Raw genomic sequence first — 57671 nt, forward strand, 5'->3', positions numbered from 1 at the left:
AGGCTCAGAAAAGGCCTTTTCTTTCAATCCTATCGCCACTAGTTCCTCCGCCGTATAGTTGCGGTATAAAGCATCTTTATTGTTTGGGTCTTTGAAAAGAACATTTGTATAGTTAGCAATACCGCTCGTATGATTGAGCAGTTGGCGAATCGTAATCTTGCTGCCATCATAACCGTTGCCCTGCACAACACCTGGCAGCCATTTCTCTACGGAGTCTTCCAAATCAAGTTTGTTCTCACCTGCTAATTGCAGTACAACTGTCGCTACAAATGTCTTTGTAATGCTGGCGATGCGGAAGCGTTCATCCGTCCCCATCTTACGGCCTGTTGCGATGTCTGCTTTACCAGATGCATAGCCTTGAAACTTGCCTTGCTCATACGTAACCGCAGTAGCCCCTACAATGCCGAGTTTCGTTATGTTATCCAGTTGAGTTTGCACGCGCTTCGTCTTGGACTCTGTTCCACCGAATTCCTCTGCAATAATATCAATATGATGAAGAGCATCTTTATCTGAAAGTAAATTGGTGCTCAAAGCTATAACATGTTCACCGCCCGCGATGCCTCCCGCCATTGTCGAGAATCCTGGTAGATTCCCACCATGACCCCAGAAAGAAGTTCCATTAGGCAATTTCGTTTCATAGATACCAAGTCCGTATTTTCCAAGAAGAGGAGCTTCAACCGTCGTCATCATTTGCTTAAGTAACTCTGGCTTTACTAGTTGGCCACCTAGAAGGGCACCAAAGAAGGTATTCAAATCATCTACTGTTGAAATCATATCGCCTGCTGCATTCGCCCATGAAGTATTCATTTCGGTGGTGTCCAAAAGTTTGCCTTGAAGCTTGTAATATCCTCTTGCATGAGGACTAGGGAGATGTGTAGAGCTGCCTGGGACTGAGGTTCCCTTAAGCTTTAGAGGATCAATGATACGTTTCTTAATCTGTTCACCGTAGGTTTCGCCTGTAACTTTTCTAATAATAAGTCCCGCCAACACGGTATTCGTGTTCGAGTACTCCCAGCTTGATCCTGGTGCAAATGAAGGCTTGGTGCTAATTCCTGCACGAACAAGCTGCTCTGCTGTAAAGTTTTTGTGAAGGCTTGATTGGAGGTCTTTCATAAAAGACTCATTTGCTGTATAGTTCGCGATTCCGCTCGTATGATTCAGTAACTGACGGATCGTAATTTTGCTTGCGTCGTATCCATTTCCTTGCACCACACCCGGGAGCCACTTTTCAATGGAATCATCCAAATTAAGTTTGTTTTCACCTGCTAATTGAAGGACGACTGTTGCTACAAATGTTTTCGTTGTACTTCCGATTCGAAAATGGAAATTGGTCTTCACTGGAGTTTTGTCGTGGATCGTAGATTCACCTGAGGCATAGGACCATTTTTGACCTTTCTTTGTAACGCCAACAATGACTCCTGGAACGTCTTTCTGATTAGCAGCTTGATCGATAAGTTTCTTAACTGTCTCCCTGCTGTCTTGTTCAACACTCAACTGCTTATTGGTAGCATGCTGAGAAGTTTGCTCTGCAGCATTTACGTTCTTCGCATGCAATGTTCCTTGTGCAGGTAGAAATACAGTTCCTGCTATTAATGCAGATAATGTAATCAATCCTAATTTGTAGCCTTTAAGTTTCATTATTTCGCCTCCTCTTTTATCAAAGCGGGTCTACTATAATTTTACATCGAATAAACAGTTAGCCCTTCATTTTTTCGAATCTCTTTTCAGTAAAATAGGTCCCGTATCATTCGTCATACTCATCTTTCTTATATTCACTAAGCAAGTGGGCTTCGTGTTCGCTGTCACCTCCTGATTTGACAATAGCGCTGGATATGTCATATTCCATAGTGATAAAAACGATCATTTCAACATGATCGTTTGTCACAATCTTCATCATTAATGTCATATGACAGTCCCTCACTACCTACTGTGACAGCCTCTCATCTATGCTAGTGATATTACTCAGCGGATACGAAATGGCTGGACTTATACTATCCATGAAAAGGGGACGTTCAAAAATGAAGGAACATTTGATTCGAAGTTTGAATCACGCACAACTTATGCTGTATACGTTTGTAAGCGGACTATTTTATTTCATCTTCTTTAGCATTGGAGTCACACTAGGCGCAGGGTTATCGATTACTATAGTGGGGATTCCAATTCTGGTCCATGTGCTGCAAACCGCACCAAAATTCGTACGTCTAGACGCTCGAATCGTTGAGAAATATACATCCGTATCCTTAACTCACTCACAAAGTAATGAGGAGCACTTCCACTACAATGAGACACAGCGAGATTCTTGGGAACAAATGAAAGAGACGTTGACGAATCCCGGTTATTGGATCATGATTAGTATGTTCTTATATAAATTGGTAATTGGGATGGGAAGTCTAATTTTATCTGTCTTATTGTACGTAGCACCTCTTACCCTATTATCTGCTCCATTGCTGTATAAGATCATACCGTACCATGTATTTTCCATATCAATTGAAACACTCCCAGCCGCTTTGGCTGTGAGTGGTCTAGGTTGCTTATGGCTGGTTGTTAGTATGCAAGTAAGCAATACTTTTGCGAAGTACTTAGTCAACCTTACACGTCGTATGATTGAAGTGGGATATGTTTATAAAACAAAATAATACAGTGCCTGACTGGTACTTATTGTGAAGATGGAGTGAGAACTACTAATGTGGAATATAACGAAGCATTGGTTTTGGTATGACTGGATGTGTTTTTTCGTTCGATTAGTAAGCTTGTTAAGCATTTCTATAGGTACTATAGTAAATCAAGTACCACTTTCTGTGCCATCATGGGTCATCATCTTAACTGCCATTTTAACCATTTCGATACCATTCCTTATCCAGCAGTTCAGTAAAAAGTGGTATCTACTTTCGGAAATTGTACTGACTGGTTCATTTTGTATGTATCTTACTTCTCAAGAACCACAGTTAGTTTGGCAATTTGTCATTTTCGCATTTGTAATTGGATTTTATAGTGACCGAAGCAATTATATGTGGACAGCACTGCCCACTATTTTTATCATCCCTGGTTTCAACGCATGGCAAGTTAACGAACCTATTGATATTATCATTCTAAACTTCATGGTTAATCATGGTGCTGTATTTGCACTTGGCTATGCTTTTCAAATACTTGCCTTAAACCATAAGCAAAGTAAAATTATTCGGGATCAGAAACAAGTATTGGAACAGCACATTAATCAAATCGAAGAGCTTACGCTGAAAGAGGAGCGGAATCGACTGTCACATGAATTGCATGACACGATCGGCCATACGCTAACTTCGCTCATTGTAGGCATGGAGTCATTGAAGACGTCTTTCCCTTCCAATCAAAGTGAGCGAATCGACACGCTCGTCGAATTGGCCCGTAATGGGTTGGATGATATTCGCCAGCATCTGCATCATCTGGCCGCAACACCAACGAATCAATCGTTTACGGATTCTTTGCAGCAGCTTATCGAAGAATTCACAAAAGCAACAGGCATAACCGTTAACTTCCGCACATTCGGAAATGAAGTTTCGATCACGAAGCAGATAAGCTTCTGCTTGTATCGCTGCTTACAAGAATCGCTCACCAACGCCGTTCGACATGGGCAAGCAAACACGATACAAGTTCAGTTATTGTATGATAATCAGCAACTACGCTTGCAAATTGAAGATAACGGCATTGGCATGGAACAAGTACGATACGGCTTCGGGTTATCCGGCATGAAGGAACGTTTAGATGAATGCACGGGCAGTCTAACTGTACATTCTCGCTCTAATGAAGGGACGGTCATTATCTGTACACTCCCTCTAAAGGTAGAAGCCGTACAGTCAGGAATTCGACTTCTACTCGTCGATGATCAATCTATTATTACAGAAAGTTTGCAGCGCATTCTGGAACAACAGCCTGACCTCAAAGTTATCGGAACAGCCGACAACGGTCAGCAAGCTTTAGAACGATGTGCGATCGATCAGCCTGATCTTGTACTTATGGACGTTCGTATGCCAGAAATGGATGGTATCGAAGCGCTGCGTGAGATGAAGCAGCGTTGGCCTCAAATGAAAGTTGCTCTACTGACCACATTTGAAGATGTGTCGCAAGCTGTCAAATCGATAGAGCTAGGCGCGGAAGGATACATGCTGAAGTCGATTCATCCACGAGACTTAATTGAAGCGATAAAGCTTATTCATAACGGAGGAACATGGATTGATCAGAACATTACTGTTCAAGTATTTGAGCAGATGAAGCATCAACGGGGACAGTTGGGTAATCAAAATTATTCCCCGGAAAATAATCCGTATGGAATTACGAAAAGAGAGTTAGAAATTTTGCAGCATTTAAGCAATGGGCTGCGTTACAAATCAATTGCTGCTAAGCTATTTTTGTCGGAAGGAACGATACGGAACTATTGCTCCACGCTATATTCCAAGCTAGGTGTGAGTAACCGTGAAGATGCAATTGAGAAGGCACGTACAGAAGGACTAGGATTACAATAGAAAGTATCTACATACAAATTAATGATGCTCCCCATCGTAAATCCCGCCTAAGAACGACGATAGCACTTTTTCATTATTACAAGCCATTGGTATGTCATTTTTCAGCAGCTAACATCATAATCACACAAATAAAGACCGCTCCATATGACATGGAACGGTCTTTGGTCTGTATTGGTATTAATCTAGCACCTACGTTTAATTTTACTTATTTATCCATTTTCTCATATAGGAATGATTCACCATTGCGGTAGAACCGTGGATCGTAAATACCAATATGCTTGTCGTCATTCACGACGACAACGAAAGGCGACCATTCATACAACGTCTTCGCTTCTGGATTCTCCACAAACAGCTGCTCTAGGCTAACGCTCTCATCCGATGTCAACTCCACTTGAAGCTTCGGCTCGGTAAATACGGTCGTTCTGCTAATGTAGACTTTGTCATTTTCTTTGCCGATGATTTGGAACTGTCCTGGAATAAAGCCTGCTGATAAAGCAAACTCATCATATTGCTTCGCATATTGTTGATGAATCATATAACCTTGCACCGATTGGCTCATAAGATGAACGATCATCAAGGCCCACACCCATTTAAACACGCGTGATGATGATAAATCCCGCTTGTACCGAACAAGCAGCCAGCCGACCAACATAATGATCCATAACATGAAGTCTATAATTGGAATCGTTCCGAACGTAACCCGTATTGAGGAGAATGGCTCCAGATATCCAGTTCCCCATGCATTAAACAAGTCACTCGTATTATGAATAAATACGGCTAGCAAGCCCATCGCAAACCATTTCCAGCCCTTCACCCTAAACAGCAGCCAACTCACGATCGACAACACGGCCGCCCATATAGGCACAAGAAACACAGAGTGCGTAATGCCACGATGCCACATTTGATAGCGTCCTGCTGTGTCCCACCACTGAGAAATGACATCGATATCAGGTATGTTAGAGCCTACGACTGTCGTAAGAAGCAGCGCTCGTTTTTCATTTGTCGTCAATCGCTTTTTATCGACAGCCGCATATAAAGATAATCCAAATAGTGTATGTGTTATCGTATCCATTACTTTTGACTCCCTCCCATAAAAGTCATTGTAAGGATCGGTCAACAAAGAAGCAATATAGACAATCGACAATTTATTTAAAAATAATGATATCTCCATGTAATGAGACCAACGGAGGCCATAACTAATCATCCACACAACAAAAAAATAGCGGCATAGGAATTATCCCAGCCGCTATTCGTATTAAATTGCCCAGTTTCCGTTGCGGAAGATGGGTACGGATGTTCCATCTTTAAGAATACCGTCAATGTTCATTTCAGCTGAACCAATCATAAAGTCGACATGGGTAATACTTGTGTTAACGCCAGCTGCGCGCAGCTCGTCCTGCGACATTTCCTTGCCACCTTCAACGTTAAACGCATATCCACTGCCGATTGCCAAATGGTTCGACGCGTTCTCATCGAACAACGTGTTATAGAACAAAATGTTGGACTCTGAAATAGGAGATTGATGCGGTACAAGAGCTACTTCACCTAGATAACGAGCTCCTTCATCCGTATCTACAAGCTGCTCAAGAATACTTTGACCTTGCTCTGCTTCAACCTTCACAATACGCCCCTTCTCGAACGTAAGCTTGAAGTTATCAATTAAGTTACCACCGTAGCTAAGCGGCTTCGTACTAGACACGTAGCCATCCACACCATCGCGATATGGTACAGTGAACACTTCTTCAGTTGGCATATTTGCCATGAAGTTCACCTTCTGCTCATTCGTGCTGCTCGCTCCTACCCATAAATGCTTCTCTGGAAGCTCAATCGTCAGGTCAGTGCCTGGCGCTGTATAGTGAAGCTTGTGGAAATGGTTCTCGTTCAAAATATCAACCTTCGCATGAAGGTTATCGTTATGCGCTTCCCACGCTTGAACCGGATCTTCATGATGAAGACGAACGGAATCAAAAATAGCAGCCCATAACTGTTCCACCGCCTGCTCCGCAGATGCGTTAGGGAATACTTTCTCAGCCCACGCCTTAGAAGATGCTGCTACCACTGTCCAACTCACTTTGTCAGACTGAATAAATTGACGATACTTAGTCAATGCTTGACCAGATGCCTTTTGGAAGTTCCCAATTCGTTGCGGATCAATTCCCTTCAACAAATCTGGATTCGAAGACACGATCGAAATGAATGCTGCACGCTTGTCCAGAAACGCTTCACGCTTTGCCACTTCCCAAGCTGGGTAATTTGTAAACACTTCATCTGCTGCTTTTTCATACTTCAAGCGAGACAACATTTCATCTGTCCATTCGACATGGACATTGCTTGCACCCGCTTCATAAGCTTTAGCTGCCACTAGGCGAGCCAATGGAGCTGACTCAAGCGTACTATTCACAACCACCTCTTGTCCTTGCTGAACGTTAATGCCTACTTTTACAATCAATTCCGCATATTTTTCAAGATTTTGCTCGAACTGTGTCATTGGTCATTCTCCTTTTATGTAAAGTGAAGGTTATACATAACTTATATTGTATATGTTATTTCCCCATTTAAGTCCAGTAATTTGACCAATAATCAAAAAAAATATGAAAACAAGCCCTATTCGCCTCCACGTAAGATGGTTCAACGAACAGAGCTTGCTCTCAATTGTACGTATAATCTTGAATACAGAGTCAGGCTAGAAGATAGTCTAGTCCTTCCCTATTTCAAATCTTTTACCGGTTTTTGTTCCAGTTCATCTTCAGGCTCTTCTATCGGCTGAGCAGTAAACGTCACAGCGCTGCTCGCAGGTGAAAGAACATTTTGGCTGTTCCTTACTTTAACAGAGAACGTATACGTAGTTCCTTCTACTAGACTTTGGGCAACAAATGTAGGTGTAGCAGAAGTGCCTACTAGATCCGTGTTGTTATAAATTTCATAGGATACTGGTCCAGTATGAGTGTTCGAATCTGTCCAAGCTAGCACTGCACCACCTGCAGCATCTGCTGTAGCTGCCAAATTCGTAGGTGCAGCCAACGGACCTTCTACAGGAGCGCTACCGCCTTTTGTAAGCGTAGCATTTTTACCGGATACAACTAACGCGAATGGCTGAGTGGATTGTGGAACGTTGTACGCTTTAACACGAATCGTGTACTTACCCGCTTCCGATGTATTGAAGTATACATTTTCAACGTTGTTCGCACGATCGAATGAAGCGCAGCTTGTGCTGGCCGTGTTGCTCACAAAGCAGTTTCCTTTGTACACTTGGCCAGACGGGGATACAACTTCAAGGTCAAGATCATTTACAAGGGCTTTAGTAGTCGATACTGCAGCTTGGAAATCTGACCATACTGTAGAAATTTTAAGCGGCTGACCGCTTGCCACATTTACCGTATAAGTAGCCACATTGCCCGTGCTTAGACCCGCTGTATGATCTTCATGCTGAGCCGTTACATTCGTCGGATACAGTGTCGCTTCAAGGTTAACACGACCCCAACCTGTTTCACGGCTGCCCCAACCATAGCCAACATCTTGAGCACCATTAATGAGGGTAGCTTTTACAAGTGCAGCCGTAGGGTCAAGCTTCTTCACCGTGTTGAAATATTGACGAACGAGAGCAGCTGAACCTGCTACTGCTGGCGTTGCCATCGAAGTACCAGACAGCGTCGCATAGTGCGTGTTCGGGTTACCTGTTAGGGTTGAAATCGTAGAACGAGGAGAAATAATGCTTGTACCCGTTACAACAACGTCTGGCTTCGTACGGCCATCGAAGGTAAAGCCGCGGCTGGAGTAAGATGCAATGGAGTTAGGAGCAGTCTTAGCCAAGCTACCTACAGTGATTGCATTTTTCGAGGTACCTGGAGTTGCAATCGTATTGTTACCAAAGCTTCCCGAGTTGCCTGCTGCGAACAAAACGTTGAAGTATTTGTTCTTGAAGGTATACTCATCTACGCGTTGAGCGTTTGTATTGTACGAGTTGGAGGATGCTCCCCATGAGTTCGTGTGGATTTTGGCGCCTAATGCCTCAGCTTCAGCAAACAATTGCCTTACATCACCAGGGTTAATTCCACCTCCACCTGTGCCAAGTGCTTGCAGAACAAGCTTCGCACCTGGAGCGACACCTTTATACTTGCCATTCGACTGCTTACCAGTACCAAGTACCGTTCCCGCTACATGCGTACCATGTCCACCAGGATCAGACCAGTTGCCTGGGATTGCCTTGGCAATTGGAGTTGCATGAAGCTGACCCGTAAAGTCTTGGTGTACCGTAGACACATTACCGGAGTCTAGTCCACTGTCGCCAACGGCTACAATTTGTCCTGCACCAGTCAAGCCTTTTGCCCAAACACCTGTAACTGGTGTGGAAGTGCCAATTTGTTGGTTAATAAATTCATTCGAAGTTTCATAACGAAGCTTCGTTTCGATGAAGGTAACATCTTTATCTTGCAACAGCGTGTACACTTGTTGGTCGCTAAGTGTGGCTTCTATGCTGCCATCGTATACACGAACATCTTGTGGAGCAGAAGGATTGATTAGAGAAGCGATTCTAGATTCACTGCCTGGGAATGTGGAGATAACATATTCATTCGGGATACTGTCTGGGGTAGTGAACGTTCCTACCTTCCAATCTGCTTGGAAAGGGGTAACGCTGTATACGAGGTCACTTGTAGCGATTTGCTGTGCTTGCTGGCCATTGATTCGTACGAGGTAAGCAAAGTCTGGTAAGTAATCGCCGACCACTGCTCCATTTTTGCTCAAAAGTTCTTTAGAAGCTTGAGTAATTACATCTTTGAATTGAACGACATACAGTGCTGATTCATTAGATTGAGCATGTTCGCTCAAGCTCTGTTGTTGAGGGAGGCCTTGAAGATTCACATCTCCTGTCTTCAAATATAGGGTACGAGAGAGAGAGGGACTTGGCTCGGCGGCAAAACCATTTGACTGGAACACGGGAGCAAACAGGCTCAGTGTAAGTGCAATCGATAGACCCATAGCAAGCTTTCTTTTCATACACATACCTCCAACATATTAAATTTGAACTTACAAAAATGGAACAACTATAAAACTAGTGAAACTAATCAGAAACTTTTCAATCCACCACCTTTCCACAAAAACCATTTAATGGGGTATAGCTTGTTTAGAATCATACCTGTTATTTCTCACTAGATCAATAGGTTTTATCAAATTTATTTTTGTGCACCGATAACCCTTATATATCAAGGGATTATGAATATATTGGGCTATTAGCACTTTCTCATTACGACTTATTTCGATAGAGCAATACGAGAATACAACCTAGTTCCTACTGCTGCATTCCATGCATAATGCTATTTATTATTTATTATACATTGTTCTATTTAAAGCAAAAAAATAAAGTTCTTACTTCCAAAATGAAAACAAGCATCCCAACGCACTAAGAGTGTAGTGATAACAGGGATGCTTGTTTTTTATATGGTACCATATTACGGATTCTATCAATCTATTCAGCCATTGCCTGATTTCAGTAATTACTCGCTAACATAGAACGAACAAACAATAACATTGCTGCTAACGTAAAGGGTTCAAACTACCCTGCTGTTAACTCACTTTGCTCCACAAAGCAGGGACATTAGGCGGCTCCCACCCCACTAACGATACGTGGGCTTGGCGAGCACGATACGTAACATTACTATAAGTAACGAGATCGTTTACTTTATATTGCTGCCCTGCTTTCCAAGGCGCTGCTACTGGATCAGGATTGATCGGACCTGTTTCAATGGTTACATTCACTGGAATACTATCAGGAGATACGAGCGTTCCAGCTCGGACTTTAACGGTAAAGTTGTATGTCGTACCTGCTTGTAACTGATTAATAACAGCAGATGTAGTAGTTGAAGTCGCCACCAGCTGATTGCTGCTGTAAACTTCATAAGTTGGGGCAGTTACATGGGGATTCGTGTCATTCCATGTCAAAGTAACACTATTTTGCGTCTGCGCAGTCACACTTACATTTGTCGGAGCTTGCAGTTCGATCGGTTGGGTAACGCCGCCTGCACTTAATGCTGCATTGCTGCCAGAAATGACAAGAGCAAATGGTTGAGCTGCTTGAGGAATGTTATAGCCTTTAATTTTCACGGTATACGTTCCAGCTGCTGCTGTATGGAAATAAACATTTTCTACATTGTTAATGCGGTCGAAAGATGCACAGCTCGAACTCGCATTATTGCTGACAAAACAGTTTCCTTTGAATACTTCGCCCGTAGGTGAAATAACCTCTAAGTCAAGATCGTTAACAAGTGCCTTTGAGGATTGAACAGCAGCTTGATAATCGGTCCATACCGTCGAAATCTTCAATGGTTGACCTGCGCCCACCGTCAAGGTGTAGATCTTTTCTTCACCCGTTTGAATGCCAGTGGTATGATCTTCGTGCTGTGCCTTAATACCATTCGTTGGGTACAAAGAAGCTTCTAAATCAACTTGTCCCCATCCTGTTTCACGGCTGCCCCAACCAAATCCAACGTCCTTAGCACCGTTAATCAACGTTGCTTTAATAAGTGCAGAAGTCGGATCAACATGTTTTACATCAATAAAATGTTGTCGAACGATTGCAGTTGCCCCCGCTACAGCAGGTGTAGCCATAGAGGTACCAGACATCGTCGTATAATTAGCATTTGGAACAGCTGGTCGATTAGACAGCGAGGAGCGCGGTGAAATAATACTGCTGCCTGTTACAGCCAGATCCGGCTTCACACGTCCATCAAAAGCATACCCTCGACTAGATGTAGGCGACATGCCATTTGATGTTTTGAGCATATTTGCTACTGAGATGGAGTTTTTCGAAGTCGCTGGTGTTGCTACCGTATTGGCACCGCTGCCAGAGTTACCTGCTGCGAATAAAACATTAAACTTTTTATTGGCAAACGTATATTCATCTACCTGCACAGCGAGGCTATTATAGGTATTCACAGGAGAACCCCAAGAATTTGTGTGTATACTGGCTCCATTGCTTTGGGCTTGCCCAAACAATGTTCTCAAGTCTCCAGGACAAATGCCGCGTCCGCAGCCAACTGCTTGAAATACTAGCTTGGCGCCTGGAGCAATTCCTTTATATTGCCCATTCGACAATACCCCAGTACCTAGTACAGTACCAGCTACATGTGTTCCATGCCCATCCAGATCAGACCAGTTGCCTGTTGTGGCTACAGCGAATGGAGTCGTTTGCAGTTGACCTTGGAAATCGGCATGCATGGTAGAGAGATTACCGGTATCCAAGCCAGTATCGGCAACGGCGACAACTTGCCCCGTTCCTGTAAGACCACGGCTCCACATTCCATTAGGGGTAGAGGCTTTTACTTGATTTGCAATAAAGTCATTGGACACATCCGTTTGCAGCTTTGACTCGATATACGTAACATCTTCTGTCTGGATGAGAGATTGAATATGTGCATCCGTCAAGGTAGCCTCGATGGTACCTTTATTAACGGTCAGTTGTTGAGGGGCGATCGTTTGGATGAATGCAGCTACACGTGCTTCGCTGCCTTTAAAAGTGGATATTATAAATTGATTCGGGATGTTGTCGGTGGAAGCGAAGGTTCCTTCTTTCCATGTAGGTTGATAACGGGAAACGCTGTATACGAGGTTGCTAGTGGATAGTTGACTTGCCTGTCCATCTGTCATGCGAACGAGGTATGCGAAATCCGGGAGGTAATCACCTATTTCAACACCTTGCTGTGTAAGTAATTGCTTCGATTCATTCGTAATCACGTCCTTGAACTGGACAATGTACATTTTAGGAGATTGTGAAGATTCATGAAGCATTTCTTGTGGAGGTGCAGTTTCCCTTAGGTCAATTTGACCTGTCTTCAGGTGCAATATTCGAGCAGATTCACTTCCTGGCTCTGCATAACCTGTCGGTTGAAATGCTGGTGTTAGAAGACTAAATGAGAGCATCATAGATAAGCCAATGACGAGCTTTCTCTTCATTATGTTGATTCTCCTTTATAATTATATAGTTGTGGGCTCTAGTACATCTCCTATGCTAGCTTCTCGTTCCCCTTTCGATGAGATTAACAATTACTGGACAATGGCTTATTCTGATAATAACCTGCATCGATCTGATGATCAACAAAAATTATTACATGTTAGTAATCTAAATAAACGAGACAGGACATAAGTGTAAGCGCTTTAATAAAAATAATTTCGTAATAAAAGTAACAACTTTGTCACCTTTGTATTTCGCCTAGTTCATTTTCGCTTTATTAAGCAAAGTTCAATATATAAGAATCGATAGCCACTCTATTCTATTCGATCTCCATTCGTAGACATCGTTTTCGTAGATCTGAACAACCTCTTGCTAAAGAAAACAAGTAGTTTCTTCGTGCTTACATCTGTTTTACCATGAAAAGAATGGCGTATTGATCACTATGTCTCTAAGTGAATAGAATGAAACGCACGCATGAGGATATAATCGTTCAAAGCAAAGATGCTGAAGCATCTTGCTTATGGACACATAAAAATTTGTTTACATAAAGGAGTATGTATATGAAGTCTCCGACCTCTGACTATATTAAAATTGCTCCAGGGTTTTGGACGGGATTAAGCCAATTAGGTATTACAGCCCACGATGTGGCTCGAAAAGCACAGCTTCCTTTTTCCATTGTTTCCGAACCAACGGTCACCACCACCCAATATTTTTCCATTTGGGAAGCCTATTCCGACCTTATTGGTGATACTGCTGAAGCAATTATCAAACTCGCGACTGTCTTTGATACAGCAACCTATCCGCCAACCGTCTTAGCCACCTACCACTCTCGTGACTATCGCGATGCGCTAAACCGAATGGTTCGATACAAAAAACTGTGTCCCCCTGAAAGCCTACGTATAACCGAGGAGAATGATAGCTGTAAAATAGAATTGGAATGGTTGGATAAAGAACATACTGGTCCGCAGATTCTCATTGGCATCACGCTTGCATTTCTCTTGGAGCTTGGACGCCGTGGAACAGGTCAACCTTTGACAGCTCAACTTGTCGAATTTTCACATGTAATGGGAGATATGCGGACTCTTGAAAAATACTTCGGCTGCCGTATCCGGACAGGTGCAAAATACAACCGACTTACGCTGCATCGCAGCGACTTGGATCGTTCCTTTACAACGTATAACGAGGAATTACTAGAAATCCTTACTCCAGCTCTGGATCAATCTTTACATGAACAGCAATACAGCCACTCTATTGCTGAGGTGGTCACATGGATCATCAAACGCAATCTAGCAGGAGGGAACTTTGACATTCGAGCTGTCGCCAAACAACTGAGTATGAGTGATCGAACTTTACAGCGCCGGCTTGCTTCCCAAGACACGAGCTTTAAACATCTCTTAGCACAAGTTAAGCATGAGCAAGCCCGGGTGTACTTACAAGACCCCACACTTGATATTAAAGATGTCGCGTTTTTAGTTGGCTATGAAGACCAAAACTCATTCTATCGTGCTTTTCACTTGTGGGAAGGGATCACTCCTTTAACATGGCGGAATGAACATGTAGGTAAAAAACCGTTACGATAACATGTTGAAAGAAAATGACTATGTTTATGAGTTGGCGTATGATGCAAGAACTTTGGCGCACCACGCTAGTTACCTTACAATCCTGACAAAGTAATATAACCCTATCCGAAAAAATGACGCAATACACTATGAACTTATTTTATTACCTTTTTCAAATGTATACATTCAATGTAAGGGAGAAATGTACGATGGATATGGGATTGAGTAACAAGACTGCTTTAGTTACAGGATCAACACGAGGTATAGGTAAAGCAATTGCTATTGAACTTGCCAAAGAAGGCGCTAATGTTCTTATTAATGGACGAGATCATGATGAGGTAGAACGAACTGTAAATGAAATCAAGTCCAATTTTCCAGCTACGTTCCCTCAAAATGCTGCATCCGATATCGTTAACATTCAACATAGAGAAGCTTTATTTTGTAAATTCCCGACTATTGATATTTTAGTTAACAGCATGGGGATTTATGAAGTTATGCAATATGAGGATATTAATGATGAAATATGGGAGCATTACTTCCGTACCAATGTTCTTGCTGCAAATAGTTTAGCTAAGTTTTATTTACCGAGCATGCTGAAACATGATTTTGGCCGCATTATCTTTATAGCAAGTGAAGAAGCTATTATGCCGTCAGGATTAATGCCTCAGTATTGTATGACAAAATCAATGCTGCTATCTTTGTCCAAAAGCTTATCTAAATTAACAATAGGAAAGGAGGTTACCGTTAACACGATTATGCCAGGCCCAACACTTTCTGAAAATGTGCAGCAAATCATCGAGAGCATGTACCCTAATGATGACCGAATTTTTTCCGAAAAAGAAAAAGAGTTTATGACAACAAACCTGCCTCAATCTGAAATTCAGCGATTTATTAAGCCTATCGAAATAGGTAAACTCGCAGCATTTTTGTGCAGCCCTTATGCATCAGCATTTAGAGGTTCTCCAATCCGAATGGACGGAGGAATGGTTCCTACTATTTTTTAACTCTATGTAAAATAAGATCGAAAAAAAAACTGCATCTATAAAACGGTGCAGCTTCTTGTTTCGCTGGAATCACTAGGATCGTTCATACGCAGCAAGAACGAGCATAGATGCAGCTAGCTGTACATAAGCATCGAAATATCGCTTGCCCTCAACTGTTTGTCCGGTGATGAAACATGCTGTCGTCAGGTCAGTCATATTGAGGGCATTTTCATTTTCCCCATTCGGTATTTGAGCTCGATGAATCTGAATTTCATCCCCTAATACTGCCCCTTGCAAATAACTAATGCCGAAGCGTACAAGTCCTTGCTCTAGTTCTGGCGGAGTCAGTGCATCAGCAACTAAAATTAGACAAATAAATGAATACAGATTGCGCCATCTGCCTTCATCCAATTTGATTAAGCAAATAAATGACATAAGGGGTTACTAAGAAGATAGACGTATACAATCCTGGCGTATAGGTTTGTAATACAATCGTCTGCAAAATATGAACTAGATTATGTATAAGCACAAATAGAAGAAATCCGATAAACAACACCGCACTCCATGTACTGTCTATATATTGAACCTTTAGAAACGTAATAATAGACATGGTTAAAAAGATAAACACGTCGCGTTTGGCAAAAGAATACGAGCTTACGTTCCAAAACTTCCAGATCATATCCGCCAATTTGCTATTTTTACTGCGAACTAAGCTCTCGTTTCTCTTCGCCCAATGTTCTACCGTTATAATTTCCTCGAAGTCATGAAGCATAAATACCACGACAAACAACCATATTGCATTATGCAGTTCTAGCTGCAGCAACATAAGTGCCCCCTGTCTCTCTCTTAGAAGTAAAGTTCACATGCAAGATTCATATAAATATTTCCAGTATAACACAACTACCCTTTTATAATAAAACACCGCTGTTTATTAACTCCATAGGCTTGTACTTCAGGTTATACTATGTATATGATCGAAGCAAAAGTTCATATAATATGCTATATAACTTTAATTTCTTCATTCGTTTGAATAGTGTCAAAAAGAGGTGATTAAGGATGCGGGTATTTAGGATAGGAGAACTTCAAAAAACTCCTCAATCATTGCTACCTTATGTAAACAAAAGCAAAATGGGAGGGAAGCCTCGTCATGTGGAAGAACTCAAATTGTTAATAAAATCGAATCAAGATTACGAAAATATACTTATCGAGAAAGGACTGTTACTACGAAATGGTCGATCGAGAAAATATATTATCCGAGATATCGAACAGCCTAAAGAGTTTAGCAGACCGGCACCTTAAACCATTCGACAAAAACTTGCTAGTATGTGCGTATATTACAAAAGCTCTTGCCTTGTATGATATCAAACCCATTGTTGTAGGTGGACACAGTGTAGAAATTTATACGAACGGAAGATACACTACAGTTGATATCGACTTTGTTTTTAATGGTAGAGATATTGCAATAGACGTATTAGCTCGCCTAGGTTTTATTCAGGCAGAATCTAAACGCCACTATTATATAGAAGCTCTCGCTGTACCTATTGAGATACCAGATAACCATCTCGCTGGAAGTTTAGATAAAGTGATAAAAGTTGATATCAATGATGATTTGTATGTATATTGTATCGGGATCGAAGATTTATTATTAGATAGGCTTCGCGCGGCTCTTTATTGGAAAAGTGAATCAAGCAAAGAATGGGCAATTCAATTATTCGAGCTCAACAAAGAAATCGTGGATATCAGCTATTTAATTGTCACTGCTCAACAAGAAGATACTGATCTTCTTCATTTGGTAGAAGCATTAATTAAGGGGGGTTATTTGAAATAATTAAAATTTCTCCGGAGTACGAATAAGACTGAAATCCCCTCCGTTGGTCATAAGAAAAGGAACTCCAATTCCACTAATAAAGTGGATAGGAGTTCCTTTTCTGTTCACCTACGCCTTCGGGTGAATCATCAACTCAGGTCGAACAACCTCGTCGAACTTCTCTTCCGTCAGCAAGTTAGAGCGCAACGCCGCTTCTTTCAGCGTTAGCCCCTCTTTGTGCGCTAATTTAGCAACAGCAGCTGCATTTTCATACCCAATATGAGGATTTAATGCCGTTACGAGCATCAACGAACGATCAAGGTGACTTTTAATCACATCGACATTGGGCTCAATGCCTACCGCACAGTTATCGTTGAACGATACGACAGCATCTGCCAACAATCTGCAAGATTGCAAGAAGTTATAAATAATGACCGGCTTAAATACGTTCAGTTCAAAGTTGCCTTGACTCGCAGCAAAGCCAATCGCAGCATCATTCCCCATCACCTGACAGACAACCATCGTCAACGCCTCACTCTGCGTCGGGTTCACTTTGCCTGGCATAATGGAGCTGCCCGGTTCATTTTCAGGAATGCGAATTTCGCCCAATCCACTGCGAGGACCGCTGGAAAGCCATCTAACGTCGTTCGCAATTTTCATCAAGTCTGCTGCAAGCGCTTTAAAAGCACCATGCACATAAACCAGCTCATCATGGCTCGTCAACGCATGGAACTTGTTGCTTGCAGAAGTGAATGTTTTGCCTGTCTGTTGGCTAATTTGATCTGCAACCATATCCCCGAAGCGCGGATGAGCATTAATCCCTGTACCTACTGCTGTACCACCAATAGCCAATTCGCTTAAATAAGCTGCGCTTTCACTAATCATGCGTTCGCTTTTCTCCAACATTCGATGCCAGCCACTGATTTCCTGACCGAGCGTAATTGGTGTTGCATCCTGCAAATGGGTACGTCCTATTTTAATGATAGATTCAAATTGTTGGCTCTTTTGAAGAAGTGTTTCTTTCAATTTATGAATGGAAGGTAGCACTTCCTCTTCCACAGCAACTAGCGCCGCCATATGCATGGCTGTTGGGAAGGTATCATTGGAGCTTTGTGATTTGTTAACATCATCATTCGGGTGGACACGAAGTGTGCTGCCGCTCTCTTCTAGCAACTGATTCGCACGATGTGCAATCACTTCGTTTACGTTCATATTACTTTGTGTACCGCTACCCGTTTGCCACACGACTAGTGGAAAATGCTCATCCCAGTTCCCAGCAATAACTTCATCAGCCGCTGTAACGATAGCTTGAGCCTTCTGGTTGTCCAATTTGCCCAACTCTTCGTTTGCTAGAGCAGCACTCTTTTTCAAAATCGCAAACATACGAATTAACGGCTTAGGCATCTGTTCTGTACCAATGTTGAAATTTTCAAAGCTGCGCTGTGTTTGCGCGCCCCATAGCTTGTCTGCTGGTACCTTTACTTCGCCTAATGTGTCCTTTTCCAATCTGTACTCCATGTGATGCCCTCCTCATTTGGATATAAGCGTAATGGATTGCGTGAGATTGCAAATGATAATGATTTTCAATGATAGTTTTATTATGATCAAAATCATTCACCGTTGTCAACATCTCCATAATCTACCTTTACATCGACGTGATGCGAGTGTAGACTACGATATTGGGCAAAGGAAAATAATGCCGAAATATGCAAGGAAACGACGATATGATATGTTCCTATTTTTAATTAAGGGCGGTCTTACTGATGAAACGTTAAGTTGGAATAATTGTAATGAAACAACCAGACAACCGCACACATCTCTTTATAAAAATATAGAAGCTTCTATTACCCACAAAAAAGAAGCGGACAAACACTACACAAACAAACGTTATGCTGACGCATTTATTGAATACGCTCAAATGCCGATTAAAGACGAGCTTGTAGTAACAAGAAGCAAAAACCTTGCACAATATCGGGTTGATGACCTGAAAAAGAAAATATTCAAATCTCAACAAACCGGCTTATGCCATGACATTGAAAGTATCATTTCCAAAATAAAAGAGATCGCCAACTCCCATCCTTATGTGAAATACAGCCCGGCCAAACTTGAACAACAGCTAAAGGATTGCTTCCTCCATTCCAAAGCTATGAGTTCAGTTGAGATTGGTGATTATAGTGAAGCCTTATCCTATTTTGAACAATCAGAAAACTATGCTACTCATGCTGTTGCCCTCTATATTCTTGCTATGCACAGTGAAGATATTGGATACAAATCAACAATGAAAAAGTTCCTGTATCGCATACCTGCTGATTATAACGGGCCGTATTATAAAGAGATTCTTTCTTACAAAAAGAAATACATACCGAAAAACGAGTGGAAGCAGCAGTATAGCAAGTATCATAAATTAGCACCTACTGCTTATGAAAAGTTGGTTTTTTCGAAGGCTATTACGAGTAAAAGCAGCTATATCAATAAGCAGCAAGAGAACAAGCAAATCAGTAACAACAAAGGACGTAGCAACAGCGGCTACAAAGTAAATAGCAGCATGAACAGCAATAAGGGAAGTCAATCCAAGAGCAGAACCAGTACGAATCGTACAAGCGGAAGCACTAGTAGTAATTCCAAAGGGAGCAATGGAAGTAAGAGCAATTCGGGGAGCAGCTATAAGAGCAGTAGTACTAGTAGTCGTAGCAGCGGAAGCAGTTACAGTAGTGGCAGCAATAGCCGCGGAGGCTATAGCGGAAGTTACAGCAGCGGCGGCGCTTCTCGCGGTGGTGGCGGGCGCAGATAATGTAAGAGATTTCTCAACACAAGCTTATCAACATGCATAACCACTTTGGATCATACATTAGCATTAGTAAAAAGAGAAAAGAGCGATATATTCTACATCAAAAGGTAGGTCTACATCATGAAATGGGTTTATTTAATTATTCTCCTTATCATCCTATGGTTCTTTGGATTATTTACCGGAGATGATGAGGAAATAAAAGAACCAAAGAAACCTGGGAAAATCGTCGCCACTAGGGAACAATTTAGACATGTCGAAGACTTAGTAAGAGCAGGTAAATATGATGAAGCGGAAAAAATACTCCATACCTACGAGCCTAACTTCTTTCTCAACTATTATCATATCAAGGATTCAATAGCGGGAAAACGGGCAGCTGATGAACATTACGAAGCTAAGCGTTATTTAGAAGCATTTGAGCAGTATCACAATATGTATTTTAAAGATGCTGTTGCTACGAAACGAAGCGAGGAACTAGTCAGCTATCGTATAGACGTACTTAGAAAAGAACGTAGAGCCTATTTAGAAGAAGACCAATGCTCTCTTGGTTTTGAAGGAGAAAATAAAGAAACAGAAATTGAAAACTTAGTAGAAAAGTATCCTAAAATGAAAGTTGTCCTTCTTGAAATGGAACAGGAAGAGCGTAATTGCTGGGCTTTGAAATATGCAAAAGACGGTGATTATAACAACGCTTTAACCTATTATGAACAGGACGCACACTTTGCAGAAAATGCTGTTGTATTATATTTATTAGCAATGAAAAGCAAAGAAGAAGGAGCGATTACTAAGGCGAAAGAACTCCTTTATCGGATTCCCGTTGAATATGCTGGTCAGTATAGTAAAGAAATTTTAGCTTTCAAGGAAAAACACGTGCCTAAGAAGCAATGGGAACAGCAATACCAAAAGTATCACAAAATCGACCTTACCTCATCTCAAAAAGCAATGGTAACCCATGCAGGACAAAATGTGTTGAAGGATATGAAAAAAAGGCAAGCTCAGACGGCACTTGAGGAAGACTACGACGACTACAGCAGTGAAGACGATGATGACTATGATTATAATTACAACAATAATAGCAGCAGCGAGGACAAGAGCAAGAGCGGTAAAGATAAGAACAGTAAGAGCAAAGATAAAAAGAAGAAAGACAAAGGTTCGTCTAGGTCGAAACAAACCAAGTACAAGCAGGATAATAAATCTGCAAAGAAATCTTCTGCGAAGAGCAGCAGCACTTCCAGCAGTGGTAGCGGAAGTAGTAGTAAAAGTAGTAGCAGTTCGCGAGGAAAGCGTTAAGCACTATATGTAAATCCCCCTTATTAAGATCCACAAGTCTCTCATGGTGACTATTCGAAAATTCCGTTGTCCGCGAAAGAAGAAGATGAGATAGGTATCTCGCTTCTTCTTTTTATTACACCTAGATTAATTTCGTTTCACAATTGTAATAGCTAAGCATCGAAAATCGCAGCATGAATCAATGGATTTCTTATAGTCACATTAACACTCGATCCCGCTCCGTATCGAAGATAATCACTGATTTCTCCCTTTTAAGCTGATTTACAGAGGTAATCGTGGTTGAGTCAATAAGCAACAGCTCTTTTTATAGGATCAATTATGCTAACGGTTGCCACAGAGGCTATATGGCCTATATTTACGTATTTTGAAATGTAACGAATGTCAGAGAGCTTATTAGCCAGTTTGAGCCATGTAATTAACCAAAATGGCTAAAATAAGCGCTCTGGCGACCGTTAAAATTCTAGTTTGGACGATTTAATGAAAATAACGTTAATGGCGTTCGTTAGAGAGAAAATCGTATTTCAACCGAATTCGCAATTCAAGATCGAAATTCATAAGCTGACGACAGCACCTACAAACATCGAGATCTCATTGGGCTAAGGGCATATGCAACAATCGAGCATCCACATTGCATGCTGCAAGGTGCATTATATATAATGATATTGCTTATCACTACAATTTTATATGTATCCATATACATTAAAATAGCCACATGAAACGATAAAAGGAGCTTATCTGATGATTACAAACAACAGCTCTCCTACAGCTCATTCTGAGCATGAACATATACACCAATCTGTCGCCTATCAGCGCATCCTCATCGTCACCGCTGTTGACGTCGAGCGAGACGCTGTCCTGCGCGGTCTCGATGGCGACAGCCGCTTCGAGGTAATCGCTGGCGGTGTCGGGCCGGCTTCCGCTGCGGCCAGCACCGCGACCAAGTTAGCACTCGGCAACTATGACCTAGTTGTCAGTGCAGGCATAGCCGGCGGCTTCGCTGGGCGCGCCGCAGTCGGCACGCTCGTCGTAGCGAGCGAAATTATCGCTGCCGATCTCGGTGCAGAGACGGCTGAAGGCTTCCGCCGCGTGGACGAGCTCGGCTTCGGCTCCGCCTCTGTCGCCGTAGAGACAGAGTTGGCTAGCCGACTAACGGCGGCGCTGCAAGCTGCTGAGCAGACGGTTGCACTTGCTCCTGTGCTTACGCTATCAACCGTTACCGGCACAGCCGAAACTGCTGCGGCATTGGCGCAGCGCATTCCAACCGCCGCTGCCGAAGCGATGGAAGGCTACGGCGTTGCTGTTGCTGCCCAGCAGAGCGGAATTCCCGTGCTGGAGCTGCGCGCGATTTCGAACCCGATCGGGCCTCGTGATCGGGACGCATGGCGGATCGGCGATGCATTAGCAGCGCTGCAAGCCGCTAGTTCCATTTTGAAGGAGGTACTACGATGAAAATGGCATATTCACCGTGTCCAAACGATACATTCGTATTTCATGCTTGGGCACATGGATTAGTCCCAGGTGCTCCTCAACTGGATGTAACCTACGCGGATATTAATATTACAAACGAATTGGCAACTCGCCCAAATGACCTTGATATTCTTAAAATTTCATACGCTGCTCTCCCTTGGGTGCTCGAAGAATATGCACTGCTTCCATGCGGCGGTGCCCTTGGAAGAGGCTGCGGCCCACTCGTCCTTACACAAGGACAAACTGCTGAAGGTAATGTTCCTGCCCAGTTATCTGGCAAAAGAGTGGCCGTGCCAAGCGAACGATCTACGGCATACTTGCTGTTCCGACTGTGGGCAGCCAAGCATGTTCCGGGCGGCGTTGGCGAGATCGTCGTGATGCCATTCCATGAAATTATGCCTGCTGTGCGCGACGGCCATATTGATGCAGGTCTCGTTATCCATGAGGCACGCTTTACTTATCCGAACTACGGGCTATCCATGCTTGTCGATCTCGGAAACTGGTGGGAGGAAGATACGAATCTGCCCATCCCGCTCGGAGCCATTATCGCTCGTCGTTCACTCGACTTACATGCAATCTCCGAATGGGTACGTGCCTCTGTGCAATATGCATGGGCACAGCCTGAAGCATCTCGAAACTACGTCATGCAGCATGCACAAGAGCTCGCTCCTGAAGTAGCGCAAGCACATATCGATCTCTACGTGAACAGCTTCACCGCCGATTTAGGTGAGGATGGCTTTAACGCTGTAGAAGCCCTGCTCAGCCGTGCTGCTGCTGAAGGGCTCGTTCCTGAATTCGATACAGCCTTGCTAAGGCTGTAACATAGGCGAATACGAAAGGACAGCTACCCCAACAGGATAGCTGTCCTTTTTCATAAACATCTATGTACCATTTTAATAACTAATCCAAATGTGGATGTGCCTCTACATATTTTTTCAAACGATTCAACTCATTTTGCAGCATTATTCTAGATATCCAACTCGTCAAAACAAAGAGTACTTTTGCCATTCCTGATGAAAACTCATACTCCTGTTGATGAGTTACTCTCACGACCTCACCTTGCTTATCAAAGGAATACGTCATCAAAGCTGTAAAGTCATCCATGACTGCTCTGGCTGCTAGCCTATAGGGCAAATTGCATTCTACAATTCTGGCCTTTACTTCCAGAACTTGACCAAATTGCTTCTGCACGCAAATGTACGTTAAACCAGGGTAGCATTGATTGCGATCTTCTTCTTTTTCATAAATATAACCAGTAACCAATTTACTCCAACGCTTTACTTCCTCTTCATCATTCATTGCTCGAAAGATTCTATCTACTGAGGCGTTCATTTCTGCTGATACCTTAATCTGCACGCAATATATCTCCCATTCTACTCATGATGGTGTCTATTCCAAGTGGACAATAAGAACAATCTACCTTTAAACAACACTATTACTCATAATTCGAAATAGATACAGGAAAACCTCTTACTATTTGAAAAATATTTCATCTTCATATAGTAAGAGGCTGTACATACTAATGCTATTTGGTTAGAAATCTCGCTATCAATCCTCACCGCCATCAGCCTGTTCCACTGATTCGGACACTTCCGACGGCTTAAGACTGTTCTGATAACGCCGTTCCGCGAACGCTTTTAATCGAGCCAACTCCTGCTTCAACTGCCTGCGCAATACCCATCTCGTAACAAGGGAAGAAATCCGATCCCACCATGCAACGACTTCACGTGTATGGATTAACGTTACACGCATAACACCAGGCTCATGCTGTTCCACTTGGAAATTGGTCCATACTTCCCAATCTTCACATGCTCCTTTTACTGTGACACGTCTATCCGGTTCGTATTCCATAATTTCAGATTGGATTTCTACAAATCTCCCTAGGTACTCTTCCGCTCGTGTATAGGTAACGCCTCGTTTCATACATTCACGGTCTTCTTCCTCTTCAAACTTATACTCAACTACAAACTCGCTCCACTCCATGACATAGGAATCACGAATATACGATTCAAACACCATTTCTTTCGGAGCAGCAATATCGATAGAAATTGAAATATTCATCTTCACACTCACCTACTTGCCTTTTTACATCTATACTGCTAACAGCGACGGAGAACCGACAACAACTGAGTATTTTTATAGCCCGCCGACTGTAGAGTAGCTTATATTCTAACATGTTCAAGCAGCAGGTTAAATGTGAGTCTATTTCCATTCGGATCATGATGCAGGCACAATTATTCCTTACACCTTCGCATTAGCACGTCTACTAAAATAACGTCTAAAGCCTTCTCCTAATATATTGAATGTCAAAATAACATACATAATAGCTAACGCTGGGAAGAACACAAAGCCAAACTTGTTGTAATAAATATCTTTACGGTGTGCTCCTAACAAGGACATCCAATCTGTACTCGAATTAATAAACTTCTTCGTATATTCTGCAATTTCAACCCATTCGTGCGTAAGAAAAATACTAAGTACGCCAAGCTGACCAACAAGCAGCATCACTTTTCCTACATCGATACAGAAGTTGATAATAAGTTCAGGCAGCAGTGCAGGCATATAGTAGCCTACGGCCAAACGTCTGTTACTTAGTCCTAGGGAAGCACCAGCTTCCATGTAAGGTTCATACGATATTTGATGAGTTTGTTGCTGAATGACATAGGCTACCCTGAACACTTCAATAAGCGCAAGGATAGTAATAACTTTTAACAGCCGATAATCTCCATATTGAATCAACGGATTACTCAATAGTAATGCTGCAAAGAAGAGAGCAGGCAAGTAGGAGAAGACTTGATTCATGCTCGTAACGACCGAATACGTGAACCCTTTCTGTTTGCGAGCAAGCAAACCTAGTGGTACGGCAATGAGGTATCGGACTAAAGTCACTGCCAACACAAATAAAACAGTTGATTTTGCACCTACGATCAGCTTGCTTAAATTGTCAACACCCGCTTTGTCTGAACCGAGCGGATTAATGGCAGATGGTTTATAGGGAGGCATCGTGAGCTTGGTGCGATCCGCATTCCAGCGATGCTTCTCTGGAGTTAAATCTTTATTCACAAACGGAAGATGCGGACCTGCAAACATAACGAATAGAAGGAATGCGAGCATCGTTCCACCGATCCATAATGGTATATTTCTCAACTCAACCACCCTTTCATCGCAATCCGCTTTTATACTTTGATATGATGCTGACCAATTGAGCGATAACTAGCAAGACCATAAAACAGAAACAAATCCCGATAATAACACTAGGTTCATAGTTGGCCCCTGCTCCAAAATAGAGATCGTAGTCAATGGCGATAAACAGGCGATTCGCTGCACCTGGAAAATTGGAGAAGTATTCGATAATTAATAAGTTAGATAACATATACACAAACAAGGAAGATAAATGGCTTAAGATCGTACTCATGCAATTTTTCAACACATGTTTGTACATAATGCGAGTACGGGACAATCCCTTAGCTTGTGCGACTTTAATGTACAGAAGCCCTTCTTGTGCCGAGATTGAAGCTGATGTAATCCGAGCGATATAGAAAGTAGGGTAAATGGATAGCAATAGAGTAGGAAATACCCACGCCTCCCAGCCTTCTTCAGCGAATATATGAACAAAAGGAAAATAATTAAGGATAATCCACTGATATATCAAAATTAGTAAAAAGTCTGGTATGGATTGAAACAACCACGTTGTCATACCACCTAGCCATTTTGTCTTACGATCCGAACTTTGATAATCGAAGATCCCTTTTAAAATACCTAGCCCCATACTAAGGACGAAAGCGGTAACGATAACAGCCATACTATTCATTACCGTTCTTGCTACAGCAGCTTCAGCTGTCTCCCCTTCATAACGAGTAGGACCAAGCGTCTGTTCATAAAAAATTCCATGCAAAAATGTCTTAATGTTGTTCGCGTATTTCTCCCAACTAAAATGATATTCAGCATGTATGCCGTATCCCACCACACTAATATCCAAATCTCGTGGGAATAAGACGACTAAGATGAGCATGACCATTGCAAATAGACTGAGCCCTAGTGTCTTGTAAATTTGTGAGCGCATATTCCTGACATCCCCCCATGCCATTTCTATCTATATGATTACAGTTGTTTTTACAATCCATTATTTGGATCGTAAAAATATTATATAGCTTTTTCGTCATATTCCAATAATCTCCTGCATTGTTCAGAAAAAATATATGTATCTAGTTGTACATTATGTATATAAGAGCTTTCATTGATTTTTAGAATTGAACGGGCGTCGAAACTAAAAAAGAGGCTCTGCCCTACAAGTTTGTTCAACTTGCAGAGTAGAGCCTCTCCTATCTATTCATCCATTCACTTGTGTGTCAGTTCCATTCACGAACCAACTGTTCTCCGATTGTACAACCAAGCATATAGTCTCGGTTCAACACTTCTATATCTTTCGTAAGACGCTCCGTCTTGAATTCAGCCGGAGGATTCACCTCAATAATACGAACATCCTTAGGTGGATTGCGCATAAAGTCGATCGCTTCTTGATACTTATTGGCCCGATTATCTAGTGCCTCTACCAGCCGTGGATGTTGGCGTAGTACCCATCGAGTTGGATAATTGACTTTACTAGAACGCATCGTGAATGCATGTGGTCTAGAACGAATCACCATGATCGTTCTCGCTCCCCTGCGGTACGCTTCCAGAACAGGAATCGAATCGGTGACCCCGCCATCGACATAAGGAACTCCATCGACTTCAACAAACCCACGATAAAGAACAGGAATCGCGCTAGAAGCTTTCAACATCTGTTCTAAATTATTCGTGTTAGGTTCAAGATAGACAGGATTGCCCGTTTCTACCTCTGTCACCCCAATTAGGAATTGAGATGGACCATTAAACAACAACTCTCGCTGTACAGGCAGCTCTCGTGTTGTCGTATCCCACAACCAGTCCAAATCCATCAAATGTCCACCACGAATGAATTTTTTCCAATTTATAAAGTCAGGCCTTACGGAATAATCCGTAATGACTTTATAGTTACGCTTATACATTTGACCAAGGTAAACGGCTGTATTGTTAGCACCAGCCGACACACCAATACATATATCGAAGGGATTGAAGGAATGCTGAATGAACGCATCCAACACTCCTGTGGAAAATATCCCTCTCATCCCTCCGCCTTCAACAACTAAAGCTGTCCTACCTAACTTCGGAACCGTAACAGAATGCTCACTCATCTTCTCACCAACCGTTTTGTTAATATCTAGCGTGAACCTATATATATTATTACACATCAATTGCAGAGTGATGTAAACCCAACAAATGATCTAGACATTATCCAATGGTCCTATAAAAGAGAATAATCGCTCCCGTGGTACGTCACCGAACTTAGTTGTTTCTATATTTGCTTAAAGCAGCTTCTAAATATTTAGCCGTTTGCGAATGAGCAACCTCTGCTACCTGCTCAGGAGTACCTGCCGCCATCAATTGTCCACCTGCTGCGCCACCTTCAGGTCCAAGATCTACGACCCAATCCGACTCTCGTACAAGTTCCATGTTATGCTCAACAAGAATAACCGTATTATCGGCATCCACCAGTTTCTGCAGCAAAATAAGAAGACGTTCCGCATCCTTCGGATGGAGCCCTGTCGAAGGCTCATCCAGTAAATACAGCGTATGCTTCTTCGTTTTCTTACTTAGTTCCTTCGCCAGCTTCAAGCGCTGCCCTTCTCCGCCGGAAAGCGTTCGAACGGATTGACCCCAATGTAAATAGCCCAATCCCACTTCGCACAACAGCTCGATCATACTCGCAACTTTTTTCTCCGATGCGAATATTTCCAAGCTGTCTTCGATAGACATGTCCAGCAGATCGGAGATGGAGTGATCTTTATACGTAACCGCCAATACTTCCTCTTTAAAACGGCGGCCCTTACACGTCTTACAGGTAACCTCCATATCGGGCAAAAAATTCATATCCAGCGTTACTACACCTAGCCCTTGGCAATTTTCACAACGCCCACCTGCTGTATTGAAGGAGAAATGCTTAGACGTTAGCTTCTGCTTCTTCGCTTCAGGCAAGCCAGCAAACAGATTACGAAGCTGCGTAAATACATCCGTATAGGTCGCCACATTGGAACGCTGCATTCGACCAATCGGAGATTGATCCGCCAAAATAAGCTCACCAATATGCTCCAGGCCTTCAATACGGTCACAGCCTGGACGCTTCGCATGCTCAATACCGCCTTCCGCAAGCAGATCGAACATCAATGTGGATTTCCCTGAGCCAGAAACTCCTGTTACAGAGGACAGCACCCCGAGCGGGAACGAAACATCGATATGGCGCAAATTACGCAAATGCGCATTATGAATCGTTAACGTACGACCATTTCCTTTTCTACGTTTACGTGGAGGAGAAGGAAGCTCCTCTTCTCTCAAATAAGCGCCTGTAACCGATGCAGGGATCGCTTTTAACTGCTCCAACGTCCCTTCGCCCACTACTTCACCACCGCGACTTCCCGCTCCTGGCCCCATATCAATCACATGATCCGCAGCACGCATCATTTCCGGATCATGCTCGATGACTAGCACCGTATTTCCCATATCACGCAGCTGCAGCAATACTGAAATGAGACCTTCCGTATCTTTCGGGTGAAGCCCTCTAGATGGTTCATCCAATACGTACAGCACTCCCGTTAATCCCGAACCTAGCAATGTGGCAAGGCGAAGCCGCTGTGCTTCTCCTCCTGACAACGTAATCGTCTGACGATCCAAGGAAAGGTAACTAAGACCAACATCGACAATCCGCTTAAGGCGATTCGGCAAATCTTCCATAATCGGTTGAAGCAAGATTTGTTCCTGTTCTGTAAGCTGACTGGACAAATCGCTAATCCATTGATACACATCTTGCAGCGACCAACTGGATATGTCCGAAATGGACGCTCCATATACTTGTACGGATCGACTGTCTGCATTTAACTTTTTACCGTGACAAGACTGACAGGTTTGCTGTGTGAAAAATACGCCAGCGTGTCCGTAGGAAGCCCCTGCTGCATCGCCGTCTTTCTCTTTGTATCTGCGCCACATACCAGTAATAATACCTTCGAACTTGCCCTTCGATACCGTCTTCGGTGGCTGAACAGTTGGATAGTGACGAGAGAACTCTTCACTTTCAGCCCCATAGTAAAGCAAATCCTTCGCTGCTTCTGTATAGGTTCGAAGTGGAAGGTCCAGATCGAACTCAAATCCGTAATGCTTGCCAGCTGCCACTAATACATGACCATAGTATTCGATCAATCCTTCATTAAGGAAGACAACTCCGCCTTCACGCAAGCTTTTATCCAAATCAAACACCGCATCTATATTCAAACTAGCCACTTCACCTAAACCTGAGCATTCTCCACAAGCACCTTCAGGTGTATTGAAGGAAAAATGCCGCATGGTGAGCTTTGGAAGGGACGCGCTGCAAGAAGGACAAATAATCTTCCCTTCACGCTCTTCTTCCTCATTCATACTACTATCTGCTGCTGCGTCTGTTGCCTGTTCGACCATTTCACCGCAGGATGGGCACGGACGCTTACCTGCTCTTGCATAAACAAACCGTAGAAATTGATGGATATCCGTGACGGTTCCAACCGTTGAACGTGGATTTCGATTCGTCACATGCTGCCCTACACTTATGGAAGGAGAAAGACCCGTAATGGAATCCACTTTCGGCTTCGTGAAGGAATCTGTAATCATCCCCATTGATTCCATGTACTGTCGTTGACACTCTTTCTGCAATGTTTCCATCGCAAGCGTAGATTTACCGGACCCTGACGGCCCCGTTAATACAACAAACTTATGCTTCGGAATCTCCAACGTAACGTTCTTCAGGTTGTGCTCTCTAGCACCTTTAATCTTAATCGTCTCGAACAATGATACCCCTCCTTGATTACGGTTGCGGAAGTCCAGCGTGTGAAATGTGCGTAGAGAAATTTTCGCGGATCAACCCAGCGGTCATTCCTAAAGCGGATAAATTCGCAACTTAATTAAAATAGATCCTTATCATACTACATTCATGCAAATGATAAGGTTGAGGTTATATGACCCTTTATTTACGAGTTTAGAATAAATAAACATTACACTTGGTCTTTAAAGTTTATCTACAACTCACCTTCCCACTCACGCTTGAATTGCTCTAAATAACTTTCCATGTATCGATGCCGCTCTATTCCAATTCGCTTCGCCGCATCCGTGTTCAGCTTGTCCTTTAGCTTGAGCAATTTCTCATAGAAATGATTAATCGCCGTGCTCTTTCCATGTCGATATTCCTCCATCGTCATCGTTTCTCGAGGCGGAAGCACCGGATCATGGATCGGATCTCCTTTCCATCCTGCATAGAGAAACACTCTCGCAATGGCGATTGCTCCTATTGCATCCAAACGATCAGCATCCTGCACAACATGGCCTTCCAGCGTCCGCATCGGCGGATTCTTCCCTGCTGAATAAGACATCGTAGATATAATCTCCATAAGATGCTCCTGCTCTTCGTGAGTGAGGGGCTGGCCTTGTAGCCATTGTCTAACCTTCTCAAGCCCCGCTTCCTTCGACGGATTCAACTTTTCATCTGCAACATCATGCAGCAAAGCCGCAATTTTACATAGCGCGATATCCGCCCCTTCTTCCTCCGCTAAATGTTCCGCCATTTTTACCACTCGGTGCACATGCCACCAATCATGACCTGTCGGATCATGCTCAAGTTCTGATTTGGCAAACTGTTCTGCTGCTGCAATGACTTGTTCTTTGGCGTTTCCCATGGAATTCATTAATTAACACCCTTCCTTTCACTTTCATGTTAATCATACTACTAACGTAAAAAGAGCTGACTTCGTCAGAAAATATAACTACGAAGCAGCTCCTTAAAAATAATTTTTAATGATGCGGATTCAGGAATATCATTGATTATATAGTTACCATATCCATCAGCCTTTGCTTCATATACTCCATTGCCATGTACCAATTCACCTGTTGAACTTCCTGCCAACAAAGGAACATTATATTTTTCTTTAGGATTTGGCTTTAAGAGTACCATTTTAGCTCCGACATCAGGCTTGGTACCAATAACTTCGTTATACTGCCATGTTATAACTCCGCTCATTGTCCCTGTTTCGTCAGTTTCATAATCATTCGAGTTGCTTTCAGCACGCGTTTATGTGACAAATACAAAAAAGTCTGTATATGCAGATCTCGCATGTACAGACTCTAGTTATAATCCTGTAGGTACCTATTTAACTATTATTCAGCGCTTTCGATGATTGCTTTTACTCGCTCTGGTAACTCAGCAATCTCTTCTTTAGATAGCCCCTCAACCTGTACAGCAGGTAGAATCGTTAGCTCAACTTCTGCTGGAGAGATCCAGAATCCGTTAGCCTCCATGAGCTTATAAGAACCTGAAATACGAATTGGCACAATAGGAGCCCCCGTCTTCGTTGCGATACGAAATGCACCATTTTTGAATTCGCCGATTTGGTCACCTTTACTGCGCGTACCTTCAGGGAATACAACAACAGAATGACCATTAGCAACAAGTTCTGTCGCTTCCTTCAAACTGTTCATTGCCTGACGCATATTGTTCCGGTCAACAAATATACAGCGGAACAGCTTCATCCAATCACGGATAAGCGGCAGCTTGCCGATCTCTTGCTTCGCAAACATCGACTTCGGGTTGCCAAGGTGGCCTAATAAAATCGGTACATCGAAATTCCCCTGATGGTTGGAAACATACACCGCTGGCTCAGCAGGCAAATGCTCCTCTCCACGTACCGTTACTTTTGCACCTGCTACTCGCAGTAAAGAACGCGCCCATTTTACAACATGCTTAGCTACATGAGCATCAAGTTCTTCTGTTCGCCCTTCACGCTGCAGCCTCTTTGCCTTGTTAAGGTGAGGAAGCAAGCCTATTAAGTAAATCCAAAAATAGATAAACCATACTATGGTGCGGATAATCTTCATGAAGTCCGTCCTTTCAAATGATGTACTCCGAGTATAGCACGGTTTTAACCTTTATGATTTATTGAAATAATTTACTTCCTAATGGAATACAAGTGAATGCATGTTATCCCTGAATTGATTTGTTTACGATGCAACGATATGATAAATAGGTCAAATCAAAGTCATAAGAACGTGATGCATCGATATGCAGATCGTTCGAGTCACTCAAGATAAATAAAGGAGCGATAACATGGAATATTCAGCAGAGCAAGTTGCTGAGTGGATGTTGAAAGAACTTCAATTTTCAGGCATGCTGCGCCAAGACGAAGCAGTAGCATACATTCGAGAGCATTTTGGCGAGTCTTTTATATATGCACATGAGAATGGCAATGTATCGATTGAGAAAGAAGTAAAGAAAGCATTTAAAAAATTGCACCGCGGCAGAGCTGCATGGGATCGTGATGGCTTCTTCTGGGGTTGGACGTAAATCAGGGTTCCTCGAACATACCTAGGAAATACAAAAGCGCTGTTGAGTATTGGCACAAAGCCATTCAACAGCGCTTTTTCATTTTTTATTATTGCTGCTTAAGCCATACTTCCTGACCATCTTTTAGCAAGTACCGATGAGTCGTTGAAGCTTCCATAATATCGTCATATGCCCAATACGCAGGCTGGACATCTTTCCATTTTTGCAAGGCATGGATAGATGCAGGTGTACGTCCAAGTATTTTATTGATTAGCACAACAACCTGCGCTCTAGTTAGAGATTGCTGTGGACGATACGTTCCATTTGGGAAACCTTTTAATACATTCGCTTCAGATGCACTTTCAATATACGCCTCAGCCCAATGCCCTTTCACATCTGTAAAGCTCAATTGGTAAGTACCGCTATTCTTCAACTGCTTCAGCTTGCTCACGATAATAGCAATTTCAGCACGCGTTACCATTTTCTCTGGATGAAATTGGCCGTTTTTATCACCAATCATGAGCTTGCTTTGTGCTACTGTAGAAATATGTTTATTCGCCCAATGCGATGCCCCCACATCTGTGAAAGCAATAGTTGCTGACTGCTGTTTAGACTGTTCCCCTTGAAGGAAAAGACGAACTAGTATGGAAGCCAGTTCAGCCCGCGTAATTCCTTGATTTGGGCGGAACGTTCCATCTTTATAGCCAAATATATACGGTGCATGCTCCTTCGTATCATTGGCCATTCGAATATCTAATTTTACAGCCGTATGCTTAACATGAATGGATGGTGTAGATTGCTCCTTGCGGCTGTCATACGTTTTAAATCCTTCTTTTTCAGCGATGACATAATAGTCGCCTTCTGGGAAGAGCAACCAGCCGAATTGTCCTTCTGTATCGCTGTACTGGACATTCTCGTTATAGGAAAGTTTCTTTGCTTCGATCCTCGGCAGTGCTACTTGAGCACCAGGTACTTTACCATTTTTTCGATTAAGTTCCGTATCAGCCCAAAATAAGCTTAGCTTCACTCCCACAATTGGTTGCTTCGTTTCTGCATCTCGTACAACACTAATTGGATCGATGACTGTTACCTTCATAACTGACTTATCTGAATCGCTAACGACTAGCTCACCTTCTGTACCCGCAAGCCGTTCCCCATTGGCTGTTGTTACAAATAAATGTACGCGATACGTGCCTTTTGATAACGGCTTAAATGTAAAGGTGCCATCAGTCGCAATCTCAATGCCTTGCTGTAGTCGTTTGCTATTATTGGAATCGTAAATATCCGCTCTTAGTTGCAGCTTAGCATCAATTAAATGTGTAACAGGAACTTGAAGTATCGACCCATTTGCATCAATGACCTGAATACTGCCTTTACTGTCTTTTGGCGTGTAATCACCTGACCCATTGGATCCACCGTTCGATGCTGGATCTTCACGAGTAATTGTGACTAAGTAAGGCTTCGATGATCCATCTTGTGCGGTAACGAGTATCGTAATCGCATTCGCTCCGACTTTTAATGTCACTTTTACTGCAGTTCCGTTCGCTGCTGCTGTTCCATTTATCGTAATGGTTGAAGTGGCATCTGCTGCAATTGCACTGATGCTTACTTCATACACCGCATTCGTAACGCTTGCCGTATAGTTCGTAGTTCCCGATGAAAATGTCGGACTCAACGTGCCTGTACTCAGCGTCAAGCTGCTTAAGCCTGCATTGCTTGACTGCGGCGGAGTTGAGCGTGTAACAATTACCGTGTATGTTTTCGTCGTACCATCCTGTGCGGTAACGAGGATAGTAATCACATTCGCTCCGATGTTGAGCGGGACTTTCACAGCCGTTCCATTCGCTGCTGCCGTCCCGTTTATTGTAATCGTTGTAGCAACATCAGATGCTATCGCGCTAACGTCTACATCATATACGGCATGAGATACGCTTGCCGTATAGCTGGTTGTACCAGATGCAAACCCTGGGCTTAATGTTCCCGCACTTAGCGTCAAGTTGCTCAAGTCCGCATTGCTCGACAATGGTACTGCTCGCGTTACCGTCACCGTGTATGTCTTCGTCGTTCCATCTTCCGCCGTGACGACTACCGTAATTGGGTTCGATCCTACGTTCAACGGTATGCGCGTTCCACTGCCACTTGCTACCGCAGCTCCATTCACCGTTACGCTCGCTTTGCTATCCGCAACTGTTGGCGTCACATCCAACTCCGTTACACCGCTCGAAACGTTCGCCGTGTAGCTCGTTGTGCCAGATGCAAACGCTGGGGTCAGCGTTCCTGCACTTAGCACTAAGCCACTTAGGTTCGCGTCACTCGACTGCGGCACTGCTCGCGTCACTGTCACCGTGTACGTCTTTGGCGTTCCATTTTCCGCTGTAACGACTACCGTAATCGGATTCGCTCCCACGTTCAACGGAACGCGATGAGCGTTTCCACTTGCCACGACCGCACCGTTCACCGTCACGCTCGCCTTGCTATCCGCTGCCGTCGGCGTCACATCCAGCTCCGCCACGCTATGCGCCACGTCCGCCGTGTAGCTCAACGTGCCAGATGCAAACGCTGGATTCAACGTTCCTGCGCTTAGCGACAAGCCACTTAGGTTCGCGTCACTCGACTGCGGCACTGCTCGCGTTACCGTCACCGTGTACGTCTTCGTCGTCCCATCTTCCGCCGTGACGACTACCGTAATCGGATTCGCTCCCACGTTCAACGGAACGCGATGCGCGTTTCCGCTTGCCACTGCCATACCGTTTACCGTCACAGTCGCCTTGCTCTCCGCTACCGTCGGCGTCACATCCAACTCCGCCACGCTATTCGCCACGTCTGCCGTGTAGCTCAACGTGCCAGACGCAAACGTTGGACTCAACGTCCCCGCGCTCAGCGTCAATCCGCTCAAGTCCGCGTTGCTCGACAGCGGCGGTGTGGCACGTGTTACCGTCACCGTGTACGTCTTCTTCGTTCCATTTTCCGCCGTCACGACTACCGTAATCGGATTCGCCCCCACGTTCAACGGAACGCGATGCGCGTTTCCGCTTGCCACGGCCGCACCGTTCACCGTCACGCTCGCCTTGCTATCCGCTGCCGTTGGCCTCACATGCAGCTCCGCCACGCTATGCGCCACGTCCGCCGTGTAGCTCAACGTGCCAGACGCAAACGTTGGACTCAACGTCCCCGCGCTCAGCGTCAATCCGCTCAAGTCCGCGTTGCTCGACAGCGGCGGTGTGGCACGTGTTACCGTCACCGTGTACGTCTTCGGCGTTCCATCTTCCGCCGTGACGACTACCGTTATCCGGTTCGCTCCTACATTCAACGACACTCGCGAGGCACTTCCACTTGCCACCGCAGCACCATTCACCGTTATGCTCGCTTTGCTATCTGCTACTGTTAGCGTCACATCCAGCTCCGTTACGCTGCTTGCCACGTTCGCCGTGTAGCTTGTCGTACCAGAGGCAAACGCTGGACTCAACGTTCCCGCGCTTAGCGCTAAGCCACTTAGGTTCGCGTCACTCGACTGTGGCACTGCTCGTGTCACCGTTACCATGTACGTTTTCATCGTTCCATCTTCCGCCGTGACGATTACCGTAATCGGATTCGCTCCCACGTTCAACGGAACGCGATGCGCGTTTCCACTTGCCACGGCCGCACCGTTCACCGTCACGCTCGCCTTGCTATCCGCTGCCGTTGGCCTCACATGCAGCTCCGCCACGCTATGCGCCACGTCCGCCGTGTAGCTCAACGTGCCAGATGAAAACGCTGGCGCCAGCGTTCCCGCGCTCAGCGTCAATCCGCTCAAGTCCGCATTGCTCGACAACGGCTGTGCTTGCGATAGTAAATGGCCTCCCACTCCGACAATAACGAATCGACCGCTTCCATAAGCAAGATGATTAAGATCAATGGAATTCCCCGAATTCTCTTCTGTCCATGTCAGCCCATCCGTAGAAGCTAGAATTAGCCCCTTATCTCCAGGCACGACAAACTTGTTATTTCCGTAAGCCACCCCATACAAGCTCTTGCTTCCGGATGGAACTGCTCGCTTGTTCCACGCAACACCATCCGTTGACGTGAGTAATGTTCCCCTAGCACCTACAACAACATAAGTTCCATTGCCATAGATCACCCCGAGTAACGCCTCACTCACACCTGAATTCCTCACCGTCCAACTAACACCATCCGTAGACGTATAAATAACCCCAGCATCTCCAACTGCTACAAATTGCCCACCGCCGTAGGTCAACGAATATAAATTTGATGAGCCTTGCTTTGAATTCGTCCAGTTATGACCATCAGACGAAACAAGTACTGTTCCCTTATAGCCCACTACAACATACTTCTGACTATCCGTTGCAACTGTACTCAAATCTTCCGATACCCCTGAAGTCCTAGGTGTCCAAGTAAGCCCATCTGCGGAACTATATATTTTCCCATAGTAACCGACCGTAAGCCATTGATCTCGCACGTACTGCACACCAAGTGTATTTGTTGGTAATGTTGCCTGGTTGCTCCATGAGACTCCATCTATAGACGTAACCACTTCACGGTTATTGCTTACCGCGATCCAACGCCCATTGCCATAAGCTACATTGTTAAGCATCGTACTCGTGCCTGAAGAGTATGCCGTCCAAGATGTAGTTGCCTGTGCAACCCCGCCTACTGCTCCTAAGCTACCTACTAAAACCGTAATAAAACATAGCGCCACAATCCCTATCCGTCGCCATAAATGATAGTTACTAACTCTACTACTTCTCATATCCATGCTCCACCTCGTACTAGTATGATTGCTTCGACAAGATGTGACAGTTATATATGTACAACTTAACATATTACAACTTTTTCCAGTGATGTTACCACTCATTATATACGACACCTATACTTTATTCACTCAAAAAATAGTTTTAGTTTCTACTTTTTTTCATCGGTAACTATGATATATTCATATTGTAATTCCACATTTTTCTATCCATATCGACAGGAGGTGACATTTTGCAGTACAGATCTGCTTGCAGCGAAGATGAGCCTTTTTTATTTGAGCTCTATGCAGATAGTCGCAGGAAAGAAATCCTTGCCTGGGAATGGGACGAAATGACCAGAGATGCTTTTCTACAAATGCAGTGGAAAGCTCAGCAGCACTCTTATGCAGTACAATATCCGGACGCGCAGCATTTCATCATAGAAACGAAAGAGCATATTCCAGTGGGCCGCTATATTTTATGGGATTCCAATCAGCATACCACTCTAGTAGATCTCACTATACATAGCCTGTATCGCAACCAAGGCATAGGGACATCTATTCTTACGATGCTGCAAGCTGATGCCATCCTCACAAGCAAGCCTATTGTTCTTTCCGTATTCGAGCAGAACTTCGCTGCGAGACGACTCTATGAACGGCTTGGTTTCTGTGTGACTCAGAGCACAGAACTATATGCAACAATGATATGGACCCCACATCCACCTATAAAGGAGTGACGTTCAATTATGGAGAGCTATGTTGGAGAAATTCGAATGTTTGGGGGCAACTTTGCACCCCAAGGTTGGGCATTATGTAATGGACAGCTCATAAGTATTGCGGAAAATGAAGTGTTATTTTCGTTAATAGGTACCACATATGGCGGAGATGGTCAAACGACGTTTGCTTTACCTGATCTTCGGGGACGTATTCCGCTTCACACAAGTAATACACTTCCACTTGGCAGCAAGGCAGGAACCGAAACGGTGACACTAATTAGCAGTCAACTGCCCGCGCATACGCATCAAGTTGTGTCAGTTGGCGCAGCTGGACAAAGTGCGTCACCTACTAATATGTTATGGGCGGCGTCTCCAGCTCCCATTTACGGACAATCAAGCACGACAGTTAATATGAACGCTCAATCCATTACGGCGGTTGGCGGCAACCAACCTCATGACAACATGATGCCCACCACGACAATTTCATTTATTATCTCGCTTTATGGAGTTTATCCATCACAAGGCTAAATACGTATTAAAGGAGGCATTTATTATGGCTGAGCCATTTTTAGGAGAAGTCAAATTATTCCCGATCAATTATGCCCCACGAGGCTGGGCTGCTTGCAACGGCCAAATCCTTTCTATCAATCAGAACCAAGCACTCTTTTCGTTACTAGGAGCCGTATATGGAGGAGATGGAAGAACAACCTTCGCATTACCCGATTTGCGCGGTCGTGTTCCGATCCACATTTCACAACAAATTCCACTTGGACGGTCAGCTGGAGAAGCGGGCCATACCCTTACTATAAACGAAATGCCTATGCATACTCATATGGCTCAGGCATCATCCAATCAAGCAACTGCTGTTTCAGCACAAAATAATGCTTGGTCCGATGCAGCAGACAATTACAAAGACACAACACCGCAAAGTGTGCCGATGGCGGCAAATGCGCTTTCTACTGCTGGTCAATCACAAGCTCATAACAATATGCAGCCTTACCTTGCTTTACAATTTTGTATTGCAATATCCGGGATATATCCATCCCGCAGTTAATCATATTAGGAGGGCACTATTATGGCTGAAGCATATCTTGGTGAAATTCGCATTTTCTCAGGAAACTTTGCTCCAAATGGATGGGCATTGTGCAATGGACAATTGATGCCAATTGCACGATATACTGCGCTATTCTCGATTCTCGGTGTCCAATACGGTGGAGACGGTAGATCAACGTTTGCTCTCCCCAACCTTATGGGACAAGCACCCATGCATCAAGGTCATGGGCCTGGCTTGACACCACGAACCATTGGTGAACAAAACGGAAGCCCAACAGTTACATTACTACAGACTGAAATACCTTCACATACCCATATTCCACAAGCAATTAATGATGTGGGCTCAAGCAACAATCCTGAGAAGCAGATATGGGCACAATCACCTAAGCAAGGTCGCCCGGGACGTGAAGAGCAAAATCCGCTGTACGACACGGTCATTAATACGCCATTGTCTCCACACGCACTGCAACCAACAGGCGGTTCTCTGCCGCACAATAATATGCAGCCTTACCTTGCGCAAACATTCATCATTTGTTTGGCTGGTGTATTTCCGCCCCGCGGTTAAGCCTACATAGTAAATAGAAAAGGGCAGAGCTCCTTCTAGCCAACTAGCTAGGATGCTCTGCCTTATTTTTTGCAAAAGTAATGACATGTCGATCAGATTATCCTCTTAGTCTAGAATAACCTTTGCCCTCGGATGCAACACGCCCAATATTTTAATGGTAATGGTAATGGTAATCAACTAACTATCTTTCCGTTTACCCGCTTCGCACTTATTCCCCAATACTATTACTATTAAAATGCTGAGTCACCTGCTCAAGCCGCAACATCGCCTCATATACCCGCTCTGCCGTTATTCCTTCACCCATTAGATGAATAGACTCCTGCGGATTCGTCGTTCCAGACGCCACTTGTCTCAATAACAACTCATCCTGAACGGATAGCCCTAGATGCGACAATCGACAAGGAAGATCCATACTTTGATAGTATGGGAGCAGCTTTTCTACTTCTGCTAGGTTCCCCTCCAACACCAACTGCACAAGAATACCATAGGCAACTTTGTCGCCATGCAGCAGATGATGAGTAGATGGAGCAACGGTCAGCCCATTATGGACGGAATGGGCTCCAGCAATACGCCCAAGATGGTCGCCAAAGCCACCAACCATACCGCCCGTCATAATAATAGTCTCAAGTACCTTCACGAATGCTGGCGATAGCTCTCCGCGTTTCGCATCAGCGATACTTTGCCAGCCATCTTCCAACAATACGCTTTGACACAAACGAGCCGTAAGATGAGCAATTTGCACGGCAGCAACAGGCTGCTCCAACTGCCGTATAAGCACATCCGCCTCATACCATTTTGCCAGCGTATCCGCAATGCCAGCCCGTAAATAATCAACAGGCGCTTCCAAATTAATACGTGGCTCCACGAGTACCATTAACGAGCTTTTTGGAAATATCGTATAGTGCGTGAACTGCCCCTGCTCGTTATAAAAGACGCTCAATGGCGTCCAAGCCGCACAATTCGAAGCCAGCGTCGGCACCATAATAACTTCCAACCCTGCTTCATGAGCTGCCGCCTTTGCCACATCAATCACCTTGCCACCGCCAATGGCCACAATTACATCTGCACGCTCATTTCGAGCAGCTTGTGCAAGCCGCTCAGCTTCCGCTAATGTGCACTCGCCTTGATAAGAAACATAGATGAGGGAAAGGGACGAATCCTCCCTCTCCTTAGCAAGCTCATCTATCAATTCTTCGGTCAATCCATGCTCAAAAGCATGTTGCAGCTCCTGATCCTGAGCTCGCTCCTGCGTGTGCTTCCATTTAGGCAAATAAGGCTGCGCAGCCTCTAGAGAACGCTCGCCATGAATGACGAGCACTCTTCGAAAAGCATAAGGCTGCAGCAATGACTCCAACCTGCTCAAAATCCCTTCTTCACAATAGTAAAGAGCTGGTGCACCTCTGACGACAATTCGTTGTTCCAACGCTGACGCTGTCACGATGTCACTCACTTCCTTTTCAACATCCACTCAGGTTTGCCAAAACCTTTAAACTGCTCGTCAATCGCTTTCTCAAATTCCGGTGATTCTACAGCTGCCTTCAACGCTTTTGCAAATGGTTTTTCTAGGTCAGCTGTGTTGACAACGACACGGTTGCGGTAGTCATCCGGCATATTTTCCAACTGCAAAGCCTTTAGCAGATCCATCTTCGCTGCAAGTGCAAAGTTACCTGGAACTAGCGATAGGTCAACACTATCAACTGCTCGCGGCAATTGTCCCGCTTCGATCGGTTGGAAAACAAGCTGCTTCGGATTATCTTTCACATCTTTTTCAGATACACGCAGCGGATCAACGTTGCTGTCTACTGTAATTAAGCCTGCATCTTGCAGCAAACCGAGCGTACGAGCCAAATTCGTTGGATCATTTGCTACTGCCACTGTGCTTCCTTCGGTAATCTCTTCTAATGACTTATATTTGTTCGAGTAAATACCCATTGGAGCTGTCGGTACAATAACAAGCTCAGACAATTGCAAATCATTTTCTTTTGCGAAGTTTTCCATGTAAATCTTGTGCTGGAACAGGTTTGCATGGAGTTCTCCGTTGCCTAGTGCTCGGTTCGGCATAATATAGTCGCCAAATTCAATAACTTCGATTGTGTATCCCTGTTTCTCCATAATCGGCTTAATTACCTTTGTAACCATATCACTGTACGGTCCAGCTGTTGCACCAATTTTCAACGCTTTCGTATCTTCATTTGCAGAGCCGGATTTGTCTGATGAAGAACCACAACCCGCTAGCAAGCCAATCGTTAAAATAATAGATAAAATGAGTGCAAATTTTTTCATGATTATACCCCTCCACTTAATATAAAAATGTATGCGTCTTAGCGCTTGTCTACTTTTTTTGCGATGAAGTCACCGCCGTATTGAATAAGCTGTACTAAACAAATAAGAATAACGACCGTTGTGAACATAATCGTATCGTCGTAGCGATTGTAACCGAAGCGAATGGCCAAGTCACCGATACCGCCACCGCCGATAATCCCAGCCATTGCTGAGTAGGCAACCAAGCTAATCGCTGTAATGTTAATGCCTTGAATGATGCCTGGCTTTGCTTCAGGAAGCAGAACATCTTTAATGATCATCCATGGTGTTGCACCGATCGAAACCGCAGCTTCAATAACGCCCTTGTCGATTTCGCGCAAAGCTTGCTCTACTAACCTTGCAAAGAACGGAATGGCAGCGACCGACAATGATACCGATGCAGCCGTAGGGCCAATCGTTGTCCCTGTAAGCATCTTCGTGAACGGGAACAACAGCACCATCAAAATGATAAATGGAATCGATCGGATCATATTCACGATGAAACCTAAAATGTTTTTTACCGCCACATTTTCAAGAAATAAACCACGATCCGTCACGAACAATACAATGCCTATCGGCAAGCCAACTACAATGGCTGCTGCAAGCGAAATTCCCACCATGTAAAGCGTTTGGAAAAATGATTTGTTTAGATCAGGCAGTATTTCAATCACGGATGAAAAATCAAACATGATGCAGCACCTCCACTCGATGCGTTCGCTTCGTTATGTATTCAATTGCCCGCTGTACTTCAGCACCTTCTCCGATTAACTCCAAAATAAGAATGCCCAGCGGGTTGTCATGGATGTACTCAATCTTGCCATGCAAAATGTTACCCTTAACATCAAACGCACGCAGTACCTCTGTTATGACAGCTTCCTCTGCTTGCGGAGCAACGAAGTGAATTTTGACAATCGTTCCTTGGCACTTCCTCAACATGCGTTCTGGCAGCTCGAATTGGAACAAGCTCTTCATAAATGACTGCGTCGTCGGATGCTGCGGATCAGAGAACGTATCATATACTTTGCCTTCTTCGACAATAATGCCGTTTTGCATAACCGCCATCCGATCGCAAATGTCCTTCACAACTTCCATCTCATGTGTAATGAGCACAATTGTCAGCTGTAGTCCACGATTAATCTTCTTCAGTAGTTCTAGAATGGACTGTGTCGTCTCTGGATCTAAGGCAGAAGTCGCTTCATCACATAACAGCACGTGCGGATCATTCGCCAATGCTCGTGCAATACCAACGCGCTGCTTCTGTCCGCCGCTCAACTGCGCAGGATATGCATCCCGCTTATCCGCTAGTCCAACCATATCGAGCAGTTCCGTAACACGTACCTCTATCTCTTGTGGGGACTTGTGATTCGCTTTGAGTGCGAATGCAATGTTTTCATAAACAGTCTTCGCACGAATGAGATGAAAATGCTGAAAAATCATCCCGATCTTTAGGCGCGCTTGGCGCAGTTGCTCTCCCTTGAGCGTTGTCAGATCGACTCCGTCTACGAACACATGCCCCGAAGTCGGCTCCTCCAGTAAATTGATGCAGCGCAGCAAGGAACTTTTTCCTGCTCCACTACGACCGATGATGCCGAAAATTTCTCCTTTGTTAATCGTTAAGGAAACATTATTTACTCCGAGCACGTTGGCTTTCTTGCTCTTGTACTCTTTTACGAGATTCTGTATCTCGATCATCTCTCTCACCCCATTGCTTCATTCTCGCTGCTTAGCCAATTACCGCATAGTCCCTTCTATATACAAAAAAACCTCTTTCGCTAGAGAAAGAGGTTAGACTTGTGTCATTGGCTAACTTATCTCTCAGAATGGTTCACATTCCGTAGGATTTAGCACCGTTTACTCGATGGTAAGGTTGCCGGACGTCGTAGGGCCTATTCCCTCAGTCGCTCTTGATAAGGTAAAAATATGAAGTTGCATTGAAAAAAATATTACACACATATGAAAAAGTTGTCAATCAAAATTTTTAAATAAAATCTTGTGTGTTTCGAACAGTCACATCTTCCGATTATGTTCCGAAACGCTGTCTATATCCGCACCTGCGGCATAATTCCTCTACCGCTTCACGGTTGGAAAAACCGTAATACAGATTGTTGGCCCGTTCCCCATCGATAATTTCCGTAAATGTCTTCTCATGAACGTTACCCAAATTGATAACACCTTCACCATCCAGACAGCAGGGCACAACGGTCCCATCAACGAGTACAGCCGCTTGGCTGCGCAGCGCATAACAAAACCCTTTGCCATCGTCCTCTGGTGCATCCAGGCTCGGCCATTGGAACTCATGGTCTTGATTCAAATAGATACGATTCGCTATTTTAACACCGCTGCCGGGAACGACCTTTTCCTCAATTTTAAAGTCGAGGTTAAATTCCTTCTCCAATACTTCCAACGTTTCACGGTTGCGCTGCTTCTCTAGATTGGTCATATTGTCCTGCGTTAAGTTCCACAAGCGGAACGAGAAAATAACTTTATGTTCTTCTGCTTCACGAACGAAGGAAAGGATTTCGCGCAAATATTTCTCCCGATTCTCAGATCCGATATGACCATCGAAACTGTGCAGCGAAAAATTCATCTGGCGCAGCGCAGGCTTGCCGAGCAGCTTATGTTTGTTTTTCGTAATTAACGTTCCATTCGTCGTAATATTAACCTTGAGCCCTTTCTCATGTGCAGCATCAAGCAGTTCATCAATCTTCGGATGAAGCAAAGGCTCACCTTTAACATGGAGATAAATATAATCGGTATGCGGCTTTACTTGATCAAGCACTTGATTGAACGTATCGAGCTTAATGAAGCCTTTCGCCCTTTCGGTAGGTGGGCAAAAGGTACAAGCCAAATTGCATACGCTCGTAATTTCAATATAAACCTTTTTAAATTGTCTCAACTGTAGTTCCTCATTCCTCATATGTCTGTCTATGTGTACGAAACTTCGTTTATTTTTAAAGTGCTATACCTAACTTTACTATAGTCAGGCTGTAATATGAAGTGTATGGCTTCGACCTCTCCATGTATACACAGCAAAAAAGCCCAAGCAGTTGTTTCTGCTTGAGCTTTTCCTAATCCCGTTCCATCGTGTGCGGCAATATAGATGCTCGCGCTTACCTACTTACTTTACACGAAGCAAGGTCATCTGATTGTTTGTATAGTTAAACAACAACACTTGTGTAGAATCAGCCCATACCAACCTTGTATGATCTGGAACTGTTACTTGGAGAATGTTACGGATCGGTTTCACTGCGCCGACATAATAGTAATCTTTATTCTGTTTGCTATCCAAATGACTTCTCTTCTGGGTATAAAACATGCCCTCCCCTAAAATAGTCATTCCTTCACTAAGCGGCCCTGTTCCAAGCTTAACTGGCTTCAGCATCTTACCATTATGAATCTCTGCAAGTGTAGAAGCTTTATAATTCATCACGTACAATCGACCACCTATAATTGTATAGTAGAGAGAATCTTGATCTGAATCTGACGCCGCTACATTATGCATCCATAGCCGTTTACCATGCTTAGAAAAGACACTTATTCTTTTGAAAAGAAGCGGTTGTTCCTTTGTATTTTTATAAATATTAGCAGATACTACGAACTTTCCGTCTGGCAGAAACTCAGCTTTCCACGCATTTTCCACTTGATTTTTTTTCAATTTTCCTTGTTCACGATTGTATGTATAATTTCGTAGTACTTTACCCACTTCATCTCGCACAGTAACCGTTAGTTTATTAAAATCATGTTCGTACTTTACGATATACACATATTCACCATTGCCAAAATGGGCTAAATGACCATTGCGCTCTACCGACTTTATTAGTTTTCCAGAGCTATCATAATATCTCAAAAGTGTCTTATTAGCATCGAAATCTAGCGAAGACGCTGTCATTAACCTGCCATCGGACAGAAGCCATGGCCCTTTTACTGTAAAATCATTGTTCTCTAATACGGGGGTCACAATTTTCCTTGTAATCTTTCCTGTAGCTGACTGGACTGTTAATATCGCATCACCGATCGTCTCGCTCTGAAAATAACTGTCTCCTGTTTCGCTCATCTTTTGAACTTCTCTAGTTATATAACCCGTTATTATGATTTCACCATTATGCTGAATTTCCAATTCATCCATATAAGTATAGGTGCTGAAATCTCCTTCAAACAATCCTGACAAAGAGATTTTCCATACGCGCTCACCCGTTGTTAAATCATAACTTGCTAGCCCGTATTCCTTATTTTTTGTAGAACTAAATAATTCGTTCTCTTTACTTTTTACAGCGTACATAGCAATTATCATATTACGTTTTTTATCTACAACGGTAGCTGCAATCTCCCATTCTTTTGGAAATTGAAATTTCCATGCCGTTGAATAGTAAGCAGGCTTCATCTTGCCTGAACTATCCACCTTCTTAATCGTATACGTTTCTGTTCCTCCCTTACTACTCGCACTTACTGTCGGGACTGGAATACAGAAGACCGTTATGACTACCAACAATGTTAATCTTGTGCACAACATACGAAGCCGCTCTCTCATCATACATCCCCTTTATTCTACTAATCGTGAGTGAAATAGACACTTGTCATACTCGGATGGGGAGAATATTTCCACCCAAGTATATTTACACGCCTATTTTAATATAACGGCTTCGTTTGGTAAAATATAGTGTTATAATCACAGCAATTAAATTAAAAAACCGCCAAGCCTACTAGGCTCAGCGGTCGTAATCGTATTATTGTTGTTTAGCGCTATCAATTACCTCTTGCGGCACTTTGATTTCGCCAATCTCATTATGCTTGGAGAATGTTGATTTCATATCCATAAGCAAGCTCATTTTTTGCCCGCCTTCTTCCATCGTCAAATCCATAACCATATCAGACTTTGTCGGCAAAAATGTTTCTTTATTCACAGCAAAGGAAAGCTTTACACTTTTAATGTTCATTTGCTCAATCATCGCTACCATTTGTGGATCTTTACCGCTTGCAGATTGGCTCATTACTTTCTTAACCATTTCCTTCATTCCGTCACCAGACAATTCAGCATTCATCACATACTGATCGCCTTCTTCAGCTACTTTCATATCTTTCGCAGCAGCACGGAACGCTTCAAACTGCTGTTCTGGGCTAATTTGTCCTTGTACTTGAGCCAACAATTCAGCTTCAGCTTCTTTAGGAAGCTTCACCCAAGCGCCTTCAACTTCAACAAACATACCTTCTTTAGCAATATATTGTTTCATGTTTTGCTCTTGACCAGCCAAAGACATTTTCATTTCTTGGTAAAGATGCATTGGGTCTTTTGTAATCTCACTCTTCAATGAAATATCGACCTTTTGCTCTTGCTTCTGATCGCCTTCACCAACGATGATATTTTGCTTAATCGTACCTTCCATTGCAAAATTCTTGGATGTTTTACCCGCTTCAACTGTCTTTGTGATAAGTTCTTCAGCTGTCGGTAGTGCAGCAGCTGGTTTCTGTTGTGTCTCTGTCGCAGCTGGCTTATTATCTGTAGTTGTGCCAGTTGCCCCCTTATCATTTCCACAAGCCGTAATACCTAATACGAGAATTGCGCTAAGTAGTGCTACTGTCCATTTCTTCAAAACAAGTTCCTCCCAAGATTTATATTCACCTAATATTACCCAAATGAAACGTTATAAAAACAGGTAAGTAAGGCCTAATAAGACAAGATCCGAGGCCTAAATATGTGGTTACTTGGAACTATTTAACTATTAATTCGCTTTTTATATAGGCTAAAGAACTGAATATCGATACACTTTGTTACAAGTGCAACTACATCTAAATCATCATTCTTTCCACCTCGAATCCTATCCTAATGGAGATAAACTGTATACAGAGGCTGTTAAGAATTATAATAATATAAGATTACAAGATGAAATATCATGTAAGGTTGGAGGAACTACATTGTGAAGAACCTGCTTATAACTGGCTATCGGGCACACGAGCTCGGTATTTTCAGCCAGAAACATAAAGGCATCACCTATATCCGTAAAGCAATTACAAACCGATTAATTCCATTGGTGGAAGAAGGACTAGAGTGGGTCATTACTCCAGGACAGCATGGAGTCGATCTGTGGGCCATTGAGGCTGCAATCTCCCTTCGGCAGCAATATCCCCATCTGAAATGTTCGATAATTACCGCCTTCACTCAGCCTGATCCGCAATGGAGCGATGACAAAAAAGCAAGCTACGAGCAGATTTTGCAGCAGGTGGACCATTATGCCGCAGTTAGCAACGGCCCTTATATCGGAAAATGGCAGTTCATCGCTCGTGATGATCTATTATTTCGCAAAACAGATGGGATATTGCTCGTATATGATGAAGATGCGGCAGAGGCCAGCCCTAAGTTTGTAAAGGAACGGGCTTTAAAAAAGCACGCAGAGGATGGGTATCGCTACTTCGCTATTGGGTCAGAAGAAATTCAAGCGGTAGCAGAAGAAGAGCAGCCATTTGAATACGTTGACGTTGGCCATGAATATCTTGGCGAGGAATTGTAAATGTATCAAGTGAATCGAGTTAGATCAGTCTACATCCAAGCTAATGATGGTGCGACTTTGTCTATCTTCTTCCTTGAATTCCTGCAAAAGTGCATCTATTTGGAGTTGAAAACAACTGGTTGAGGAAAATAACTGCAAATGTGCAGACATTTTTACGAAATAAGTGCCCCACATGGAAAATAAACAGATATAAATGCATATACGCATCCATTTCTATTTCTCTCATAAAATGAGCTTTAAAAAGATGCATGTTTGCATCCATTTATTTTTATTGCATCAACTCAATTAACTCAAATGAAGACCGCTAGAGATAGTCAACTCATCTCCAAACGGTCTTTTGCCATGTTCAACATATTCACTTATTCAACCTATTTAAACCAGCCCTTCTCTTTGAAGCGCATAATCGCTTCGATCCGGTTGCTGACGTCGAGCTTATCCAAAATAACCGAAATATAATTGCGAACCGTCCCTGTCGTTAAATACAGTTGGCTTGCGATTTCTTTCGTATTTTTGCCATCCGCGATCAGTTCAAGAACTTCTTTCTCACGGTCTGTTAACGGGTTCGTCTCCCCATATGACTCATCGACAAGCTCTGATGCATAAATACGCCGACCCGCCATAATGCTGCGAATTGCGCTTGCCAACTCTTCACTCGGACTGTCTTTGAGCAAATAGCCGTTCGCCCCTGCCTTGAGCGCCCTGTCAAAATAACCACTTCGAGCAAAGGTAGTTAATATAAGCACTTTGCAGCCAAATCCTTTTAGCTCCTCTGCCGCTTCCAACCCGCTCATCCCAGGCATCTCAATATCCATAACGCAAATATCTGGCTTATGCTGACGTACTAATTCAACCGCTTCCTGACCATTGCTCGCTCGACCGACGACACTCATATCCTCTTCCAAATCAAGCAGGGAAGCAAGTGCGCCAAGCAACATACGCTGATCTTCAGCTATTACGATACGAATCATGATTTCCCTACCTCCTGTTCAGGTGCTCTGAATACGTTCGGTACACTAATAATGAGCTTCATTCCATTGTCGGTTATCATTTCCATCGTGCCGTTCACAAATTCAAGACGCTCTTTCATACCTTGAAGCCCATTCCCTTTGGAAAGGTTGAAAGACTTCGGTAGTCCTACCCCATTGTCCTCAATCTTAATCGTTGCCTTCGTTTCAGCAGATTCTATCTCAATGGAACATGCCGTAGCATGACTATGCTTCACAATATTCGTTACGGCCTCTTTCACACACATACTGAGCACATTTTCATTTAATAAAGACGTGTTGGGAAGCCTTACTTCACCTTTAATAGCCAACTCAATTTCCGCAGCTTTTAAAATTTGCTCTACACGGAACATTTCTTCGTGCAGCCTAGCCCCTCGCATTTGTGTGACCAACTCGCGCACTTCCTTCAACGCACTGCGAGCGGCCTGCCGAACATCTTTTATCTCCGCTTGTGCTTGAACCGGATTCTTCGTGATGAGCTTGCTGGCTAGATCACTTTTCAATCCAATTAGCGATAACCTTTGTCCTAATGTATCATGCAAGTCACGTGCAATTCGTTGACGCTCCTCCAGCTTCACCAATTCCGAAATCCGCTTATTAGCATCCTCTAGCTGCACTTCCAACTTCTCACGCTTATTTCGATTGTATGTCGTAACCGGAAGAAGAACGACACCGAGCAAGCTGACAAGGATAAAGGGAATTTGGGAGAGCATGACTGGATTCTTTGTTAAAAACCCGTAGTTGATCGTCACGAAAGTCGTCACAAGATGAATGCAATACATCGTAATAAAACCTACTTTATGCTGAATATTTCCGATAAAGAACGCTAAAAAGAGCGAAAAATACACATAGCCGAACAGTACCGTCATCGTAACCGAAATTAAGATTTGCACCGCTGTCCAGAAGTACATGATCCGCCCTGTTGAAACAAAAGAAAGCACATAGCAAGCAAAGAACATCAGCACCATAGCGATGCCAATAATGCTTTCGTACATAGATGTGGAACTAAATATAAAATAGAAAGGGAGGATGTAGAAGATGACCCATACATAAGGGCTTAGGCCTGTACTTCTTTGAAAAATGTGATACCACTTCTGCATCGAACCCCCCCTTTCTCTCGCTGTCTCAAGTTATTTATATCGTACCATATCCACGATGAAACTTGTCGTATTCCGTTCAATTAGATGATTAAAGGTGCTCTAAGAAGAGCTAATATGATTACTTCAATGACACGCTCTTACGCATCATGATGCGCTTCCGATCCTTGAAGCTGATAAAGGACTTGCTCTCTTCATCCCACAAGCTAAAACGAAGGGAAGCAAGGCTTGTTCGCAATGTAATCGTCGTCGCATGATGCAGCGGCGGTGTGTCATCATGTGCTTTTTCTAAGTTATAGTTAGGCACCTTCGGGCTTAGATGATGCACATGATGGAATCCGATATTGCCCGTCAACCATTGCAGCACTTTCGGCAGCTTATAGTACGAGCTACCTTCCACCGCAGCCAATACATAACTCCACTCATCTTCATGCTCAAAGTAAGAATCCTCAAACTGATGCTGTACATAGAACAACCAAATGCCAAGCATTGCTGAAATAAAGAAGATTGGTCCTTGAACAAGAACAAATGCCTGCCAGCCAATGAGCCAGCACATAAATGCATACAAAGCTACGATCGCAACATTCGTCAAATGCGTATTTATTTTCTCCTTCGATCTAGCACCTTTACGGTTAAATCGATAAGCAATTAAAAAGATAGCAATGGGCCCAATCAAGAGCATCACAAACGGATTACGATATATTCTATAAGCTATTTTCGTCTTTAATGGAGCTGCATCATACTCATCAACTGTTAGTACCCACATATCTCCGATTCCGCGCTTATCGAGGTTACTGCTCGTCGCGTGATGAATCGAGTGGCAATTTTTCCATTGTTGATAAGGAACCAACGTTATTACACCGGTAATGTTACCGATAATATCGTTTGCTTTACGGCTTTTAAAGAACGATTGATGACAACAATCATGAAAAATAATAAACGTTCGAATAACAAAGCCCGCTGCAATAATCGAGATCGGCAATGTTAGCCAATACGATACGGATAAGCTTAAGTATGCCGCATACCATAGTGCAAACAACGGTACAAGCGTATTAATCATTTGTCGAATACTTTTTTTAGGATCTGATTTTTCATAAGGCATCATGTCTTTTCTTAACTTCGCTTGCTGAGCTTGAGTCATCGCATGTATTCCTCCCAAATATGACGCATAACGAACCTACCCTACAAAGACGTATTTATCTATTGTTATTATAGAAAGAACATGTCATGGGCAATAGTCATAAACGTCATTAGGGGACATGACATATGTCATATAGGCGATAGGACGTACTAAAAAAAGCATGCCGATTAGTGGCATGCTCTGTAAGGATCTATTTTAAAAATGATTTCCATTTACTTCTCTTGCAAGGAATGCATAATTTCCTTCGCACTTAAACGCCATTCAGCCATTTGTTCTTCTGTACAGTTAAATGTCCCTAGTAGAATTCTGCCGTCTACCTCTGTCATGAACATTAAGTTGTAAACGTTCGTATCCACTGCTGGAGTAAGCAGTTCTAAGTAACCGACACTTTTGTTGTTGATCGTAGTCACACCATCATCATACCATGTAGCAGATGGATGTACTTTCTCAAACTGTTTTTTCATAGCGGCTACAAACTTATCCAGCTCATCTTCTGAGATCGGAGTTGGCAGATGGTTAAAAGCTACATTGATAGATCCATCTTCATCGGTATAAATTAAGGTTGGTCTATTTTCACCAGGATACTTTGTAGCTGCCATCTCTTCTGACATAATTTCAAATCCTTTTGGAATTAGTACGCTGACTTTATCGTCAAGGATTTGTATTTGTTCCAGTTGTTTGCTCCCTTTCGGCGGTGGAGCAGTTGATGAACTCTTTTGAGAACTTGATTCTTTGTCTGCACATCCCATTAGTATAAATACACACATTGCGATCAAAGCGATTACTTTTTTCATGAACATCCCCCTGTTGTGTAAAGTACCAAACTCGCCATAATAAATATGATATTTTTTCCATACAATATTTCATTATAGTGGTAATTGAACAAATTGTAAGCAAAAATTTTATAATATTAAAAATTCACATAAAAAAAACGATTGCACGTCCATGCAATCGTCATTTTCTTCCTATTCACATGTTCGTAAGATGAACACACCTATTAATGACTACTTTTTAGATAGCGAAGCCCACGTGCTTTCAAGCCATTGATCAAAGTCATCGCCCTTTTGGCCTTCGTAAGCATCATATACGTCTGAACGCATTTTTTGAAGTTTTTCTTTAAATTGTTCATACGTATGATCGGCTGGCAAGCTCTTCTTAATTCTGACCAACAATTTCGTAAGACCTTTTACGATCTCACCATTTTTTCTTGGCGGCAGCTGAACATCTTCACCAAGTTTCTTCAATTCACGGTAAGCCGCTTCTTGAACTTGATACACCGTATCATTCATCAATCTATGTTTGAGTACATCAATGACTTGAGGGTTGTCCAATTGACCCAATTGTTCAACAGCATCTAAACGCTCTCTCCAGTTCGATGTACGGTTTGCCGCCTTTTTTAATTCCTCATATTTTGAAGCTGCTTCTTGTTGCAATTCTTGGTTGTCCAATTCCATTTACTCCATCTCCTTTTATCTACTCAGCAAACGATGCTTGTTCTCTTCTATAAAGAATTAGCAACATGCTTTCTATTTCGATCAGTCACCTTTAGTGTCACTAGCATTAGTTCCATTGGGATTTTTAGTGCCTTTACTTTTGTAAGGTTTTGGCGCATTCTGTCTCCGCTTCTCACTAGCCTGCCAGCGGTTCCAGCCTTTTTTGCCTGTTCCTCTCCCCGTTCCTTTACCTTTGCTTTTACTCAAATGATCACTCCGTTACCTATTTTGCACAGACTTATAGGTTGATCGTGTAGATGCATTACCGTTTGTCCCTGCTAAATTGCTCTTAATCCAAGCATGTTGAAATATACCCTATCCTATACCATATGTACAGAAAAAAGATAATCCGCGCTGGTACGTGCCAGACACGGATTATCTTTATTATACCTTATCAGTTGTGTTAGTCCATCACTTGGCAATCCTTACTCTCGTGTAGAGAGTGACTAAAAATATCAGGCGGAGGAAGTAGGCGGTGAATGTTTCAATCCACACTCTCGTGTAGAGAGTGACAAAAATCAGTTGGAATGTCCATCAAAAAATCCAGTTTCAATCCACACTCTCGTGTAGAGAGTGACTTAGGATGCGAGATATTGATACAACAAAGATGCGAGTTTCAATCCACACTCTCGTGTAGAGAGTGACCGATTCTCCCTCGTGCCTGTTCCAGTAGCCCTTCCTGTTTCAATCCACACTCTCGTGTAGAGAGTGACCAAGCATACTGTATATATTCCGCTTCTTGTATAGTTTCAATCCACACTCTCGTGTAGAGAGTGACTTAGTAGTAGTTAATTAAGTACTTAAGGGTTTAAGTTTCAATCCACACTCTCGTGTAGAGAGTGACTGCGAGCTTTTTGAGCCCTTACTACGCAAGGGCTCAGAGGCCCAAAAGTGCGAATCTCGTTTTTCACCCCATTTTCCAACGTGCAAAAACAAGAAAAATGTTCAAAACTCGCGCCACTGCGCAGGTGCGAATACCCTAGGGATTTTATGTGCACTTAAGGTTCGCACCAAATCAAATAATTGAAAAAGTAAAGATTTCCCCCTAAAACATTAATAGTTCACGTTAAGTTTTATTACGGTTAAATCAGCTAGTAATGGAGAGCGACACCACAGCTATCAGAAGATTGATCGTGACCGTGAGTTTCAATCCATGCTCTCGCGTAGAGAGCGACAAACCCTTTCGGTTCATTGTTGACCATCATAGAGGTTTCAATCCACGCTCTCGCGTAGAGAGCGACTTCGACCACCATACAGTGAATCTTGGGCATTCTGGTTTCAATCCACGCTCTCGCGTAGAGAGCGACGTTCATACTCCATTCCTGATCTGCGAGCGGAGACAGTTTCAATCCACGCTCTCGCGTAGAGAGCGACCGGCATTGAAATTTGCGAGTCCGGCGACTACCAGTTTCAATCCACGCTCTCGCGTAGAGAGCGACACTAATAGTACATAAAATTTGGAGGGACTAATTTGTTTCAATCCACGCTCTCGCGTAGAGAGCGACTTTGGGGTAGACATAGTTGTTGACACAAGTGAAGTGTTTCAATCCACGCTCTCGCGTAGAGAGCGACAGGTGTCTTTTCAGCTAGCATAACACAAGGGATCAGGGCACTAAAAGTGCGAACCTCTCTTTTTCAGAACATTTTCTGGCCCAAAATAGGATAAAAAGGCTCGCAACCCGCGCCATAGCGCAATCGCGAACATCCCAGGGATTTTATGTGCGCTACAGGTTCGCACAATATGCCCATAATTAGCACAATAACCCGCTCCGGTGTGCACCGGAAACGGGTTATCCATTTGCGAGTCAGAGTAAACGAATGGGTGCCTTGCTGCATGAATCATTCTAAGAAAGTAGACTGATACACAATAATCACTCCATGATTACTTACTACTCACCATTCACCTTATTAACAGCTCTTTTATTTCAAATATAGAGAACATCTACTATAAGAGAATCTCTACCTTGAATCTACACCATCACTTTACAAATGTTGTTCGTAAACTCCACTGGATCTTGCAGCGGCAAGCCTTCGATCAACAACGCTTGGCTGTACAACAAGTTCGTGTACAATGCCAGCTTTTCTTGATCAGCAGATGTATGCGCAGCTTTCAAAGATGCGAACACGTCATGGTTGACGTTAATCTCCAATACTTTGTCTGCTTGCACATCTTGGCTGTTCGGCATTGCTTTCAAGATTTTCTCCATCTCAATCGTCAATTCGCCTTCCGTAGACAAGCACACGGGATGAGACTTCAAACGCTTGGATGCTTTAACGCTCTTCACTTTGCCTGACAACAAGCCAGTCATCGCTTCGAACAGCTCCTTATTGTCGTTCTCTTCTTCCTCAGAAATTTCATTCTCGTCCGCTTCGATGCCCAAGTCACCGCTCGATACGTTCTTGAACTCTTTTTCTTTGTAGCTCATAATCATTTTGATCGCAAACTCATCGATATCGTCTGTGAAGTAGAGAATTTCATAGCCTTTATCAGATACAAGTTCTGTCTGCGGCGATTTCTCAATGCGCTCAACGGACTCGCCTGAAGCATAGTAAATGTACTTCTGATCTTCCTTCATTCTTGAAACGTACTCATCCAACGTAACCAGCTTCTTCTCTGTAGAAGAGTAGAACATGAGCAAGTCTTGCAGCACGTCTTTGTTCATACCGTAGTCGCTGTATACGCCGTATTTCAACTGTCTACCGAAAGCTTGATAGAACTTATCGTACTGCTCTCTTTCGTCTTTCAGCAAGCTTTGCAATTGCGACTTAATCTTGTTCTTAATATTTTTCGCGATAAGCGTCAATTGACGGTCATGCTGCAGCATTTCACGGGAAATGTTAAGCGACAGATCCTCGGAATCGACCATACCTTTTACAAAACCAAAGTAATCCGGCAGCAAGTCCCCGCATTTATTCATAATTAGAACGCCATTGGAATAGAGCTCAAGACCTTTCTCGTATTCCTTTGTATAGTAATCGAACGGCGTATTTTCCGGGATAAATAGAATTGCGTTGTACACAACCGCACCGTCTGCACTAATATGAATATGCTTCAAAGGCTTGTCGAAGCCGTAACGCTTCTCGTTATAGAAGTTCTCGTAGTCTTCCGTCGTTAGCTCACTTCTATTTTTGCGCCAAATCGGAACCATGCTGTTAACCGTTTGCTCTTCTGTATATGTCTCTAGCTCGTTATCTTCGTTGCCTTCAATTGGACGGTGGCTCGTCACGTCCATCTTGATCGGATAACGAATGAAATCAGAGTACTTCTTAATGATCGCTTTCAAACGATACTCGTCCAAATACTCATCATAGTTATCTTCTTCCGTGTTGTCCTTGATGAGTAGCGTAATTTCTGTACCCACAGTCGCTTTTTCAGCTGCTGTAACCGTGTAGCCGTCCGCACCTTTGGACTCCCACTTGAATGCCTCTTCGCTGCCAACCGCTTTACTCACAACCGTTACGACATCCGCAACCATGAATGCAGAGTAGAAGCCAACACCGAATTGACCGATAATGTTGTGTCCGTCTTTACTTTCATTTTCTGTCTTAAATGCAAGCGAGCCAGACTTCGCGATAACGCCCAAGTTGTTCTCCAGCTCTTCCTTCGTCATCCCGACACCTGTATCGGTAAGCGTCAGAGTACGCTTGTCTTTATCAATTGCAACTTTAATATAGTAGTTCTCTTTTTCAAATACGACGGACTCATCAGCAAGTGCTTTGTAATACATTTTGTCAATCGCGTCACTTGCGTTGGAAATAAGCTCTCTCAAAAAGATTTCACGCTGCGTGTAAATGGAGTTAATCATCATTTCGAGCAAACGCTTGGATTCTGCTTTGAACTGTTTTTTAGCCATGAAGAAGTCTCCTTTCAGATTGGAAAATAACATGTATATGTGTATGTAGTTGTCTAGTTCGTTGTATAGGGCTGCGAGCAGATAAAGGAGCTCCCGATCTTAGATGCGGATCAGTTCGTCACCTTGCCATTGTTAGCACTCAGTGAGTTAGAGTGCTAATCCCTCTTTTTTATATAACACACCCTAATTTTCCATGTCAATAACAATCAGTAAAATTATGAAAGTTTACTTGCAGAATGTTCATGCGCAACTTCCTCTAACGAGCGCCATTGACGTTATTTTCGTGAAATCGTCCATTGTGGAGATGTAACGATTGTGCGGGAGCCTATTTTAGAAAAATGGATGGATGTTATCGCTCCACCCGGCAAATAAGTGCGCTGACGTTCGTTACAATTCTACACACGTCAATATAGGCTGATTAGCCTCTGCTGCAACCGTTAGCACATATTCCTCTGCGAAACTAAGTAACAGGCTC

At 43.4% G+C, this 57671-nt stretch carries 47 protein-coding genes, 2 CRISPR repeat arrays and 1 riboswitch (1 of these 50 only partly in view); of the genes, 15 read left to right on the forward strand and 32 right to left on the reverse strand.

The genetic code is table 11. From position 1 onward, the window contains the following. A protein-coding gene (locus IFO66_RS14160; protein WP_192025769.1) for a serine hydrolase domain-containing protein crosses the window boundary here: on the reverse strand, positions 1–1638 show its 5' portion. Its footprint begins 585 nt before the window's first position; the window shows 1638 of its 2223 coding nt (coding positions 1–1638); the start codon lies at positions 1636–1638; its stop codon lies off the left edge, out of view. A 380-nt stretch (positions 1639–2018) separates the two neighbouring features. Between IFO66_RS14160 and IFO66_RS14165 the strand changes: the two genes are divergently transcribed. Then, positions 2019–2636, forward strand: coding sequence for a sensor domain-containing protein (locus IFO66_RS14165; RefSeq protein ID WP_192025770.1), 618 nt, complete (start codon positions 2019–2021; stop codon positions 2634–2636). 48 nt (positions 2637–2684) lie between these two features. Next, on the forward strand, positions 2685–4496 hold the full coding sequence (locus IFO66_RS14170; protein ID WP_192025771.1) for a hybrid sensor histidine kinase/response regulator transcription factor: 1812 nt from the start codon (positions 2685–2687) through the stop codon (positions 4494–4496). 205 nt (positions 4497–4701) lie between these two features. Here IFO66_RS14170 and IFO66_RS14175 read toward each other — a convergent pair whose 3' ends face one another. The 4 genes from IFO66_RS14175 to IFO66_RS14190 form a co-directional block, all read right to left on the reverse strand. Then, the gene (locus IFO66_RS14175) at positions 4702–5568 is read right to left on the reverse strand and encodes a metal-dependent hydrolase (protein WP_192025772.1); all 867 of its coding nucleotides are present in this window, start codon (positions 5566–5568) and stop codon (positions 4702–4704) included. A 183-nt stretch (positions 5569–5751) separates the two neighbouring features. Continuing rightward, a complete protein-coding gene (locus IFO66_RS14180) occupies positions 5752–6984 on the reverse strand; it encodes an aminopeptidase (RefSeq protein ID WP_192025773.1) in 1233 nt (410 codons plus the stop codon). A 218-nt stretch (positions 6985–7202) separates the two neighbouring features. Beyond that, positions 7203–9491, reverse strand: a complete 2289-nt coding sequence (locus IFO66_RS14185; RefSeq protein WP_192025774.1) for a S8 family serine peptidase — start codon at positions 9489–9491, stop codon at positions 7203–7205. A gap of 567 nt (positions 9492–10058) precedes the next feature. Further along, the gene (locus IFO66_RS14190) at positions 10059–12443 is read right to left on the reverse strand and encodes a S8 family serine peptidase (RefSeq protein ID WP_192025775.1); all 2385 of its coding nucleotides are present in this window, start codon (positions 12441–12443) and stop codon (positions 10059–10061) included. A 558-nt stretch (positions 12444–13001) separates the two neighbouring features. On the opposite strand from IFO66_RS14190, the gene IFO66_RS14195 reads away from it, so the two are divergent. Both IFO66_RS14195 and IFO66_RS14200 read left to right on the forward strand, forming a co-directional pair. Continuing rightward, positions 13002–14021, forward strand: a complete 1020-nt coding sequence (locus IFO66_RS14195; RefSeq protein ID WP_192025776.1) for an AraC family transcriptional regulator — start codon at positions 13002–13004, stop codon at positions 14019–14021. Between the two features lie 188 nt (positions 14022–14209). Continuing rightward, on the forward strand, positions 14210–15004 hold the full coding sequence (locus tag IFO66_RS14200; protein ID WP_192025777.1) for an SDR family NAD(P)-dependent oxidoreductase: 795 nt from the start codon (positions 14210–14212) through the stop codon (positions 15002–15004). A gap of 72 nt (positions 15005–15076) precedes the next feature. Here IFO66_RS14200 and IFO66_RS14205 read toward each other — a convergent pair whose 3' ends face one another. Both IFO66_RS14205 and IFO66_RS14210 read right to left on the reverse strand, forming a co-directional pair. Continuing rightward, positions 15077–15394, reverse strand: coding sequence for a hypothetical protein (locus IFO66_RS14205; protein WP_192025778.1), 318 nt, complete (start codon positions 15392–15394; stop codon positions 15077–15079). Then, positions 15387–15809: an HXXEE domain-containing protein gene (locus IFO66_RS14210; RefSeq protein WP_225445767.1), complete on the reverse strand. Its 423-nt coding sequence runs from the start codon at positions 15807–15809 to the stop codon at positions 15387–15389. Before IFO66_RS14210 ends, IFO66_RS14205 begins: the two co-directional genes overlap by 8 nt. A 402-nt stretch (positions 15810–16211) precedes the next feature. On the opposite strand from IFO66_RS14210, the gene IFO66_RS14215 reads away from it, so the two are divergent. Further along, positions 16212–16811 carry a UbiD family decarboxylase gene (locus tag IFO66_RS14215; RefSeq protein WP_192025779.1) on the forward strand — a complete coding sequence of 200 codons (600 nt, stop codon included), beginning with the start codon at positions 16212–16214 and terminating at the stop codon, positions 16809–16811. A gap of 108 nt (positions 16812–16919) precedes the next feature. On the opposite strand, the gene fumC is transcribed toward IFO66_RS14215, so the two are convergent. Beyond that, a complete protein-coding gene (fumC, locus tag IFO66_RS14220; RefSeq protein WP_192025780.1) occupies positions 16920–18308 on the reverse strand; it encodes a class II fumarate hydratase in 1389 nt (462 codons plus the stop codon). 211 nt (positions 18309–18519) lie between these two features. On the opposite strand from fumC, the gene IFO66_RS14225 reads away from it, so the two are divergent. From IFO66_RS14225 to IFO66_RS14240, 4 genes are all read left to right on the forward strand, one after another. Beyond that, positions 18520–19581 carry a hypothetical protein gene (locus tag IFO66_RS14225; RefSeq protein WP_192025781.1) on the forward strand — a complete coding sequence of 354 codons (1062 nt, stop codon included), beginning with the start codon at positions 18520–18522 and terminating at the stop codon, positions 19579–19581. 117 nt (positions 19582–19698) lie between these two features. Continuing rightward, on the forward strand, positions 19699–20865 hold the full coding sequence (locus IFO66_RS14230; protein WP_192025782.1) for a hypothetical protein: 1167 nt from the start codon (positions 19699–19701) through the stop codon (positions 20863–20865). Between the two features lie 738 nt (positions 20866–21603). Beyond that, on the forward strand, positions 21604–22314 hold the full coding sequence (locus tag IFO66_RS14235; protein WP_192025783.1) for a futalosine hydrolase: 711 nt from the start codon (positions 21604–21606) through the stop codon (positions 22312–22314). Then, entirely contained in the window at positions 22311–23153 is an 843-nt protein-coding gene (locus IFO66_RS14240) for a 1,4-dihydroxy-6-naphtoate synthase (RefSeq protein ID WP_192025784.1), read from the forward strand. Before IFO66_RS14235 ends, IFO66_RS14240 begins: the two co-directional genes overlap by 4 nt. A 79-nt stretch (positions 23154–23232) precedes the next feature. On the opposite strand, the gene IFO66_RS14245 is transcribed toward IFO66_RS14240, so the two are convergent. The 9 genes from IFO66_RS14245 to IFO66_RS14285 all read right to left on the reverse strand — a co-directional run bounded on the left by IFO66_RS14245 (position 23233) and on the right by IFO66_RS14285 (position 32298). Continuing rightward, positions 23233–23688 carry an SRPBCC domain-containing protein gene (locus IFO66_RS14245; RefSeq protein ID WP_192025785.1) on the reverse strand — a complete coding sequence of 152 codons (456 nt, stop codon included), beginning with the start codon at positions 23686–23688 and terminating at the stop codon, positions 23233–23235. Positions 23689–23880: 192 nt separating this feature from the next. Continuing rightward, on the reverse strand, positions 23881–24393 hold the full coding sequence (locus tag IFO66_RS14250; protein ID WP_192025786.1) for an SRPBCC family protein: 513 nt from the start codon (positions 24391–24393) through the stop codon (positions 23881–23883). 180 nt (positions 24394–24573) lie between these two features. Next, positions 24574–25479: an ABC transporter permease gene (locus IFO66_RS14255; RefSeq protein ID WP_192025787.1), complete on the reverse strand. Its 906-nt coding sequence runs from the start codon at positions 25477–25479 to the stop codon at positions 24574–24576. Between the two features lie 13 nt (positions 25480–25492). Further along, the gene (locus IFO66_RS14260) at positions 25493–26395 is read right to left on the reverse strand and encodes an ABC transporter permease subunit (protein ID WP_225445768.1); all 903 of its coding nucleotides are present in this window, start codon (positions 26393–26395) and stop codon (positions 25493–25495) included. Positions 26396–26681: 286 nt separating this feature from the next. Further along, positions 26682–27545, reverse strand: a complete 864-nt coding sequence (locus tag IFO66_RS14265; RefSeq protein WP_192025789.1) for a patatin-like phospholipase family protein — start codon at positions 27543–27545, stop codon at positions 26682–26684. A 151-nt stretch (positions 27546–27696) separates the two neighbouring features. Continuing rightward, positions 27697–30222 (reverse strand): excinuclease ABC subunit UvrA, encoded by a 2526-nt coding sequence (gene uvrA, locus IFO66_RS14270; protein ID WP_192025790.1) that lies wholly within the window; start codon positions 30220–30222, stop codon positions 27697–27699. Positions 30223–30449: 227 nt separating this feature from the next. Continuing rightward, positions 30450–31112 carry an HD domain-containing protein gene (locus IFO66_RS14275; RefSeq protein WP_192025791.1) on the reverse strand — a complete coding sequence of 221 codons (663 nt, stop codon included), beginning with the start codon at positions 31110–31112 and terminating at the stop codon, positions 30450–30452. A gap of 65 nt (positions 31113–31177) precedes the next feature. Further along, positions 31178–31444 carry a hypothetical protein gene (locus tag IFO66_RS14280; RefSeq protein ID WP_192025792.1) on the reverse strand — a complete coding sequence of 89 codons (267 nt, stop codon included), beginning with the start codon at positions 31442–31444 and terminating at the stop codon, positions 31178–31180. Between the two features lie 137 nt (positions 31445–31581). Further along, positions 31582–32298: a lysophospholipid acyltransferase family protein gene (locus tag IFO66_RS14285; RefSeq protein WP_192025793.1), complete on the reverse strand. Its 717-nt coding sequence runs from the start codon at positions 32296–32298 to the stop codon at positions 31582–31584. A 229-nt stretch (positions 32299–32527) separates the two neighbouring features. On the opposite strand from IFO66_RS14285, the gene IFO66_RS14290 reads away from it, so the two are divergent. After that, a complete protein-coding gene (locus tag IFO66_RS14290; RefSeq protein WP_192025794.1) occupies positions 32528–32764 on the forward strand; it encodes a DUF6953 family protein in 237 nt (78 codons plus the stop codon). An 88-nt stretch (positions 32765–32852) separates the two neighbouring features. Here the strand turns inward: IFO66_RS14290 and IFO66_RS14295 are convergent, their stop codons facing one another. Beyond that, a complete protein-coding gene (locus tag IFO66_RS14295) occupies positions 32853–37490 on the reverse strand; it encodes a cadherin-like beta sandwich domain-containing protein (RefSeq protein ID WP_192025795.1) in 4638 nt (1545 codons plus the stop codon). 233 nt (positions 37491–37723) lie between these two features. Between IFO66_RS14295 and IFO66_RS14300 the strand changes: the two genes are divergently transcribed. Genes IFO66_RS14300 through IFO66_RS14315 form a run of 4 tightly spaced genes read left to right on the forward strand, consistent with a single transcriptional unit; the run spans position 37724 to position 39803 of the window. Continuing rightward, a complete protein-coding gene (locus IFO66_RS14300; RefSeq protein WP_192025796.1) occupies positions 37724–38206 on the forward strand; it encodes a GNAT family N-acetyltransferase in 483 nt (160 codons plus the stop codon). 6 nt (positions 38207–38212) lie between these two features. After that, positions 38213–38713, forward strand: coding sequence for a tail fiber protein (locus tag IFO66_RS14305; RefSeq protein ID WP_192025827.1), 501 nt, complete (start codon positions 38213–38215; stop codon positions 38711–38713). A 25-nt stretch (positions 38714–38738) separates the two neighbouring features. Next, complete coding sequence (locus IFO66_RS14310; RefSeq protein WP_192025797.1) at positions 38739–39239, forward strand: phage tail protein; 501 nt, start codon at positions 38739–38741, stop codon at positions 39237–39239. 21 nt (positions 39240–39260) lie between these two features. Then, on the forward strand, positions 39261–39803 hold the full coding sequence (locus IFO66_RS14315; RefSeq protein ID WP_192025798.1) for a phage tail protein: 543 nt from the start codon (positions 39261–39263) through the stop codon (positions 39801–39803). A 208-nt stretch (positions 39804–40011) separates the two neighbouring features. Here IFO66_RS14315 and IFO66_RS14320 read toward each other — a convergent pair whose 3' ends face one another. The 7 genes from IFO66_RS14320 to IFO66_RS14350 all read right to left on the reverse strand — a co-directional run bounded on the left by IFO66_RS14320 (position 40012) and on the right by IFO66_RS14350 (position 47692). Then, positions 40012–41241 carry an iron-containing alcohol dehydrogenase family protein gene (locus tag IFO66_RS14320; protein WP_337913094.1) on the reverse strand — a complete coding sequence of 410 codons (1230 nt, stop codon included), beginning with the start codon at positions 41239–41241 and terminating at the stop codon, positions 40012–40014. Between the two features lie 8 nt (positions 41242–41249). Then, positions 41250–42086 (reverse strand): MetQ/NlpA family ABC transporter substrate-binding protein, encoded by an 837-nt coding sequence (locus tag IFO66_RS14325; protein WP_192025799.1) that lies wholly within the window; start codon positions 42084–42086, stop codon positions 41250–41252. Between the two features lie 38 nt (positions 42087–42124). Continuing rightward, entirely contained in the window at positions 42125–42793 is a 669-nt protein-coding gene (locus tag IFO66_RS14330) for a methionine ABC transporter permease (protein WP_225445770.1), read from the reverse strand. Further along, complete coding sequence (locus IFO66_RS14335; protein WP_192025800.1) at positions 42786–43796, reverse strand: methionine ABC transporter ATP-binding protein; 1011 nt, start codon at positions 43794–43796, stop codon at positions 42786–42788. Before IFO66_RS14335 ends, IFO66_RS14330 begins: the two co-directional genes overlap by 8 nt. A 113-nt stretch (positions 43797–43909) precedes the next feature. Beyond that, positions 43910–44018: riboswitch (SAM riboswitch) on the reverse strand. A gap of 106 nt (positions 44019–44124) precedes the next feature. Next, positions 44125–45000: a radical SAM/SPASM domain-containing protein gene (locus IFO66_RS14340; protein ID WP_192025801.1), complete on the reverse strand. Its 876-nt coding sequence runs from the start codon at positions 44998–45000 to the stop codon at positions 44125–44127. Positions 45001–45222: 222 nt separating this feature from the next. Continuing rightward, positions 45223–46635, reverse strand: a complete 1413-nt coding sequence (locus IFO66_RS14345) for a hypothetical protein (RefSeq protein ID WP_192025802.1) — start codon at positions 46633–46635, stop codon at positions 45223–45225. Between the two features lie 193 nt (positions 46636–46828). Beyond that, positions 46829–47692, reverse strand: a complete 864-nt coding sequence (locus IFO66_RS14350; RefSeq protein WP_192025803.1) for a DUF6612 family protein — start codon at positions 47690–47692, stop codon at positions 46829–46831. A gap of 324 nt (positions 47693–48016) precedes the next feature. Between IFO66_RS14350 and IFO66_RS14355 the strand changes: the two genes are divergently transcribed. Further along, positions 48017–48607 carry an SLOG family protein gene (locus IFO66_RS14355; protein WP_192025804.1) on the forward strand — a complete coding sequence of 197 codons (591 nt, stop codon included), beginning with the start codon at positions 48017–48019 and terminating at the stop codon, positions 48605–48607. A gap of 368 nt (positions 48608–48975) precedes the next feature. Here the strand turns inward: IFO66_RS14355 and IFO66_RS14360 are convergent, their stop codons facing one another. From IFO66_RS14360 to htpG, 7 genes are all read right to left on the reverse strand, one after another. After that, entirely contained in the window at positions 48976–49575 is a 600-nt protein-coding gene (locus IFO66_RS14360) for a response regulator transcription factor (RefSeq protein WP_028594776.1), read from the reverse strand. Next, a complete protein-coding gene (locus tag IFO66_RS14365; RefSeq protein ID WP_192025805.1) occupies positions 49572–50711 on the reverse strand; it encodes a sensor histidine kinase in 1140 nt (379 codons plus the stop codon). The genes IFO66_RS14360 and IFO66_RS14365 overlap by 4 nt, the downstream gene beginning before the upstream one ends. Before the next feature lie 118 nt (positions 50712–50829). Beyond that, a complete protein-coding gene (gene desA, locus IFO66_RS14370) occupies positions 50830–51849 on the reverse strand; it encodes a Delta(5) desaturase DesA (protein ID WP_192025806.1) in 1020 nt (339 codons plus the stop codon). A gap of 212 nt (positions 51850–52061) precedes the next feature. Next, entirely contained in the window at positions 52062–52643 is a 582-nt protein-coding gene (locus IFO66_RS14375) for a hypothetical protein (RefSeq protein ID WP_192025807.1), read from the reverse strand. A 210-nt stretch (positions 52644–52853) separates the two neighbouring features. Then, positions 52854–53297 (reverse strand): HEAT repeat domain-containing protein, encoded by a 444-nt coding sequence (locus IFO66_RS14380; RefSeq protein WP_192025830.1) that lies wholly within the window; start codon positions 53295–53297, stop codon positions 52854–52856. 87 nt (positions 53298–53384) lie between these two features. Further along, complete coding sequence (locus tag IFO66_RS14385; RefSeq protein WP_084509147.1) at positions 53385–53549, reverse strand: DUF3934 family protein; 165 nt, start codon at positions 53547–53549, stop codon at positions 53385–53387. A 274-nt stretch (positions 53550–53823) separates the two neighbouring features. Then, positions 53824–54187: direct repeats of the CRISPR family, unit length 32 nt. Between the two features lie 298 nt (positions 54188–54485). Continuing rightward, positions 54486–54914: a CRISPR direct-repeat array (repeat unit 32 nt; unit sequence GTTTCAATCCACGCTCTCGCGTAGAGAGCGAC). 398 nt (positions 54915–55312) lie between these two features. Beyond that, positions 55313–57196, reverse strand: coding sequence for a molecular chaperone HtpG (gene htpG, locus IFO66_RS14390; protein ID WP_192025808.1), 1884 nt, complete (start codon positions 57194–57196; stop codon positions 55313–55315). Positions 57197–57671: the final 475 nt, after the last annotated feature.

Origin of the sequence: Paenibacillus arenosi, assembly GCF_014841135.1 — a bacterium.
Lineage (GTDB): Bacteria > Bacillota > Bacilli > Paenibacillales > Paenibacillaceae > Paenibacillus_B > Paenibacillus_B arenosi.

What these genes read in the sequence shown, in the direction of transcription:
- IFO66_RS14165 (WP_192025770.1), top strand. Translation starts at nt 2,019, where the DNA reads ATGAAGGAACATTTGATTCGAAGTTTGAATCACGCACAACTTATGCTG.
- IFO66_RS14170 (WP_192025771.1), top strand. Translation starts at nt 2,685, where the DNA reads ATGTGGAATATAACGAAGCATTGGTTTTGGTATGACTGGATGTGTTTT.
- IFO66_RS14175 (WP_192025772.1), bottom strand. Translation starts at nt 5,568, where the DNA reads ATGGATACGATAACACATACACTATTTGGATTATCTTTATATGCGGCT.
- IFO66_RS14180 (WP_192025773.1), bottom strand. Translation starts at nt 6,984, where the DNA reads ATGACACAGTTCGAGCAAAATCTTGAAAAATATGCGGAATTGATTGTA.
- IFO66_RS14185 (WP_192025774.1), bottom strand. Translation starts at nt 9,491, where the DNA reads ATGAAAAGAAAGCTTGCTATGGGTCTATCGATTGCACTTACACTGAGC.
- IFO66_RS14190 (WP_192025775.1), bottom strand. Translation starts at nt 12,443, where the DNA reads ATGAAGAGAAAGCTCGTCATTGGCTTATCTATGATGCTCTCATTTAGT.
- IFO66_RS14195 (WP_192025776.1), top strand. Translation starts at nt 13,002, where the DNA reads ATGAAGTCTCCGACCTCTGACTATATTAAAATTGCTCCAGGGTTTTGG.
- IFO66_RS14200 (WP_192025777.1), top strand. Translation starts at nt 14,210, where the DNA reads ATGGATATGGGATTGAGTAACAAGACTGCTTTAGTTACAGGATCAACA.
- IFO66_RS14210 (WP_225445767.1), bottom strand. Translation starts at nt 15,809, where the DNA reads ATGTTGCTGCAGCTAGAACTGCATAATGCAATATGGTTGTTTGTCGTG.
- IFO66_RS14215 (WP_192025779.1), top strand. Translation starts at nt 16,212, where the DNA reads ATGGTCGATCGAGAAAATATATTATCCGAGATATCGAACAGCCTAAAG.
- fumC (WP_192025780.1), bottom strand. Translation starts at nt 18,308, where the DNA reads ATGGAGTACAGATTGGAAAAGGACACATTAGGCGAAGTAAAGGTACCA.
- IFO66_RS14225 (WP_192025781.1), top strand. Translation starts at nt 18,520, where the DNA reads ATGTTCCTATTTTTAATTAAGGGCGGTCTTACTGATGAAACGTTAAGT.
- IFO66_RS14230 (WP_192025782.1), top strand. Translation starts at nt 19,699, where the DNA reads ATGAAATGGGTTTATTTAATTATTCTCCTTATCATCCTATGGTTCTTT.
- IFO66_RS14235 (WP_192025783.1), top strand. Translation starts at nt 21,604, where the DNA reads ATGATTACAAACAACAGCTCTCCTACAGCTCATTCTGAGCATGAACAT.
- IFO66_RS14240 (WP_192025784.1), top strand. Translation starts at nt 22,311, where the DNA reads ATGAAAATGGCATATTCACCGTGTCCAAACGATACATTCGTATTTCAT.
- IFO66_RS14250 (WP_192025786.1), bottom strand. Translation starts at nt 24,393, where the DNA reads ATGAATATTTCAATTTCTATCGATATTGCTGCTCCGAAAGAAATGGTG.
- IFO66_RS14260 (WP_225445768.1), bottom strand. Translation starts at nt 26,395, where the DNA reads ATGCGCTCACAAATTTACAAGACACTAGGGCTCAGTCTATTTGCAATG.
- IFO66_RS14265 (WP_192025789.1), bottom strand. Translation starts at nt 27,545, where the DNA reads ATGAGTGAGCATTCTGTTACGGTTCCGAAGTTAGGTAGGACAGCTTTA.
- IFO66_RS14275 (WP_192025791.1), bottom strand. Translation starts at nt 31,112, where the DNA reads ATGAATTCCATGGGAAACGCCAAAGAACAAGTCATTGCAGCAGCAGAA.
- IFO66_RS14280 (WP_192025792.1), bottom strand. Translation starts at nt 31,444, where the DNA reads ATGAGCGGAGTTATAACATGGCAGTATAACGAAGTTATTGGTACCAAG.
- IFO66_RS14285 (WP_192025793.1), bottom strand. Translation starts at nt 32,298, where the DNA reads ATGAAGATTATCCGCACCATAGTATGGTTTATCTATTTTTGGATTTAC.
- IFO66_RS14290 (WP_192025794.1), top strand. Translation starts at nt 32,528, where the DNA reads ATGGAATATTCAGCAGAGCAAGTTGCTGAGTGGATGTTGAAAGAACTT.
- IFO66_RS14295 (WP_192025795.1), bottom strand. Translation starts at nt 37,490, where the DNA reads ATGAGAAGTAGTAGAGTTAGTAACTATCATTTATGGCGACGGATAGGG.
- IFO66_RS14310 (WP_192025797.1), top strand. Translation starts at nt 38,739, where the DNA reads ATGGCTGAGCCATTTTTAGGAGAAGTCAAATTATTCCCGATCAATTAT.
- IFO66_RS14315 (WP_192025798.1), top strand. Translation starts at nt 39,261, where the DNA reads ATGGCTGAAGCATATCTTGGTGAAATTCGCATTTTCTCAGGAAACTTT.
- IFO66_RS14325 (WP_192025799.1), bottom strand. Translation starts at nt 42,086, where the DNA reads ATGAAAAAATTTGCACTCATTTTATCTATTATTTTAACGATTGGCTTG.
- IFO66_RS14330 (WP_225445770.1), bottom strand. Translation starts at nt 42,793, where the DNA reads ATGTTTGATTTTTCATCCGTGATTGAAATACTGCCTGATCTAAACAAA.
- IFO66_RS14335 (WP_192025800.1), bottom strand. Translation starts at nt 43,796, where the DNA reads ATGATCGAGATACAGAATCTCGTAAAAGAGTACAAGAGCAAGAAAGCC.
- IFO66_RS14345 (WP_192025802.1), bottom strand. Translation starts at nt 46,635, where the DNA reads ATGATGAGAGAGCGGCTTCGTATGTTGTGCACAAGATTAACATTGTTG.
- IFO66_RS14360 (WP_028594776.1), bottom strand. Translation starts at nt 49,575, where the DNA reads ATGATTCGTATCGTAATAGCTGAAGATCAGCGTATGTTGCTTGGCGCA.
- IFO66_RS14365 (WP_192025805.1), bottom strand. Translation starts at nt 50,711, where the DNA reads ATGCAGAAGTGGTATCACATTTTTCAAAGAAGTACAGGCCTAAGCCCT.
- desA (WP_192025806.1), bottom strand. Translation starts at nt 51,849, where the DNA reads ATGACTCAAGCTCAGCAAGCGAAGTTAAGAAAAGACATGATGCCTTAT.
- IFO66_RS14375 (WP_192025807.1), bottom strand. Translation starts at nt 52,643, where the DNA reads ATGAAAAAAGTAATCGCTTTGATCGCAATGTGTGTATTTATACTAATG.
- htpG (WP_192025808.1), bottom strand. Translation starts at nt 57,196, where the DNA reads ATGGCTAAAAAACAGTTCAAAGCAGAATCCAAGCGTTTGCTCGAAATG.